This is a genomic window from Gemmatimonadaceae bacterium (assembly GCA_020852815.1).
GTDB lineage: Bacteria > Gemmatimonadota > Gemmatimonadetes > Gemmatimonadales > Gemmatimonadaceae > SCN-70-22.
Map to the genome: position 1 here is coordinate 57,672 of JADZAN010000014.1, position 56,967 is coordinate 114,638.

The following is a 56,967-nucleotide window of genomic DNA, read 5'->3' on the forward strand; positions in this document are numbered from 1 at the left end:
GCACGAGCGCCGTATCGAGCTGGAAGCCGAACTCGCGCGCATAGCGCTGCGCCACTTGAAGCGTGATCAGCTCCAGCGCCGACGAATAGTCACGCTGCTGCAGATACGGGATCGCCGCACGACGGATGTCACCCGCCGTGGCATCGGTGATGAATCCCTCCGCCCCCTGCCCTGTCTGGATCGAGATGTAGCCCCGAGCGTCCGAGCTGGTCTCCTTCGGGACCACGAGGATCACCACGCCGGCATTGCGCGACCGTTCACCGATCGTCGCGGCGGCGCCCACCTTCCACTCGCGCCCGATGCGTAGCGCCACATCCCCCACATCGCGACCGGCGATGTCGGGGAGGGTGACCACGACGATCTCTCCCCCCGACTTGACCTTCACATCGAAGATGATGCGATTGATGCGCGCCACGGCGTCGGCCGACAGTGTCCTGGCGGCATCCACCACCATGTCGGCCTGCGTCTGGCTGAACCCTCGGGGAGGAGGCGGGAGGACGACGTCCTGCACAGCCACCACCAGCGACATCGCGAGTGCAAGGAGCCCCATCACGGGCGAGCGTTCTCCTGTACAGCGTGACGCCCGGCGCGTATCGCGTGCGCTCGACGGAGCGCGCACGTGCCGGGCGAAAAGACGGACGCTGCGGGTATGCTAGCCTTACGCAGGGGGCCCGGGTAGGGATTCACCCCTCCCCCTTCGCGGCGGGGACGCCTGCCGGGTGGGGGGCTCCCGCGAGATGCGCTACTTTACCGGGTCGGCGTGCCGTCACCCAACCGCGCGCTCCAGTTCCCGCACTCCAGCACATCACACATGTCGCGTCCCCTCTCCACCGCCGCGCTCGCAGCGCTCCTGGTCGCCGCGCCCTCCCTGGCGTCGCTCGCCGGCTGCAGCGCCAAGCCCGGCGCCGCCGCCGACAGCTCGTCAGCTGCAAAGACCGCCCCGGGCGCCACCGGCGCGACCACCCCCGCGCCGGCTTCCGCCGACCCGCGCGTCACCCGCGCCGACCAGGCCCGCATCCTCGGCGACAGCACCGCCAAGCTCTGGATCGTCGTCGTCAGCGACTTCCAGTGCCCCTTCTGCGGACAGTGGGAGCGCGAAACATCGGCGCAGGTCATCGACGAGTTCGTGAAGACGGGAAAGGCACGCCTCGCCTTCATCAACTTCCCGTTGCAGCAGCACCCCAACGCGCTCCCGGCCGCCGAGGCGGCCATGTGCGCCGGCGCGCAGGGGAAGTTCTGGGAGATGCACGACCGGATCTTCGAGAAGCAGGCAACCTGGAGCCCCCTCCCCGACGCCACCGCCTTCTTCGAGACCGAGGCGGGGACCTTGTCGCTCGATGCAGCGGCGTACAAGGCCTGCATCGGCGAGCACGCGATGCGCGCGATGATCGCCGCCGACGCCGAGCGGGCCCGCAGCGCCGGCGCCAACTCCACGCCGACCTTCTTCATCGGCAACCAGGTCCTGGCCGGCGCCGAGAAGATCGACACATTCCGCAAGGCATTCGCCCAGGCGGAGGCGGCGATTCCCAGGTAAAGGCGACGAGGTGAACCCACTCCTCGGCTGGGCCTACGGCGCGGCGGGCACCTTCGCATCGCTGGCCGCGCGCGTTGCGCCTGCCGGAGAGGGTAAGCTCGCCCGCTCGCTCGTCGCGCGGCGCGGTATCCTCGACCGCTACCGCAGTTGGGGGCGCAGCGGACGCGACGTGTCACGCCCCCTGCTCTGGATGCACGCCCCAAGCGTCGGCGAGGGGCTGCAGGCGCGAGAGATCCTCGAGCGCATGCGCGCGCGCCATCCGGAGGTGCAACTCGCCTACACCTTCTTCAGCCCCAGCGCGGCGCCGTTTGCCGCACGGCTCGACGTCGACTTCGCCGACTACCTGCCGTTCGACACGCTCGCCGCCGCGCGCGCCACACTCGACGCGCTGCGCCCATCGGCGCTCGTCTACGCAAAGCTCGACGTCTGGCCCACCCTCACGCGCGAGGCGCGGCAACGGGGGGTCCCGCTGGGGATGGTAAGCGCGACCGTCGCGCCCGGCTCCTCGCGCACCGGCACGCTGGCGCGGGCGCTCCTCCACGACGCCTACCGCGCGCTCGACCGCGTTGGCGCCGTGGCTTCCGACGACGGCGCGCGACTCGAGGCGTTAGGCGTGCGCGGCGACGCGCTCGAGATCACGGGCGACACGCGCTACGACCAGGTCGCGCGACGCGCGCGCTCGGTCGATCGCGCGTCGCCACTCCTCACACCGCTCTCCGCATCGCCGCGCGAGGCGCCGCGCGACGAGCAACGCGCAGCGTCGCCATCGAGTCTCCGACCCACTCTCGTCGCCGGGAGCACGTGGCCGGCGGACGAGTCTGTCCTCCTCCCCGGATGGGAGCGCGTGCGTGCGCGCGTTGCGGGGGCGAGGCTCATCATTGCTCCGCACGAGCCCACCGAGGGGCATCTCGCCCCCATCGAGGCGTGGGGGCGCCGAACGCACATCGCCGTCGTTCGCCTCGGCGCCGCCGGACAGGAGACGGCGGAGGTGGTCCTCGTCGATCGCGTTGGCGTGCTGGGTGAGCTGTACGCCCTGGCCGACGCCGCCTTTGTTGGCGGTGGCTTCCACGACGCCGGGTTGCATTCGGTCCTCGAGCCCGCGGCCTTCGGCGCGCCGGTCGCGTTTGGCCCGCGCTTCGCCAACGCGCGCGATGCCGTGCTCCTGGCGGAGTGCGGCGGCGGCGCGCCGGTGTCGAACGTCGATGACGCCGAGCAATTGTTCGTGCGCTGGTTAGGCACCAGCGCCGAGCGGCGTGAAGCGGGGAGGCGCGCGCGCGCCCTCGTGGACTCCGGGGTGGGCGCCGCCGACCGTTCGCTCGCGATGGTCGAACGGCTCCTGTCCGCGGCGCGGTGAGCCCCGCGCGCCGCCGCCGCGCCGCCTAACGCTTGAGGCCGGGCGGCGTCCAGACGAGGGAGAGCCCGATTCCGTCGTCACCGAATCGATCGGAGCCGCCGAAGAACGCCGAGCCGCGGATCGCCAGCGCGCGTGTCAGCTCGAAGTTGGCGCCGACGTCGAAGTTGATCCCCACCTGCGATTCCTCGCTCTTGCAGCCGCCGCAGAAGTCGAGCGAGACGCGCGGATGCACGTACGGCGTCAGCGCGAGCCCGCCTTCCAGCGGGAACCGGTGGCCGATCGAGACGCCGACCGGGACGCGCAACGTCGTCTTGTTGCCGAAGGCGAGCCCTGCCCCTGCCGTGAGGAGGAAGTCGAGCGGGACGTCCGGCGTCGACTTGGTCAGCTGGTAAGCGTACTGCCCGCCGATGAAGGCCACGTTGTCCACTCCCTTGGCCTCGGGGTCGGCGATCCCGAAGTCGAGCGAGAGCTGCGCGCGGCTCCCGAACCCTTCGCGCCACTGGAACAGGACGCTCGTCCCGGCGTCGCGCCCATCGGCGATGCCGAAGTTGAACTCGCGCGTTGCCGTGACCGGCGGCTGGAACGAGGGGTAGGCCCATGCCTGCGCCGAGAGCTGCGTGGGGGAGAGCACGATGAGGGCGGCCGCGACGGCGAGTGCGGCGGAACGGATCGCGCGCATGCGCGGGTGTGACGGGCAGGTCGTTCGATGCATGACGAGTCCTCGGGCACGGGCGGTAGGCGCCCGCATGGTGCGGAAGAACCCACGCAAGGCCACGGCTGTCGTTGGCCGGCACGACTCAGCGCCGAACGGCAGCACGCGGTCCGCGAGGGACGAGCGCCCTGTCATACGCCACAGGGGACCGGAAGATTCGTCAGGCACCACCACCAATGACAAGCGCCGGCGCGCATCATCGCGCGCACGCCGGCCGTGCTCCACACAGGCGCTGCTGCGCCCGTCTGCGTCAGCGCACGATCTGTCCGCGCAGCTCGCCCCCGGGAAACCGGCGCGTGTGCACGTTGAGGTATGCGGTCCCGGCGCGCATGCGAGACAGTAGCGAGTCCATCGAGAAGGCGCCGCTGAACGTCCCGCTACGCGTGAGAAAGCCGTGCCGGAACGCCCCGTCGATGCGGCCGGTCACGGGGCCGCCGAAGGTGAAGACCATGATTGGCCCGGCAGCGTTGGCGTCGCCGGCGTGGATGTGCGACGCGGTGATCGAGTCCCCCGAGACGTACATCAGGAACTCGACCGAGTCCTTGTTGAGCACCGTGATGACGGCGCTTCCCGAGGCGGTGGTGGTCACGGGATTCGGGCGCTCGGCGACGCCGGTCAGCGCCAGGACGTAGCGCTCGGGTTCGGGGGCGGTGGAGTTGTCGTCGTCGCACGCCGAAATCGCGGCGACGACCACGAGCGTCAGCGGGGCCAGTGTCAGGAGCTTACGGGAGAGGGGCATGCGGGCCTCGGCGTGGCTGATGGATGTGCGCGAAACTGCAATCCTCCGTTGGCGCATGCCACGCGCGCGCGGCCAAGGGGAGGATCGGGGCGGTAAACGCCACGTTCCGCGCGGTGGAGACGGACGGGATCGGCACGGCTTCCGCGGGGTATACTTCAGGAACAACGCCAAGCCGCTCGCATTGCGTGCGGCGATGACCGGTTCCCCCAACTCGCGAACGCCCATGCACGCCTCGTTGCGCACGGCCGCCTTCATGCTCGCCAGCGCCCTTCTCCCGACCATTGCGAAGGGGCAGGACGCCGGTGCCTCCACCGAACCGAAGCGGGTTCGATGGTCGGGCAACTTCACTCCAGTCCAGGTGCGCTCGTCGAACGTCGCCATGCGCTCGCAGTCGCGCATCTACGGCACGGTGTCGCTTGTCTCGCTCCCCGACAACAAGGATCGCGCCCAGGTGCGCATCAACTTCACCAGCCAGTCGGGCGCCAACTCCTACACCGCGCAGTGGGCGCTCGTGCAGGGGCGGTGTGGGTCGGGGAGCCTTCCCATGGCGGCCATCGACATCTTTCCCATCATCGAGGTAGGCGGCGACGGACGCGCGCAACTCGACACCGAGCTTTCGCTCACCCTCCCCGAGAGCGGGGAGTACCACGTCAACGTCTACGTGGGTGGGCAGGAGCTGAGCAACGTCATCACCTGCGCGAACCTCAAGCGCTGACGAGCGCGCGCTGCCGCCGCATGCCGCGCGGTTGTCCAGGCGCCTAACGCGAAGGGCGCGTCCCCCGCTGGGAGACGCGCCCTTCGTTGTCCTGCCGGTGCTGCGGTGCGCTACTTCTCGATCTTCATCGTCGTCCCGGTGCGCAGCTTGCGACGCATCGCTGCGATGTCCTCACGCGCCACGCCCAACGCCTGGTCGAGCGCGCGCCCGAACTCCTCGCCCACGTACTTGTCGGGGAGGCCCACACCACCAAAGGTGTAGATCGGGAGGCGGAGGATTTCGAGTTCCTTCGCCGGCACCGGAAGGTGGCGCAACGTCCCCGCCTGGAGGCGGTCGGTGCGCCGTGCATCGTACAGTTCGATGCCGCTGGTGTTGAATAGCTCCACCTGCCGCTCGTAGTTGAGCTTCGTGATCAGCGACGCCGCCCCGTCGGCCGCGGTGGCCGCCGGGAGGTTGCCGCGTCCCACGCGGGTCTTGTTGATGAGCGTCGCCGCCTTGGCGAGATCGCCATTGCTGCGAATGAGCCCCTCGGCCCACAGCAGGTCGTTCTCGGCGCCCAGGATGAGCGGCGCCGGCCCTTCACCCGACGTCGGTGACGTGCGGGCGTGAAAGCGATAGCGCTTGTGCGAGTACGGGCTCTGCATGAAGAGGCCACGTGCCGGGTCGCCGATCACGGCGCCGTGGTACTGGAAATCGCTGGCGAAACGCGCGTCGGCCGACGTTCCGGCGGGCGGCATCGTCCCCGTGTACTTCGACGGCGAGTTGGGGTCCATGACGTTGATCAACCGCATGTCGACGCGCAGCCACGTCGGCTCGTTGTTGTAGTACACGAACAGCGAGCACCAGTTGTTGCAGTCATCGCCCACGACGTTGATGTCGATCGGAGTCCCGGTGGTGCCGGTGATCCCCTTCTCGGCGTACGACACGACCTTGGCCCAGTTCACCGTCGCGTTGTCCGCCGCGGTGCGCGGCGTGTAGGCGAGGAGGCGGGCCGCCATCGTGTTCGAGAGGCGGTTCAGGATCGACGAGCTCAGCACGCCGGCCGACAGCGGCAGGACGGTGGGCTCGTACGTGTAGCTGGTTCCGTTCAGCGACGCGATCAGCGCGTCCCACTTTGCCAGCGCGGTGGTGGCGACCTCGGTGTACTTCTTGAACGCCGGCGTCTGGCCCGTGGAGGTCTCGTCGACGACGAACGCCTGGTCGAACAGGAGGGCGAGGTCGGTGAGCGAGGCCGCCTGCGAGAAGGCCGCGAGCGCCTTGTACTTCGCTGTCTCGCCGTTGGGTACCTCGACGTTGTTGGCGATGGCGATGAGCACGTCGTTCGCGGCGCCTAACGTCCCGTAGTATCCATCCCACGGGTTCTCGGTCACGGCGCGGTCACCGCCGGCCGAGTTGTTCACGTACGCGGCACGTGGCTCCAGGTTGTTGAAGCGCATGCCGAAATTGCCGAAGTTGGCCGTCCCCATGTCGGCCGTCACCGACATCATGAGCCACGGCTCGACGTCGGTCATGGAGAGGTACCACGAGTTCACCGTGGAAATCGCGATGTTCTTGACGTCTTCCCCGGAGGCCAGCGCGCGCTTGATGTCGGGCTGGTTGGGGTTCGTCACATCGAGGTCCGCGCACGCCCCCGCCGCGAGCAGCGAGGCGACGCCCAGGAACCTCAGGGTCTTGATGTATCGCATCATGTGTTGGGCTCGAGGGTGGCGGATCAGAACTGGAGCTCGATCTGGCCGGTGAACGTGCGGAAGTTCGGGTACCGGAAGCCGTCGATGCGGAAGTTGAAGTCGCCGCCCGCCGTCACTTCAGGATCGAACCCGGTGTACTTCGTCCACGTGAACACGTTGCGACCGATGAACGCCACCTTCGCCCCCTTGATGGTGCGGTTGAGCCCGAACTTCGACAGCAGGTTCGAGTTCAGGTTGTACGCCACCGAGAGTTCGCGCAGACGCGCATACGAACCGTCCTCGACGAAGTGGTCGTTGGCCACGAGGCCGTTGTAGAGCCCGGCCGAGTAGAAGGCCAGCGGACGACGCTCGGACATCGGGCGCCCGGACTGGTCCTGCGTCCCGTGCCGCTCGTCCTGGTACATCCACTGCTTCGTGAAGTTGTAGATGTCGCCGCCCTTCACGCCGTCGAGCAGCGCGTAGAAGGTGAGGCTCTTGTAGCGGAGGTTGTTCGCCCACCCGAAGGTGAAGTCGGGGTTCACGTCGCCAATCACGTGCTGCGTCGCGCCCGCTGCGTTCACGTAGGCAATGGGCGCCTCGGTCGTCTTGCCGAGGTTGGCCGCGCGCACGAGGTAGCCGTCGGAGTTCACGACGTAGTCGGCGGGGTTGGCGCTCGCGTTGGCCGGGTTCTCCTTGAGCTGCTCGAAGCTGCGCACCCACCGGGTGCCATAGATGATCCCCAGCTTCTCGCCGCTCTTGTAGTAGAACACGTCCTGCCCCTGCGCGCCGGTGGCGTTGCGACGGAACGGCGCGGCCTCCATGTGGTCGATCTTCTGCCGCGTGTTGTCGCCGGTGAGCGAGAACGAGTAGGAGAAGGCATCGGTGTCGATGACGCGCGTCTGCAACGACACTTCCCACGTCTGCGCGCTCACGTCGGCCGCGTTTTGCACCTGGCGGAGGAAGCCGCCAGACTGCGCCAGCGACAGCGGCACGGAGAGGAAGGCCCCCTTCGTCAGGCGGTCGGCACGCACCACCTCGAGGTCGAACCGGTCGAGGAACTGCACGTTGAGGCCGTACTCGTTCTCCGTCTGGATCGCCGGCTTGAGGTTCCGGTTGCCCAGTTGCTGCTTGGAAATCTGCCCGCCCGACAGCGAGTACGTCTCGTACTGGTCGGTGAAGTCGGGGCGGAGTCCCGCCGTCCCGCGCGCCGCGCGGATCTTCAGCTCCTGCACGCCAGGCAGCTTGAAGTCCTCGCTGATGCGGTAGGCGCCCGCGATACGGTAGAAGTCCTGCCAGCGCTCGTTGGGCCCGAACAGCGACGACCCGTCACGACGATACAGCGCGTCGATGATGTAGCGATCCTTGAAGTCGAACGCCTGCGCCACCATGTAGTTGATCGTGCGCTGCGTGTTCATCCCCGAGGAAATCGCGTTCTGCGTCGGGTCCAGCGCGTCGAGATCCGGCACCTGCGACACGGTCAGCTTCGACCCCTGCGCGTTGTTGCTGATGTTGTCCAGCGTCTCGCGCAGGTACGTCACGCGAGTCGTCGACAGCAGGTTGTTGAACAGGAGCTTCTTGGTCGTCGCGTTGAACTGGAGGTTCTCGGCCAGGTTGTTGTTCGACCCGTTGCTGAGGAAGCCCGTCGTGGCAACGCCGCCCTCGTTCAGGTAGCCGCGATACTGGTACGTGCGGCTGCGGATGTTCGCGCGGTCGGTCCCGTAGTTGGCATCCAGGTTGAGCCAGCTGAACGGACGATAGCGCAGCGCGAAGGACCCCAGGATGCGCTCACGGCGCAGGCTGTAGTCGTTGTTCTTGAGCCCCCACAGCGGATTGCCGCGCGCGTTCTTCGCCTTCGTGTCCGGAAGGAGCGGGAAGTACGGAACGTCGCTCACCGTCGGGTTCGGGTTCTTGAGGTCGATGTCCGGCGGCGCCTGCAACAGCGCGAACCATCCGTCGGTGCTCGTTGGGTCGTAGTCGTTGTTGTTCAAACCGTACGTGAACGACGCCGAGAAATCGGCCTTCGCGCCTAACGCCTGGTCCACGTTGAGGCGAAGGTTCTGGCGGTGCTGCCCCGACGTGAACGGCAGGATCCCCTGGTTGTGGTCCGTCGTGAACGACGAGTTCAGGTTCGTGCTCCCGCGACGAAGCCCGAGCTGGAAGTTCTGCAGGTAGAACGAGCCATCCTGCAGCCACGTCTCCAACTGGTTGCGCCAGGCATCCGGGCCGGTGGCCGGATACGCGTTGTCGGCAATCCCGTCCGGATCCAGCACGCGCTGACCACCCGTCGTCGTCTGGATCGACCCGTCGGCGTTGAGCGCGAAATTGTGATGCTGGCTGAGCGGGACAAACTTGTACACGCCCGACTGCCCGTACTCCGAGCGCGACGAGAACGAAATCTTGTTGTCCTGGAGGTTCTTGCCGCGCTTGGTCGTGATGTTCACGACGCCGTTGGCCGCGTTCGAGCCGTAGAACGAGGCGGCGGCGGCGCCCTTCAGCACCTCCACGCTCTCGATGTCGTTGGCGTCGATGTCGGCCAGCGAGTTCGTGGTGATCACGCCGTCGACCAGGACGAGCGGGTTGTTGTTCCCGACCGAGAGGTTGGTCGACCCGCGCAAACGGATCGTCGGGGCAGCGCCAGGATTCCCGGTGCCAATCGCGATACGCGCCCCGGAGACCTTCCCCGCAAGCGCCGCCAGCGGCGACGACGCGGGGACCTGCTTGATCTGGTCCTCCGACAGGCGCCCGACCGACATCGCCGTCTTCTTCACCGAGACGGCCTCGGCGACACCCGTCACCACCATTTCCTCGAGGCGGAACGGGTCGGTCTTGAGCTCGAAGTTCTGCGTCTGCGTCCCCGTACTCAGCGTGATCTGCCGGCTGATGGGGGTATACCCGATGAAGCGGGCGGTCAGCGTCACACGCTGCCCGTTGGCCTGCGACTCGGGGATCGAGAACTGGTACACGCCGTTCGTGCCGGACGTCGTCCCGGCGTTGAGCGAGGGGATCAACACGTTGGCGCCAACGATCGGCTGGCCTTCCGTGGTGGTCACCCGCCCGGAGATCGTGGCCGCCTGCGCAAACGCCTGTACCGGGAGCCCAACGAGCAGGGCAACGGCAAAGGCACGCGCCAGAGCGCCCTTCAGGGCTGGCATGCTTCGCATGATGTCTGGAGATACTGGTGTGGGGGGGTAGTGCTTTCCGAACCACCTGCGTTCGCTGTGACAGATCAGCGCGTCCGGTCCTCCTATCCCAAGGGGTGAACGTCCCATCACCTACCCGTTCAGGCAGGGATCAAGACCCGACGAAGCTTGGATGCGGAATTGGCTACGTCAAGAGGAAGGTTGGATATCGTGAAGGGTCTATCCCGCTACCCAACAACGACTTGCACGCGGGTTTGTATACAGTCGCCACCGCGCCCGTTCAGTTTGCGACCGCCCAGCGTCGTCGGCACTTGCACCTTCTTTGTCCCTCCGTGTGGACGGGCCGGCACCACTTTCCTCGCTTCGGCGGCCGGAGAATCAACCGTGGCGACGGCTCGAGGGGACGCGCCGACGAACGCGCTGCCCGCGGAGCAGCGCGCGGTTAGCGCCTGGCGAACGGAGCTTCAGCGAGGCCGCGGGTAGATGAACTCGATCGGGAGCTGCACGACCTGCGGGACACTCACGCCGCGCCGGCGCGCAGGGAGAAAGCGGGCCTGCACGAGCGCCTGGCGCGCCGAGAGCGAGAAGAGCGGATGGGTCGACGCGACCACCCCAAGCGTCTCCGGAACCACCGCCCCCGTGGTATCGACCACGAACTCCGCCAGGACCCGCCCGCTGCGGCGCTCACGATAGAGCGGGATCGGATACTCCGGGGCGAGCGCGCCGTCGGGGAGTGCCACCGCCGTATCGACCTGACTCGCCGTGAAGGCCTCGCCGCGACGTACCAACCCCTCGAGGTCGACCGCGGCGCGTGCATCGACAACGGCGGCAGGATCGGGCGTCCGCTTGCGCGAGCGGAACGGCGACGACCAGATCGCCACCACCCCGCATCGATCCAGGTTGCGAGGACCGGCGAACTCCGCGGGAACGGTCGCCGATCCGGAGTACACCTCTATCCCCTCCACCATCCCCGGATCGATAGACTCGAGGTCGAACTCAGCGGCCGTCGCTGGCATCCCGTCCAGGAATACCAGTGGGGCGCACGGAGAGCCGCGGATCCGGACCGCCTTCTGGATGGAACCGATCGGGCGGATCCTGACGCCGGGAACCTCGCGCAGCAGGTCGGTGAACGAGAACGAGTGCGTGCGTTCGATCCGCTCGCGCGAGATGAAGTGCCCGATCTTGCGGTCGCGACGCTCGTAGAAGCCGGCCAGGCGCGATTCGAATGCGTCGGAGCGCGCCAGGACTGCAATCGGCGCCAGGAGGGTCACCACCTGCACGAGCTGGATCTCGACGTCGGTAAGCCCGCCAGCCGGAACTTCGAGATCCATCACCGTCGGCCGGAAACCCAGGCGCCTGATTCTCAGGCGCGCGCTCCCGACGGCGAGCCCGTGCAGCGCATAGCTCCCATCCTCACCGGATATCGCCCGCTGCTCGCTCCCATCGACGCCCACCTCGGCGCCGGCGATCGCCAGCCCGAGGGTGTCGCGCACATGTCCGCTCACCGCCGCGCCCTGCCCCCACACGGGGGTGGTGTGCACAAGTGGCAGGAGCAGGCAGGCGACGAGCACGCAGCGACCGGTGAACGCGCGAAGCTCATGGCGCTCGCCGAACTGGCGGCGCCACGGGAGCGCAAGCGACCGACGCAAGACGGGAGGAGGGGGACGCATCGTCGTGAGGAGGGGCCTCGCACTCACGATACGTCGGCGAGCGCTGGCGCGATACTCGAAGCTCTCTCACGAATGGTCGCCGGTGCGCTGCCGAATGGCGGGCGCTGCCGCGTGGCGGGGGCGGCCGCGCCGCGCGCACCGCGCCTGTTGCCGCGCGGGTTTAGGGTGCGCCTAGCGCGCGAGACCGATCGCCGCCATCCAACCCGCCAGCCCCGGATACCGCGGGTCGATCCTGGCGAGAGTAAGCGCCGTCGCGCGCGAGCGCTCCAGGTCGCGGGCGAGTCCGTAGGCGAGGGAGAGCTGGTACAGCGCCGCCGTGTTTGTCGGCTCGATGCGCACGGCCTGCTCGAGGAGCGGGATCGCCGCCGGCACGTCCTTGCGCTGCAGCAGCAGTTGGGCGAGCGCCAGCGCTCCCGCGCTCGACGGTTCCAGCTGCAACGCCTGGCGCAGCGCCTGCTCGGCCTCGGCGGTTCGTCCTTCCTGCTGCAGCGCCCCGGCCAGGAGCCGGCGCGGGAACTCGGCCACGGGCTGGTCGCGAACCAGGCCGCGGTACTCCCACGCGGCGGAGTCAGGGAAGGCGCGCCGCCGGTACGCTTCGGCAATCCGCAGTTTGGCTTCCTCCCACCGCACCCCGCCGCGCGAGACCATGAGCGCGAGGCTGTCCAACAGGGAGGCAGGACGATACGTGGCCCGATAGTCCACCTGCCGGGCCGCGGGCACAAAGGGCCAGCGCCCCACGATCGTCTGCACCGTGTGATGCGCAATGCGCTCGTCGAACGGCGTGAGCGCGGCTCCCCGCTGGTAGGCGTCCCACCCCCTGAACCGCGTCCTGTCGGCGCGGTGCCCCAGGAACGATGCCGAATCCAGCGCCTCGAAGAACGCGCGTGCGAGAAGCGTCACGCCGGCGCGCGTCGGGTGCACGTGCTCCAGGAAGAGTCCGCCCCCCGGGAGCCCGCCGCTCGCCTGCTCGAAGCGCTCGGCCACGGGGACGTACGTTGCTCCGCCAGCGCGCGCCGCCGACTGCACCGTCGCCGTGAATGCGCCGGGGGCGCGAAAGCGCACGACGTCGAGATCGCGGGCACGCGGCAACGCCGTCCGTGCCGCCGCGCTGTCGCCTCGCTCGAGCGCCTCGTGCCCGGCGCGGTATGCCGAGTCGGCGGCGCCGTTGGCCGGCGAGGCAAAGGGCGCCTGGTCGCGCACGTTGCTGGCCAGGCTGCCGACAAACACTGGAATGCCGGCCGCGCGGAACGTGGAGAGCACCGCCGCGAGGTTGTCGGCAAACTGCTCGCGCCCACGCGCGTACGTGGGGCTCCCCTCCGGCACCTCGCGATCACGCGCCAACACCTCCATGAATGACGGCGCGGAGTCGGCCGCCGCTGCACCGCCACGCGACAGCAGTCGGCGCAGCGCCATCCCCAGGCGGAACCGCTGGATGGCCAGCGAGGCGCGCGCCAGCCACGGCGCACCTCCTCCGCTCCTCGAGGCCGCCCCCATTACGCCGTAGTACTCGTTGTGTCCGGCGTAGATGAGCACGGCGTCCGGGCGCTGCGCGGCGACCTCGCCGGCAAGGTCGCGCAGGGTGACACTGTTGGTGGCGGCAATGCCGAGGTTGATCACCTCGACCGAATCGGCGGGGAGCACGTCGTGCAACGCGTCGCGCAGCAGGCGCGAGAACGTTCCGTTGCGCGGATAGGGGAAGCCGGCGGTCGTCGATTCCCCCATCACGAAGAGGCGAAAGCCGTTGGCGGGCTTGTCGCGCGCGAAGAACTCGGCGGGGGGCGCGGGGGCGGCCGACGCGGTCGGGAAGTAGCGCTCGCCGATGCGCGGGTTCGCGACGAGGAGCGCGCCGTCGCCGATGAGTGCGGGGACGAAGAGCGGGAGCGCATCCTCCGGGCGCAGCAGGCGCAACGCGCCTTCCACGCCGGCGAGGCACAGGAACGGCGCCAGCACGGTGACGGCGAGGAAGATCCGCCGGCGTCGCGCCGAGAGCGGCGCCGAGCTCGGCGCGCCCGCCGGGCCACCGGTTGCAGCCGACGGAGCCGACGGGCGCGCGGGCTTTCCCTTGCGGCTCAAAAGATCGAGTAGATGAAGGGGGCAAGCGCCGAGCCCTGCGCCGCCATCAGGACCGCCCCCGACGCGAACAGCACGACGAGGAGGGGGAGCAGCCAGAGTTTCTTGCGCTCCCGCATGTAGGCCCACAACTCGCGCATCACCTGCCACATGGCGTACCGCGATCCCGGCCGGGGGGAAAATCGACGCGCCGACCTCGTGCGAGGCCGGCGCGTGCACACTGCGGAGTTACACCTGCGTTGCCTTCTCCGTCACCACGCGCACCTGGTTGTCCACGACCTGCAGGAAGCCGCCTTCCACCTCGAAGCTCCCCCTGGATCCATTGCTCCCCAGGCGCAGCGTCCCCTTCCCCAGGAGCGTCATCATGGGCGCGTGCGAGGTAAGGATCCCCACCTCGCCGTCGAACGCGGGGGCGACGAGCGAATCGACCTCCCCCTCGAACAGCGTGCGCTCCGGCGAGATCACCGAGACCGTGAGCATCGTTAGGCCTTGGCCAGGCGCTCGGCGTTCTTGACGATGTCGTCGGCGCCGCCGCACATGAAGAACGCCTGCTCCGGGTACTGGTCAAACTCGCCGTTGCACAGGCGCTCGAACGAGGAGATGGTCTCGTCCAGCTTCACGTACGCCCCCTTCATCCCCGTGAACTGCTCGGCCACCGCGAACGGCTGCGACATGAAGCGCTGCAGGCGGCGCGCACGACCCACCACCTTCTTGTCGTCCTCGGAGAGCTCGTCCATGCCGAGGATGGCGATGATGTCCTGGAGTTCCTTGTAGCGCTGCAAGATGCGCTGCACTTCGATGGCGACCTTGTAGTGGCGCTCGCCGATGAACTGCGGATCGAGGATGCGCGACGACGAGTCGAGCGGATCGACCGCGGGGTAGATCCCGAGCTCGGTGATCTTGCGGTTGAGCACGACTGTGGCGTCGAGGTGGGCGAAGGCCGTGGCCGGCGCCGGGTCCGTGAGGTCGTCGGCCGGCACGTAGATCGCCTGCACCGAGGTGATCGAGCCGTTGCGCGTCGAGGTGATGCGCTCCTGCAGGTCACCCATCTCGGTGGCCAGCGTGGGCTGGTAGCCCACCGCGCTCGGCATGCGCCCGAGGAGCGCCGAGACTTCCGATCCCGCCTGCGTGAAGCGGAAGATGTTGTCGATGAAGACGAGCACGTCGGCGTTCTCGCGATCGCGGAAGTACTCGGCCACCGTGAGCCCCGAGAGGCCGACGCGAAGGCGTGCACCTGGCGGCTCGTTCATCTGCCCGTAGATGAGGGCAACCGAGTCGAGGATGCCCGCTTCCTTGAACTCGAGGTAGAGGTCGTTCCCCTCACGCGTGCGCTCGCCCACGCCGCAGAAGACCGACTTGCCGCCGTGCCCCTTGGCGACGTTGTTGATCAGTTCCTGGATGACGACCGTCTTTCCCACGCCGGCGCCGCCAAAGAGCCCGATCTTGCCGCCCTTCACGAACGGGGCGATGAGGTCGATGACCTTGATCCCCGTCTCGAAGATCTGCGTCTTGGGTTCGAGGTCGACGAAGTCCGGTCGCTTGCGGTGGATCGGCCAGCGCTCCACCGACGCCGGGATGTCGGCGCCGTTGTCCACCGGCTCGCCGAGGACGTTGAGGATGCGCCCTAACGCGGGAGCGCCGACCGGGACCGAGATCGCGGCGCCGGTATCGATCGCGTCCATGCCGCGCACCACGCCGTCGGTCGTCGACATCGCGACCGCGCGCACCTGGTTGCGCCCGATGTGCTGCTGCACCTCGGCCACGACGCGGATCGGTTCACCCGAATCCGTCTTGCCGCGGATCTCGAGCGCGTTGTACAGCTCGGGGAGGGCGTCGGTATCGAACTCCACGTCGACGACGGGGCCGATGACCTGGACGATCCGACCGACGGTCTGGGGGGCAGCGGGAGCGGACATAGCGCGAGAAGACGAGAGGACGAGAAGACGAGAAGACGAGAAGACGAGAAGACGAGAAGACGAGAAGACGAGGGACGGACGTTCTGTTGCGTTAGGGCGAGGGTGGCGAGTTCAGCACTCTTCCGGGCGTCGGGTCGCGTGAGGTGGCCGCGAGGCGGCGCTCCCGTCCCCCGTCCGCCCTTCTATTCCAGTGCGGCTGCGCCGCCCACGATTTCCGCGATTTCCTGCGTGATTTGCGCCTGACGGGCACGGTTGTACGTGCGGCGATAGACGGAGAGCAGCTCGGTCGCGTTGTCGGTGGCGTTCTTCATGGCCGTGCGCCGGGCGCTGTGCTCGGCGGCGGCGGTTTCAACCAGCGTGCGATAGACCGCGTTGCGCACGTACGACGGGAGCAACTCGGTGAGGATCTCCTCGGCCGAGGGAAAGAGCAGGTAGTCCGGCGCGGCGCCCGTGCGCTTGGGCGGGACGACGGGGAGGACCTGCGCCGTGGTCGGCGGCGTGGAGAGGGCGGACTTGAACTGGGCGTAGACGACGTAGACGGCATCGAGCGATCCGTCGATGAAGCGCGCCATCAGCGCGTCGACGAGCGATGCCGCATCGGCCGACGACGGGCGGTCGCTGATGTCGGTGCGCGCCACCGCCATCGCCTCGCCCACATAGCGGAAGAAGCCGATCCCCTTGCGCCCCGAGACGTGCAGCTCGGTCTCGATCCCCTGGGCACGCAGGCGTTGCAGCTGCGAGCGCGCTTCCTTGATGAGGTTCGAGTTGAAGGCGCCGGCGAGGCCGCGGTTGGAATTGATCAGGATCACCGCCGCCTTGCGCGGCCTCGACGGCTGGCGCAGTAGCGGGAAGCGCTCCGCCAGTTCGGGGGTGTACAGCGACGAGATGACGTCGGACAGCGCGTTCGCGTAGGGACGCGCCGCCTGCACGCGATCCTGCGCGCGCTTCATCTTCGACGTCGACACCATCTCCATGGTGCGCGTGATCTTCCGCGTGTTCTCGGTCGTGCGGATGCGCGCCTTGAGTTCGCGACCTTTGGCCATGGCTTAGAAGACGAGATGACGATGGGACGAGGGAACGAGCGGTACCACTAGCGCGCAACCTTCTGGTAGGCGTCGATCCCCGCCTTCAACGCAGCCTCGGTCTCCTTCGACATCTGCTTCTCCTTCCGGATCGCCTCACCCACCTGCGGGTACTGGGCAGCCATGAACTCGAGGAAGCCGCGCTCGAAGTCGCGCACCTTGGCGACGGCGATGTCGTCGAGGAAGCCGTTCGAGACGGCGTAGATGATCATGACCTGGTGCTCGACCGGCATCGGCGAGTACTGCGGCTGCTTCAGGACTTCCACGGTGCGGGCGCCGCGCTCGAGCTGCTTCTTGGTCGCGGCGTCGAGGTCCGACGCAAAGGCGGCGAAGGCCTCCAGTTCGCGATACTGCGCGAGGTCGAGGCGGAGGCGCCCAGCCACGGAGCGCATCGCCTTGATCTGCGCCGAGCCACCCACGCGCGACACCGAGATGCCGGCGTTGATCGCGGGGCGGATGTTCGCGTAGAACAGGTCGGTCTCGAGGAAGATCTGCCCGTCGGTGATCGAGATGACGTTGGTCGGGATGTACGCCGAGACGTCGCCGGCCTGTGTCTCGATGATCGGGAGCGCGGTGAGCGAGCCACCCGGCTTCTTGATCGTCTTGCCGTCGACCACGCCCGAATCCTCGCGGAGCTTCGCGGCGCGCTCGAGCAGGCGCGAGTGGAGGTAGAAGACGTCGCCCGGGAAGGCTTCGCGTCCCGGCGGGCGGCGAAGGACCAGGGAGAGTTGGCGGTAGGCGGCGGCCTGCTTGGAGAGGTCGTCGTATACGCACAGCGTGGCCTGCCCTTCCTCGTACATGAAGTACTCGGCCATCGCTGCCCCCGTGTAGGGGGCGATGTACTGCATCGGCGCCGGATCCGACGCGGCGGCGACGACGACGATCGTGTAGTCCATCGCGCCGTACTGGCGCAGCTTCTCCACGACCGAGGCGACCGTGGAGGCCTTCTGGCCGATGGCGACGTAGACGCAGGTGACGCCCTGCCCCTTCTGGTTGATGATCGTGTCGATCGCGATGGCGGTCTTGCCGGTGCCGCGGTCGCCGATGATGAGTTCGCGCTGGCCACGCCCGATGGGGATCATGGCGTCGATGGCCTTGATCCCCGTCTGCAGGGGCTCCTTCACCGGCTGCCTAACGATGATGCCGGGGGCCGGCGATTCCACCAGCCGGGTGTACGGCGTGTCGATCGCTCCCTTGCCGTCGATCGGGCGCCCGAGCGCATCGACCACGCGCCCCACCAGGGCCGGCCCCACTGGGACCTCGAGCACGCGCCCGGTGCGTCGGACCTCGTCGCCTTCCTTCAGCTGCAAGTAGTCGCCGAGGATGACGGCGCCGATGTTGTCCTCCTCGAGGTTCAGCGTCAGCCCGGTGACCTTGTTCCCGGTCTCCGACGACGTGATCTCGAGCATCTCGCCCGACATCGCCTTGCGCAGGCCGTAGATGCGGGCGATGCCGTCCTTCACCTCGAGGACGGTCCCCACTTCCTCGACATCGAGCGCATGCAGGTCCGCCGCCTCGATTTCGCGGAGGAGAATGTCCTTGATTTCGCCGGGACGAAGGATGGTATCGGAAGCCATAACGAGATCGGGGGCGTAGAAGGATCGAATTGACTCAGGTACAGCTTGTGAAAATTATCACAAGGCTTGTCGGCATTCAAGCGAATCAGTAACCGCATTTGGGGTCAGAGTCACCGAACCAAATTCTCGGTGACTCTGACCCCAATTTGGCCGGCCCCGATTTGGCGCCCCATTCTGGCTCCAATCTCCCCCCCGCCCTCAGTTCACCCCACCCAGGCGCCCCCGTGGCACCGGACGGCTCCGCGCCTCTGGGCCCCGCGCATTTGGGGTCAGAGTCACCGAACCACATTCTCGGTGACTCTGACCCCAAATTGGCGGACCCCGAATCGGCGCCCAAAACTGGCTCCAATCGTCCCCCCCCCCCCCGCCCCGCCCCCTCAGCTCACCCCGCCCCTGCGCCCCCGCACCGCCGGTCGGCTCCGCATCCGTCCGTGTGCGAATCGCTCGAACAGGTCCACCGTCCGCAGTCGCGCCAGCGACGACGGGCGGATCCCTACTATGCGCTGCGAGGTCGTGCTCAGGTGCGACGACGAGGCAAACCCCAGCACCCGCGCCACATCCCCCACGTCGTAGCCCGGGTTCTTCGACAACTCGGCGGCGGCGGCGAGGCGCACCAGGTCTATCACGCGCTTGAGGTTGGGAACCCCCGCCGCCCCGAATGCCCGCGACAGGTGCTCGCGCGTGACCCCCAGCTCCGCCGCCACCTCGTTCGTGTGGATCGGACGCCCGGCGTGCCCCACCAGCACTCGCCACGAGTCGAGCCGCAGCGGCGTGTCCACCCGCAGCGATTCTGGCGGGACGGCCAGCGCATTCGCGAAGCGGGACGTGAACGCCCTCGGCGTCACCAGCTCCCGCAGCACGTGGTCGTCCACCCCCTCCACCAGCACCTCCGCGAAGTCGTACGCCGCGGCGCGCGCAGCAAGAGCGGCGTCGTTGGCCCGGAGCGGCGTGAGGGCAAAGAAGGGGGCACTCGGGAACTCGCGCGCCATGTCGACGGCAAGCATCACGTCCTCGGTCGCCCCCGCGAGATCGACGATGGCGGCGTCGACGAGCGAGGTACGGAAGCCGCGCTCAAACTCGCGAATGTTCCGCGCCAGCGTGAGTCGCGTGCGCCGGCGCGGGAAGGCGTCCTTCACCACCGCGCGCGCACGGTCGCGCGTGGCGAGTACGACGACGGCCAGGGGGACGACACTCTTCACGCGCGCTTCCGCCGGCGACATGTGGGTCAGGAAGCGGCTGGAGGGATGACGGAATCGTCGGCGGAATGCGTCTCGGCGACGATGCGCTCGTATGCCCGCTTGAGGACAGCGCGCGCATTCTCGTACGACACCAGCTCCGTGGCGCGATCGATCGGCTCCCACCGACAGGCCGTGATCCCCTCGTCGCGCTGGGGGAAGGTGACCGCGGTTGCCGACTCCATCAGGTAGAAGTGGCAGACCTTGTGGATCAACCGCCCGCGAAAGCGGAAGTACCAGTCGATGGTCTCGATCTCCCCGCGCAGGCGCAGGTCGGGGAGTCCGGTCTCCTCGGCAACCTCGCGCATCGCCGCGGTGTCGGCCGATTCACCTGGCTCCAGGTGCCCCTTGGGAAAGCCCCAGTTGCGATACGAGTCGCGAATAATGAGGAAGAGTGGGCGCCCATCCTCGATGCGCACGACCACTCCTCCCGCCGAGACCTCCTCGCGCGCCCGTCCTCCCCCTGCGGCCATGAGTCAGGGCACCTTGACTGGCTCGCTCTCGAGCTCGGGGCGTCCCTCGACGAACTGGCGCACGATGGGATCGGCCGAGTTGCGGATCTCGTCGACCGTCCCCACCTGGCGCACCCTCCCTTCGTACAGCATCGCGATCTTGCTCCCCACGTGATAGGCGCTGCGCATGTCGTGCGTGATCACGATGCTGGTGACGCCCAGCTTCTCGCGCATGCGCACCATCAACTCGTCGATGACTGCACTCGTCACCGGGTCGAGGCCCGTGGTCGGTTCATCGTAGAGGATGTACTTGGGACGCAGGGCAATGGCGCGCGCGAGTCCCACGCGCTTGCGCATCCCACCGGAGAGCTCGGCCGGGTACCGGTCCTGCACGTTAGGCAGATCGACCAGTTCGAGCACTTCCTGCACGCGCTCGCCGATTTCCCTTGGCGCGAGGAGTCCCTGCTTGCGCAGCCCCATCGCCACGTTTTCGCCGATGGTGAGAGAGTCGAAGAGCGCGGCGAACTGGAAGACGTAGCCGATCTTCGAGCGCAGGGCATACAGGTCGCGTCGCGACAGCTTCGGGACCTCGAGTCCATCGACGAAGACCGTGCCATCGTCCGGCTCGAGGAGTCCGACGATGTGCTTGATCGCGACCGACTTTCCGCTCCCCGAGTAGCCGATGATGACCATCGTCTCTCCCTCGGCCACGTCGAGCGAGAAGCCCTGGAGGACTTTCTTGGGGCCGAAGGACTTGTAGACGTTCTGGAGGGAAATCACTTAGGGGCAGAAGACGAGAAGACGAGAAGACGAGAAGCCTGCCCCAGCGAAGGCTGGGGACGAGACGCGGCGACGGGGGCACAATCGCAATCAACAGCATGAATGTGAGCTGCGAAAGGGGAGCATCGTCATGCGGTGCGTCGTGGCGTGCGAGTAAGTGCGCGCTCATGCGCGAATGGTGCGCGCGGGGGGATGGGGAGAAACGAAACGGGCGAGCCGGTGAGGGCTCGCCCGTGGCGAAGAGCTTCGTGCGTGTGGGTCAGGCGGCGAAGCTGGAGAGGGCGCGCCCGACATCGCCTTCGCGAAGGCGCTTGAGGGCACGGTCACGCAGCTGGCGCACGCGCTCGCGGGTGACGCCGAGCATGGAGCCGATTTCCTCGAGCGTGTGCTCGCGTCCGCCCTCGAGCCCGAAGTAGAGACGCAGGACCTTCGCGTCGCGCGGCGGGAGGGTGGAGAGGGCAAGCTCGATTTCGTCGGTGAGGAAGCGGTTCATCGCTTCCTCTTCCGTGTCGGGCATCTCATCGGCGACGAAGCGCTCGATGAGGGCGCGATCGCCTTCGGGATCCATCGGCGCGTCGAGACGCACATCGCCAGTGTTGAGCGCGGCGAGCGACTGCACGACATCGACCGACAGGCCGGTGAGCTGCGAGAGTTCTTCTGGCGTGGGTTCGCGGCGGAGCTTCTGGCGGAGGATCTCGGAGGCCTTGATGATGCGCGAGAGGTCGGCGGTCCGGTTGAGCGGAACGCGCACGGTGCGTCCCTGGCGCGCGAGCGACGACAGGATGGCCTGGCGAATCCACCAGACGGCGTACGAGATGAACTTCACGCCCTGGTCCGGATCGAACTTCCGGGCAGCGGTGAGGAGCCCGACGTTCCCTTCACCGATGAGGTCGATGAGCGGGAGGCCGCGGTTCTGGTACTTCTTCGCGACGGAGATGACGAAGCGAAGGTTGCGCTTGACGAGTTCCTGCAGGGCATCCTGGTCGCCCGCGCGGATCTTGCGGGCGAGTTCGATCTCCTCCGCCGCCTTGAGCAGCGGGTAGGTGCTCACCTCGTAGAGGTACTGGTCGAGAATGTCGCGCTCCGGCTCGCTGGGGGCGATCCCCTGCGGGGTCGTCCGGCGGCGGCGGCGCTTGACGTCAGTCATTGAAGAAAGTCCTCGGGGACTTGGCGTTTATGAAAAATCGCGCGGCGCGAAGTCGCTGCCGTGCGGAGAACATCGTGAAGGACCGACGCCGACCACTCGTACGATCGAAAGGCCTCTTGCCACCCCAGTTTCGTCACTGCGCGCACGTGTTCCGACTTGCATCATTCACGGCTGCCGGACGTCGGCGCGTGAGGCTAACACAGGAGTGGAAAAAGTCGCTGCAAAATACGGATCGATGGCGAATTCGCCAGAGTGGATTTCTTGACATCACTACTACTCCCGGATACACTTCCCGGTTCCTGAAAGCAGGGCTGGCTAGCACGCAAGCGCGGGTATGGCGAGTCTGCGAACGGGGGCGTAGCTCAGTTGGGAGAGCGCTTGAATGGCATTCAAGAGGTCAGGGGTTCGATTCCCCTCGCCTCCATGGTCGAAGCAGCGAGACGTCTCGACCTGGAATGGCACGACGATCAACGTTCGTCAGCATTGGTTGCAGCTCACGAAGGCGGACGTCGGCCAGTGGTTCGGAACGGATGCGCAGTGATCGGGCAGTGATCGGTTGGTCTGCGTCGTCGACGCGAAGGGTTGCCAGAGACCGGCCGTACGTGGGGTTCGCGGGAATAGCTCAGTTGGTAGAGCACAACCTTGCCAAGGTTGGGGTCGCGGGTTCGAGTCCCGTTTCCCGCTTCTCAGCGCAACGCCAGCACGTGAAGGGGCATTAGGAGCAGTAACGTGCGAGGCCGGTGAAATGTTGCCGGTGGCATGCGGTGAATCGGGCGGTTAGCTCAGTTGGTTAGAGCGCCACGTTGACATCGTGGAGGTCACAAGTTCGAGTCTTGTACCGCCCATACGCCTCCGGCCGCGCCGGGGGCGTTGGTTTTTCCTGGGACGGGCTTTCGGTGGCGCGCGGGGGGAGGTGGCGCGCGGGAGTTCACACTCACCCGTCGATCATCCAAGTACGCTGTGAGCATTCGCTCGGAGTGTCACTTGACGGCCTACAGGGGGGTGTCTACCTTCCGCGTTCTTCCGCCGGGCCGAGGCTTGGAACGGTTGGAAAGCCGCAGGCGATGGTGTTGTAAGCGCTGATGGTGAGCGCCCTTAGCTCAATTGGATAGAGCATCTGACTACGGATCAGAAGGTTGGGAGTTCGAGTCTCTCAGGGCGCATACATCACCCGGCAGGAATGGGCAGTCCGGCAGTATTCGGGGCGTAGCGTAGCCCGGTAGCGCGCCTGCTTCGGGAGCAGGAGGTCGCTGGTTCAAATCCAGTCGCCCCGACTAGTACCGCAGACAACTCAAGCGCCCGGTTCCGACTCGGAACCGGGCGCTTCTGCATTCCACTCCCAGCCCAGACTGGTGCAAACCCGCTCAGCCCCGCCCAGCGGGCTCGCGTCCCCTACCCCGCCACCACGGGCACCGGCGGGTCCACCGGCACGGCGAGCGGCGTTCGGGTGGGTCCGCTGACCGCGCTCAAGATCGCCTCGGCCACCTCGTCCAGCGCACGCACCTCACACGCCGCCTCCATCTCGATCGCTGCGCGCGGCATGCCGAACACGACCGACGTTGCCTCATCCTGGGCGATGGTCCAGGCACCGGCGCCACGCATGGACAGCATCCCCCTCGCGCCATCTTCGCCCATCCCGGTGAGGATGGCGCCAACCGCGTTGCGCCCGGCGGCCTTGGCCACGGACTGGAACATCACGTCGACGGCGGGGCGCTGGTGGTGCACGAGCGGGCCGTCCTTGACGCGCGCGATCCACTGCGCGCCGCTGCGCTGCACCAGCAAGTGATAGTTGCCGGGCGCGATGAGGGCGAGACCCGGCGTGATGACCTCACCGTCGCGCGCCTCGCGCACGGTGACGGCGCACTGCTGGTCGAGTCGGTTGGCAAACGACGCCGTGAATCCGGCGGGCATGTGCTGCGTGATCACGGTGCCCGGGGCGTTGGCGGGAAAGCGCCGCAGCACATGCTCGATGGCTCCGGTGCCGCCGGTGGAGGCGCCGATGGCAATGAGGCGATCGGTGGTGCGGAGCTGTCCGATCTGCGCCACGGGGGGTTGGCTGCGCACAGCAACGGGCTCGCGCCGGGTGAGCCTGGCGCGCGAGGCGGCGCGCACGGCGGCCACGAGATGGCGCTCGACGTCGGGCACGGAATACTGCGTTCCGGGTTTCGGCACCACGTCGACGGCGCCGAGGGCGAGCGCGCGCACCGCCGCTTCGGAGTGTTTGGGGGTGAGGGAGGAGACGATGATGACCGGGAGGGGATAGTGCTGCATGAGGCGCTCGAGGAACGAGAGCCCATCCATGCGCGGCATCTCGACGTCGAGGGTGACGACGTCGGGGCGCAGCGCGATGATCTTGTCGCGCGCCACGTAGGGATCGATGGCGGTCCCGACGACCTCGATGTCGGGGTATCGCGACAGCCCTTCGCTCAGCGCCTTCCGGACAACGGCGGAGTCATCGACGACGAGGACACGAATCGGCATGTGCCAGTGGGGAGTCGAGCGCGGTCGCCAGCGGGCGCCCGGGTACGGTGCGTCAATGCGGAGTGATCGGGGCGGCGGGTGCTCAGTGCGCGGGGAGCATGACGAGTCCGACGTCGGCGCGCCCGCCTTCGACGTCGAGCCGAACGCGCGCGGTAACGGATCCGAGGACGTCGACGGCATCGTCCCACGAGCGGTACGGCTGCGGAACGCCAAGGGCGAAGACGGCGGCGGGGCCGACGATGCGCGGGAGGACGTTTCCGCAGATGACGTTGGCGGTCTCGCCGAGCGCGTCCTGCTGGTCGCCGCCGGCGACCGTTTCGTCGAGGCCCAGCATGTTGCCCGCGAGTTCGGCGAGGATCCCTCCCGACAGTTGCAAGATCACGCCGCCGTGTGCGGGGCCGCTGAAGGCGACGGCCACGATCCCGTCCACCGCGTCGGCGGGGACGTGGTCGGCCACGCCCGGCTCGGCGAGGAGATAGCCGAGTCGCTCGAAGGTCTCTCCGGCGGCTTCCGCGAGCTGTGAGGCGAGGGTGGAGGCGATGATCTCAGGCATCGGCCACTCCCAGCACGCGGAGGACGGTGGTGCGCACCTGCTCGGGGGTGAACGGTTTGTGGATGAAGGAGGCGCCGCGCGCCTTGAGGGCGGCGATGCGCGTCTCGGAGCCCTCGGTGGAGACGACGACGATGGCGACACCGGCCAGTCGTGCATCGGCGCGGACCTGGTCGATGAGCTGCTCGCCGTTCATGACCGGCATGTTGATGTCGACCAGGGCGAGGTCGACCTCGTGCGCGGCGAGCGTGGCGAGCGCCTCGGCGCCGTTTCCCGCCTGGTAGACGCTGGTGAGCGGGAGGCCCGACAGGCGCAACGTGCGAATCAGCATCGACCGCATGACGGCGCTATCGTCGACCACCAGGACATTGATTGCCATTGGACTCGTTCCTCGATGCTTTCAGAGCGTGGCTTCGCGGCCGTTGGTCTTGACGAGGACTTCCCCCGTCGCGACCTGGAGGAAGACCGTGCGCGACAGGCGCAGTCCCCCGACATCCTCGGCGCGCAGGATCACGCCGTTCTTCCACAACAGCTTCTTGAGCGTGAGCACGTTGCGCTTTCCCACCTGGAAGGCGTCGAGCTGCTCGCCGTCGGTTGTCGACGCGCCGCCCACGACCTTCACCACGAGGCGCTCCTTGTGGGCGCCGGCGCGATAGGCGGCGCGAAAGAGCTCGGGGACGCCGGTGTCGACGAACATGCAGGGGTTGCGTTGTGCCTTCTGCGGGTCGATGTCGGACGAGGGGAGCATCACGTGCAGGAGCCCGGCCACGCCGGCAATGGGGTCGTGCACGCAGACGCCCAGGCAGCTGCCTAACGCATACGTCACGAGGCGCTCGCCACCCGACGCCGAGATGGCCATCTCGGCGATGCCGATCACGCGGTCTGCCGTGCTTTCCGTCGTTTGCATCATCCGCTACCGGCGATAGGTGGCGGGTTGGACATAGGCAAGCCCGTGCCGCAGCCCGCTGAGGCTCTCGGAGTGCCCGACGAGCAGGTAGCCGCCCGGCGCGAGGAGCGCGGCGTAGCGCGAGACGAGTTGCTCCTGGGTGGCCTTGTCGAAGTAGATCATGACGTTGCGGCAGAGGATCACGTCGAACGGCCCGCGCATGGGCCAGTCGCCCATGAGGTTGAGGCGGGCGCACTGCACCAGCTCGCGCGTCGCGGCTGTCACGCGCACGCGGTCGTGCGCGCCGGCGACGGGCTCGAAGTGCCGTTGGCGCAGCGCGGGCGGGACGTCGTCGAGCTGGTCGGCGTCGTAGACGGCGGCTCGCGCCTTCTCGAGGACGCGCGAGGAGATGTCGGTGGCGAGGATGCGCACGCGCGACGCCGCCGCCCCCAGCGACTCGCGCGCCACCATGGCGAGCGAGTACGGCTCCTCGCCGCTGGAGCAGCCGGCGCTCCACAACCGGATCTCGCCGCGCGCGCGCTCCAACGACGGAAAGACAACCTCCTGGAGGAGTCGGAAGTGATCGGCCTCGCGGAAGAACGACGTCTTGTTGGTGGTCAGGACGTCGACCATCTCGGCGAGTTCGGTGCGCGAGGCATCGCGGTCGACGAGGTCGAGGTAGTCGCTGACGCTGGCAACGCCGAGGATGCGCATGCGCTTGGCGAGTCGCGAGCGCACGAGGCTTTCCTTGCCGGGGGGGAGCTGGATCCCGGAGATGCGCGTGACGAGTTCCCCGACGCGCCGGAACTGCGCGTCGGAGAGTTCGATGCCGCCGATCGTCCCGAGGACGGGGGGAGTCATGCCGAGGCGGGCGTCCGCGCGTCGTCGGTGGGCACCACCTGCACGGCATCGGCTTCGGAGGCGCTGAGGACGCGATCGATGTCGAGGAGGAGGCGTACGCGTCCCTCGCTCTTGGCGAGTCCCAGCAGGTACTCGGTGTTGACCTCGACGCCGAACGACGGCGTGGGCTCGATGTCGCCCTCGGCGATGTTGAGGACTTCGGAGACCTTGTCGACGACGACGCCGAGCTGGATGCCGCGCACCTGCACCACGATGATGCACGTCTCCTCGGCGCCATCCTGCCTCATGCCGAAGCGCTCGCGCAGGTCGATGATCGGGATGACCTTGCCGCGCAGGTTGATGACGCCGCGGACAAACGTCGGCGTGCGGGGAACGCGGGTGATGGGGAGCATCCCGATGATCTCATGGACCTTGAGGATCTCCACGCCGTACTCCTCGCTGGCGAGGTAGAACGTGAGGTACTTGCCGGCGCGCGCGAGGCGGGGGATGGTCGGGGTGGCGGTCGCGGTGGACATGAACATGCTCCTGGCGGTCAGGCGACCGCGCGTGCGATGCTGTGGAGGTGCTCGTCCGCCTCGCCGAAGCGGGCGAGCGTGAGGAGTTCGTTGACGTCGAGGATGAGGCCGACGCGCCCGTCGCCGAGGATCGCGCCGCCGGAGATCGCGCTCACCCGCCCGATCCCGTTGCCGAGCGACTTGGCGACGACCTGCTGCTGGCCGAGCAGCTCGTCGACCAGCAGGGCGGTCCGCTGCGTCCCGTCACCGACGACCATGAGGAGCGCCGCAGTGGGATCCTCGACGGCATCCTGCACGCCAAAGACGCGGTGCAGGCGGACGAGCGGCATGACCTGGTCGCGCAGCATGACCGTCTCGCCCTTGCCCGCCACGGTTGAGAGCGCGGTGCGGGGCGGGCGGAACGACAGGTGGATGTTGATGGTGGGGACGATATACCGTTCGCTCCCCACGCGGACCAGCATGCCGTCGGTGATGGCGAGCGTGAGGGGGAGGCGCACGATGAAGGTTGTTCCCTGCCCCGCACGCGACTGGATTTCGACGCGCCCGCGGAGCGCCTCGATGTTGCGCCGCACCACGTCCATCCCGACGCCACGACCGGAGACGTCGGTGACCGTCTCGGCCGTGGAGAAGCCGGGGGCGAAGATGAGGTCGTGGACGTCCTTGTCGCTGAGCCCCTCGGCCGAGGCGATGAGCCCCTGCTGCATCGCCTTGCGGACGATCCGGTCGCGATCGAGCCCGCGTCCGTCATCGCTCATCTCGACCACCACGTTTCCCGAGGCGTGGTAGGCGGAGAGCCGGACACGGCCAACCTCCGGCTTGCCGGCGGCGCGGCGCTCGTCGGTGGGCTCGATCCCGTGATCGACGGAGTTGCGCACCATGTGCACCAGCGGATCGCCGAGGAAGTCGACCATATTGCGGTCGATCTCGGTGTCCTCGCCCTCGGCGACGAACTCGACGCGCTTGCCCGAGCGCGACGCCAGGTCGCGCACGAGGCGCGCGACCTTCTGGAAGGGCCCCTTGAGCGGGACCATGCGCATCGCCATGGAGAGGTCTTGCAGCTCGCGGACGATCTTCTCGGCGTGGGAGATCTTGCGATTGAGGTCGAGGTGCCCGCCTTGCCGCACGATCGGGTCCTGCGAGATCATCGACTCGGCGATGACGAGCTCCCCCACCATCTCGATGAGGCGATCGAGGCGCTCGGTGCGAACGCGCACCGTCGGCTCGGCGGCGGCACCGGCGCGACGATGGCCGCCCGCGACCGAGGCTCCGCCACCAACTCCGGGCAGCGTGTCTCGCGGCGCGGCCGACTCGTCAGGCAGCGAACCGGCGTCGGCGCGCGCAGCGGTCGCGCGCGCGACGGAGGCGGCGCCACCGCGCTCGGAGATGCCGTTGGTCTCCGGGTCGCGCACGACGTCCAGCAATTCGTCGTAGCCGGTGGGGATCGTCTCGCCCCGTCCCTCGACGGCGTCCTGCGTGGCGTCGAGAAGCTCGCGGATCATGTCACACGAGCGCAGGGCGAGATCGGCGTAGCCACCCACGCAGCGGATCTCGCGATCGCGCACGCGCGAGAGGATGGTCTCGGCGTGGTGCGCGAACTCGGTGACGTAGTCGAGCGAGAGGAACGCTGAGGTTCCCTTGATCGTGTGGAAGGCGCGGAAGATCGTGTTGACCGCTTCGGCGTTGTCCGGGTCGAGTTCGAGCGCCAGGAGTGCCGCTTCGGCGTGCTCGAGGAGTTCGCGGCTCTCGGCGATGAAGTCCGGGAGCAGCGAGAGGTCGGCATCGGCGGGAAGGAGTGCGGCGGCGGCGCCGGAGGCGGTCACCACTTCGGTCGCGACCGCCGTGATGGTGACCACGGTGGCCACCGGCGTGGGGACGCGCGAGCGGGTGGGAATGGGGGCGTCCTCGTCGGCGCCGAGCATCGTGGCCAGGCGGTCGCGCAAGTCGAGCCGGTTCTGCGCGGCGACCACGATTTGCTGCAGATCGTTAGCCACACGCTCGCGCGCCTCGTGCGGCGCGGCGGTCCATTGGATGAGCGCATCGCCCATGAGCGCCCGCACGCCCTCGGGGAGAGCGGGATCGTTGGCGAGGGCCACGAGGATGTCGAGGATCTCGTGGTAGTCGGCGTCGGTCGCCTCGGTCGCGATCAGGCGCGCAGCGAGGTCGTTGAGCGTGGGCGACGGCACGGCGGCAGGTTCGTGGCGAAGGACAGCACCACTGTCCGTTTGGGGAACTGGCGGGAGGACATCACGAAGTGTCGGCCGGTGTTACGTGCCTCTTGACCACGCCCTGATGAGCGCTCCCTAACGACGAAACGGCGCCATCGCATGGGGGCGATGGCGCCGGGGCGCAGTTGGGCGGGGTCGCCGACGCGAACCGCTAGGCGCTGGCCTTGGTGGCGACGATCTCGTCGGCGACCGCCTGACGCTCGGCGCGGTTCTGCGTCGAGGCATTCGGATCGTAGGTCACCGGGCCGGTGGGGAGCGACGACGCACTGTCGGGGCGCGCGCCGCCGAAGACCGCCGGGTCGAACACCTTGGCGACGTTGGCGAGGCGCGTCTCCATCTCGGTCAGCACGGCCGACGCATACGTGAGCTGCTGGCTGGTGATGTCCTGGAACTGCATGTGCCCCATGAGAGCGAACAGTTCGTCGCGCAGGGATCCGCGGATCGTGCTCGCCGCGTCGTCGGGTTCACCGTGCGTGTTCGCATACGCGTCGAGGTCATCGACCAGCGTGTTGGCGCGATCGAGGCCGTTGAGGATGTCGGTGGCCGCCGTCTCGGTGGCGCTGGACACCTCGCGCAGCTTGTCATGCGTGTGCTGGATCTTCTCGACGGCGGCGCGCTCGAGGAGGTGACGGCTCTGGCGCAGCGAGTCGAGGACGCCGAGGATCTCGGCGTAGCCGCGCGCCAGCAGGTCCGAGAGTCCGACGAGCCCGAGCGGGCTGCCGGGCGTCTGGCTCATGGCGGTGCGCAGGCGCTGCTCGACCGACGGCGCCGTCTCAGCGTCGAGTTCTCCCATCTCCTGGATGGCGGTGTCGACCAGGCGAAGCGTCGCCTCGGAGTCGTACAGGAGCTCGATGGGTTGTTTGGCGCTCATGGTCACGCTGCCGCCGCGGCGCCGCTCAGGATCGCATCGATCTTTTCCTTCAAGACCTGCGGCGTGAACGGCTTCACGATGTAGTTGTTGACCCCTGCCTGGACGGCGGCGATGATGTCTTCCTTGACGCTGCGCGTCGTGACCATGAGGATGGGAACGGCCTTGCCGTCGGCATGGGCGCGCAGGGCCCGCGTGAGGTCGAGCCCGGACATGTTAGGCATGTTCCAGTCGGTGATGACGAATCCGACCGAGGCATCGAACTTTTCGATCGCCTCGCGTCCGTCGCCGGCCTCGACGCACTCGCTGTATCCGATGCGCTGGAGCGAGTTGACGAGGATACGCCGCATCGTGGCCGAGTCGTCGACGACGAGGATCTTCATGGACCGGGTCTCCTGCGGGGAATTGTGCTAGACGTCACCGCGTTCGATGATCCGGCGCGCGACCTCGCCCACGACGGCATCGGCGTCGTAGGCGCCGTTGAGGACGCGCCGCCGCACTTCGGCGAGGCGCTGTTCCGTGCCGGGGGTGGTCGGCTCGAGCTGGGCGGCCTTGGCACGCCCCGCATCCGAGATCTCGACACGATCGAACTTCTCTACCTGTGCGGGAGTTCGCGTGTTCGCCGGGTCGATCGCGCGCCCCTGCTGATCGACCGACTGGGTCGACAGGTCGCGCGAACGATCGGGGCGAATCGGTCCCCCATTGCCGCCTTGGATCTTCATCGGCATCCTCCTTGACTTTTGGTATCGGCCGTGGTGGGACGGAACTTAATGCGCAATGCGTGCCACGTCGCCGGCGAACCACCGCTGATGCGCGGCGCTCGGTTGCGCCGCCAGTAGTCAGAGCCGTTCGTCGACGGTTGGCGGTGGCGCCGGCTCGGCGACGGCATCCAGCGCGGCGTGCGCACCGTTGACCGCACGCGCCTCGCGCTGGCGGCGCAGGAGTTCCTGCACGACGCCGCTCCCCAGGACGGGAGCGACACCGGTTCCCTGCAGCAAGGGCGGGGCCACGCGGTGCAGCTCGGCCACCGCGGCACTAATCAACTCCTGCACCTCGGCGCTTGGCGGCTCGACATCGTTGGAGCTCGCCGCCGCGGCGCCGGGCGTTTCCGTCAGCTGCGCCTGCAGGGCGCCCAGCACCTCGGCCAGGAGCGCGGTGTCGCGGTGCGAGCGCGGCTCGAACGGGGATTCCCAGCGTGGAGGCATGGCGCGACTCGCCGCCTAACGGGTGCGGTCGAGATGCGAACGCCCGGCGCCATTGCCGCGACCGGCGACGGATGCATAGGCGTGGCGCGCAGCAGAGTCGTGGCGCAGGCGGTCGAGCTGCTCGCCGATGACGAGGCGCGCCGCGTGCGCCTTGCGCGCCAACTCGCCGTTGACGCGCTCCGCCTGCGCCGCCGCGGCGCGGATGGGGCGCAGCGCAGCATCGAGGGCGTCGCGCGTGGATCGGGAGGTGGCGTTGCGCCGTGTGTCGCCGAGCGACGTGGCCAACTGCGTCGTGCGCGGCGCGAGCAGCTCACGCGCGTCGAGGGCGGCAAGGAGCGCGGCCTCGTCCCCCGAATCCACAGACTGGATGGCCGTGGCCGTGAGGGCGGTGAATCGCTCGAGGAGCTGCAAGAGCTCGGCCGCTCCCGGCACGGCAGGAGGCATGGCGCTTATCCGGCGGCGACGGCGTTGGGCGACTCAGCGGCGGCGCGGGCCACCTGCGAGAAGGCGTCGTGCAGCTCGCCGGCGAGGGCGATGATGGCGTCGAGCCGCGACGCATCGGGCTTGACGCCCACCACCGAGAGCTCGGCGAGCATGAAGGTGTAGATCGCCTGCAGCCTGGCGGCGAGGTCGCCCCCCTTCTGGTGATCGAGGGTGACGAGGAGCTCGGTGAGCGCAGCGCGCGCGCGCTCCAGCGAGTCGGAGCGCGGCGCGGCGTCGGCGTCTGCCAGCTGCAAGCGTGCGCGGCGCAGGTTGATGAGCAGGTGCTCGTAGACGATGACGACCAGTTGCGCGGGCGAGGCGGAGAGAACCTCCGCCTCGCGGTATCGCGCGGCCTGCTTGGCAAATGCGCCGTACGACATGCAGCCTCACGTCCAGCGTGCGAGTGATGGACCTCGTGCGGACGGCCCGTGGCGGCCGCAGGTCAGTCGCTCGATGAACTCAGGGAGTTGAGCAAGTTCGTGAGCGAGGAGCCCTGCGACTGGATCCTGCTGATCGCCGTCTCCATTGCCGTGAACTGCGCGATGAGTGCGGTGCGGCGGCGGTCGATCTGCTGCTGGACAGTATCGGCACGAGTGGTCAGGTCGTTGATCGACTTCTCCAACGCCTGCTGCTGGTCGTAGATCGTTCCGTCCGGGCGGGCGAAGATGTCGGAGACGTTGTACAGCATCCCCCCCACCCCGAGGGTGAAGGCGACGTTTCCGATGGCGCCGGTTGCTGTTCCCGTGTAGGCGACGGAGAGCCCATCGAGCGGGTCGCCAACCAGGGGAGGCGCGGCGGTCAGGATCTGCCCGCTCCCCGTGGCGGCCACGCCCCCGATGGTCCCGGCGACATCGGTCCCGGCGAACGACTGTGCCGCGATGCCGAGCTGCGCGCTACCATCGGCGCCACCGCCGGCGTAGGCCACGGTGAAGGTCGAGCCGCTCCCGTAGCGCGTGCCGGAGAGGACCAGGTCATTGCCGCTCTTGGACGCCGTGATCGCCATCTTCGACGTGGCGAACAGGGAGTTGAGGCGCGTGACGATCGAGTCGATCGTATCGCCGTTGGTGAGCGAGATGCTCCCCGACGTCCCGCTCACGGCATCGGTGATGGTGAGCGAATCGGCGGTGGCGTCGTCGACGTAGGTTCCCGAGAAGCCGGTCCCGGTGACGGTGGGGACAGTGGCCGCGGCGGTGATGTCGACGGCGTAGGAGCCAGGGACGGTCTTGGCTGTCGACGTGTAGTACGTGAGCGCCGAGTTCGTGCTAGTTCCCGAGGTGGCAAACAGATTGACGACGTCGGTGAAGTTGCTCGAGAGCGAAGCCTTGAAGCTGGTTTCGTCGAGTTTGAGCGTCCCGTCCGACTGCAGGGCGAGCCCGGCCGAGCCGGCGCGGACGAAGTTTCCGCTGAGCCCCGAGACGTTGGAGAGGAGTTGCGACGTGAGCGTGGCGATGGTCGAGCGCAGCGTCGCGCTCCCCTTGAGCGGCTGCCCGTCCTTCTGCTGGTCGGTGCGGAACTTGACCAGCGCGTTGTAGGCATCGGCGACCGCCTTGACCTTGGTGGCCAGGGCGTCGGCGTCGCGCGCCACGTTGACGGAGACGGTGGTCCCGACCTCCGCCTGCTGCAGGTTGAGCGTGACGCCGTTGAGCGCGTCGCTGATGGTGTTGGTCGCGCGCTTCACGACTACACCGTCGACGCGAATGGCCGCATCGGAGCCGGTGACGACCTCGCGCTGGCGTCCGACGGTGCTGACGAGCTGCCGCCCGAGGGGGACGGTGCTCCCGTCAGATGCACGCGTCGCCGAGAGCGAGAGCGCGAGCTGCGAATCGCCGGCCCCACTGTCGGCAAGGACAATCTTCCCGCCGCTGAGGGTGGCCGTGGCCGTGCGCGAGCCGGCGCCAAAGCCGCTGGTGGCGTCGTTGATCTTGTCGAGGACAGTCTGGAGCGTGTCGCTGGCGCCAACGGTGAAGGAGAGGGAGACGGTGCTTCCGTCGCCGCGCTGCCCCTGCACGTTGAAGGTGTCGCCGGCGACCAGGCCCAGGGCATTGCCGTTGACGCTGAGCCCGGACAGGAGGGTAGACGCCGTGGCGGTGGCGCCCGAGCCGTCGCTGTACGCGTTCTCGCTGGTGACGTCCTGCTTGATCCCGCTGCGCCCATTCTTCACGAAGCCGAGCACCTCGAGGGTGCGCTGGCCATCGACGGAGGAGGCGCTGACCGTGTCGCTGGTGACGAGGCGGTAGGCGGACTTCCCGTTCACCGTCTCGCTGGTGACCGTCGCGTTGCCCCCGGCAGCCGCAATCTTGGCGGCGATGGAGGAGAGCGAGTCGACGGTGAGGTCGACGGAGATGGTGCGACCGCCGACGGTGATGGTGCTGGGCGGGGGCATGGTGACCCCCATCATGGCGGCGATGGCCGCCGTGGTGGACGACACCTTGCTCGACTGGACGCCGCCGTCGGCGGCCACGTTGAGCGACTTGGTGCCGTCGACGACGCCGAGGGACTGGAGCGTCCCCGCCGCATCGTCGGTGAGCTCGATCCCCGACGCGCCAGTGGTGTCGGCGGTGAGGACGAGGCGGTGCTGCGTGGACCCTGTGCTGAGGACCGACGCGGTGACGCCCGATGGCGAGTTCCCCGCGTTGAGGGCGTTGATCTTGTCGCGAACGTTGCTGAGGGTGTCGGACGCGACGACCGTGACCTTCTGGCCGTTGACGGCAAACTCCCCGGTAAGCCCGAGCGCGGTGGTGGCGCTCGAGACGACGTTCCCCGACAGCTTGTTGGCGCGGGCCACGTCGAGCACCTCGACGGCAAAGTTGCCGGGAGTTGCACCTGACGACGCGCTCGCGGTGAGCAGCGTGCGTCCGCTGGTGGCACTGGTGCCGCCCGTCACCTGGAACGCGCCGAAGCTGGCGCTGTCGCGCAGCGCGTTAGAGGCGTCGCGGAACTTGAGCGCAAGCGTCTGGTAGCTGGTCCAGGCGTCGGTGCGCTTCTGGGCCAGCGTCTTCTTCGTGGTGATGGGGTCGAGCTTGCGCTGCGTCTCGATGGAGATCAGCTGATCGACCAGATCGCGCCACTGAACGCCGCTTGCAAGTCCGGTTATGCTGCTGATGGAGTCGGCCATGGGGTCCCTGCCCTCTTTGCGCGAAGGCCCGGGACCGGCATCGTCGCCGGCCCCGGGATCCTACGCTCGTCTCGCTAGGCTACCCTGCCCTCTGCGGTTACCCGCGGAGGAGAGAGAGAATGCTCTGACCAGCCGCGTTGGCCTGGGCCAGCATTGCCGTGCCCGCCTGCGAGAGCACCTGGTTCTTGGTGAACGTCGTCATCTCCGAGGCCATGTCGAGGTCACGAATCGTGGACTCGGCCGCACTGAAGTTCTGGATCGTGGTGCGGACGTTCTCCGTGGCAACTTCGATACGGCTCTGGAGCGAACCGATCACGCCGAGGGCCGTGTTCACCGAGGTGATGGCCTGGTCGATCTGGCTCATCGCCGACTGCGCGTTGGCCAGGGTGGTCGGGTCGGTCGTGACGGTCAGGGACGTCGACGACAGGTTGAGCTGCGAACCAGTGATCGTGATCGCGTCGTTGCCGCTGTACTGCCCGGACGAGGAGACGAGGAACGTGCCCGTACCGGCGCCGACGGTGATGTTGCCGGCCAAGGTGGCCGCACCGACGGTCTGGTTCGTCTCGAGGGTGACGCCGAGCGACGAGAAGTTCAGCGTCTGCTTGGTGCCAGCGGTGACGCCGAGGGTCTGCGAAACCGAACCGTTCGTCAGGGTGACGATGCTCGAGCCCGACGACAGCGTGAGCGCGCCCGTGCTGGCACCCGTCAGCTTGATGTCGTAGACGCCGGTGGTGGTGGCCAGGGCGGTGGACGAGGTGTTGACCGTCGCGCCGAAGGCACCGTTGAGCAGCGTGTTGCCCTGGAACTTGACCGTCGAGACCGTACGGTCGATTTCGTTGCGAAGCGCCTGGTACTCCGACGTGATGCGTGCACGTCCGGCCGAGTCGACGCTGTCAGACGCCGCCTGCGACGCGAGTTCCTTCATGCGCTCCAGCATCTTCTGCACCGTGCCGGCCGCACCTTCGGCGATGTTCAGCACCGAGTTGGCCTGCTCCGAGTTGCGCGCTGCCTGCCCGAGCGAGCGAATGTCCGCACGAAGGACGTTCGCGATCCCGAGGCCGGCCGCGTCGTCAGCCGCGCGGGTGATACGGAAGCCCGACGACAACTTCGCCATCGACTTCGAGACATCCTCGTTGACGCGAGTGAGGTTGCCCTGGGCGCGCAGTGCGCTGACGTTCGTGTTGATACGCATCGTTCCTGCTCCTTGGTCTTGAAGTAGGGGAATCCGTTCCCCTCCGGGGTTCCGGCGGTGTGCCGTCCCTCCAAGACCGTGTATCGGAGGATTGGGCGAGGGACTTTAGGAATCAGCGAAGAAACTTGGAAAGGCAGACGGGAGACGGGGGACGGGGGACGGGAGTGCGAACGGCGCCCGGGGGCGCCGTTCGCGGGGGGGGTGCGCCAAGTCACACGTTTGGGGCCGACGCCGGCGCGCGCAGCGCAGCGAAGCGCGCCGGCACTCCCGTCTCCCGTCTCCCGTCTCCCGTCCCCCGTCCGCCCTACGCCGCCGCCAGCGCCGGCGCCTCCGGATGCCGGAACAGCACGTTGAAGACATAGTCGGTCTGCGGCGTCTCCTCCGGCTGCAATCGCTGGATGTACGACTGCCCGGGCTGGAAGAGGTAGGTCTCGTAGCCGAGTTCCGTCATCAGCGCGCGGACGTGGCGCTCGCTGGCCCCCATGGACTCCAGGCCGTAGCGGTTGATCTCGGCGATGATGAAGGGGATGCGGGCGCGGCGCAGGAGGTCGCGCGCACCGACCAGGATCGCGAACTCCGCCCCCTCGGCGTCGATCTTGATCGCCTTGAGCGTGCGCATGTCGCGTCCCTCGAAGAAGGTATCGAGCGAGGTGACGAACACTTTGCGGCTGACGGGAGCCTTGCGCGTCTGCTCGTTGAACGGATGGCGCCCCACTTCCCACAGGGCGTGCCCGCCGTCGTTGTCGGCGTTCACGAAGAACTCGGCGATCGACGGGGACGCCCCAACCGCCCAGTGCAGGGGGCGGACGTGGGTGGCGCCGTTCAGATCGATGTGCTCCAGGAGGTGCGCGTAGTTGGCCGGCTCCGGCTCGAACGAGAAGACCGCGCCGGTAGGTCCCACGAGCTGCGCCGCCAGCATCGAGAAGTAGCCCACGTGGGCTCCGATGTCGATGAAGGTGTCGCCCGGCTGGAGGATCGACCCCACGAAGTTCGAGGTCTCGGACTCGTAGAGGCGTCCGGCCGTGAGGTCGTTGAGCATGAAGCGCTGGCTCATGCGCGTCGCGTCGAGCAGGAGGCGCAGCTGGCGGGCACCGTTGCCGGTGTTGAGCGAGATGGTGAGTTCTTGTCTCATGAGGGCGGAGGACGAGAGGACGAGAGGCCTGCCCCAGCGAAGGCTGGAGACGAGAGGCCTGCCCCAGCGAAGGCTGGGGACGAGGAACCTGCGCCAGCGAAGGATGGGGACGAGGGAGGGTGCGGCTTTCCTAGACGTCGGGGAAAGCGGTGGCGGCGGGGGGCGGTGGGACTTCGACGAGCCAGGTGAGCCAGGGCGGGTCGAGGAGGGTGCTGTAGACGGCGAGTTCGCGCGCGGCGAAGAACTCATCCACGGCCGACTTCACGCCGAAGTCGCCGGCGGGGAAGTTGCCGTCGATGTAGTCGTGTCCGGCGACGATCCCACCGGGGCGCACCTTGGGATACCACGCCGCGAGGTCCTCCAGCACCGACGGGTAGTCGTGGCGCGCGTCGATATAGACGAAGTCGAGCGAATAGTCGGGGATGCGCGGTGCCGCCTCGATCGAGGTCATGCGCCAGATGGAACTCCGGCCGGCGAACGGCGCCAGGCGCTGGCGCGTGACGTCGTAGAACGAGTCGTGCACCGTCTGCTGCACGTTGGCAATGTCGATGTAGTTCTCCGGGGCGTCCTCCCGCCACGGATCGACGGAGATCAGGTGTCGCCCGCGCCAGTACTTGAGGAGCACCTCCGAGTACTCGCCCTTCTGGACGCCGATCTCCACGCCACAGCCGAACAGCCGACGCTCGTTGAGGAGGATCGGGAGTTCGACCCGCGTGGGGACGAAGGCCAGCGTGGAGCGATAGCTGTCGCGGATGTCGATGATGGTGGGCATGGAAGGGCGGACGGGGGACGGGAGACGGGAGAGAGGCGGCGCGCGGCGACGTCTCGTTAGGCGAGGAGGGGGCGGATGGTGGCGAGGAACTCCTCCACCTGGCGCTGCCAGCTCATGCCGGCCATGGCTGCGGCGCCGCGCGTAGCCATGGCCTGCACGGCTGCGCGATCGGTGTAGACCTGCTCAAGGGCGGCCACCATCTCCTCGACGTCGCTCTCGCCCCACCCTTCCACCTCGCGGTAGAAGCGCGTGGGCTTGCGCACGGCGTGCTGGCGGGTCAGCGGGAGGCACCCGCGCGTCGCGACCAGGTCGCGGTGCCCGGTGTTGTCGGAGACGATCGTGGGAACGCCGGCGGCCATGCACTCCATGGCGACGAGGTTGGTCCCCCCTTCCGCGCGGTTGGCAAAGAGGGCGACATCGGCTTCGCGCACCACCTGCCCCATCAGCGCGTTAGGCGTGTGCCCCACGTCGAGCACGGCGCCGGCCGGGATCCCGTTGCGCGCCAGCCAACCGGCCACGTCGACCCGGCCGTTCACGACCGGGGGCGCCCCCGACATGTGCCCGGCAAGGTCCATGTCGGCAATGAGCTGCGGCCAGTTGTTGTGCCACGCCGTCAGGAGCAAGGCGTCGGGATGGCGCTGCTGGAAGATGCGGAAGGCGCGCGCGACGATGTCCTGCCCCTTGCGATACTCGAGCTTCCCACCCGAGAAGATCACGAAGCGTTCGGCAAGGTGCCCGCTGCGCGGCGCCGGGTGAAAGACGGTGGGGTCGATCCCCTGCAGCACGGTGGCAACGTTGGTGAGCCCGCGCGCACGCAGCAGCTGCTCGTTCCAGTGCGATCCGCAGACCACGAGGTCGAGCGCCGCGGCACGCGCCAGCGCCTCGGCGTCGAACGCCGTGTCCTCGAAGAAGACCAGGCCGATATTGCGCGTCGCCCGCACGCGGTCCCACAGCGCGCCGTGCGCGAAGTTGTTCCCCATGGCGCGCAGCATCACACCGTCGAAGGCGACAGGGTCCGGCGTACGGTTGAGCGCGGCGACGCGCTCGCTCCCCTCGCGTAGTGCCCGGTCGAGCCGGAATCGCACGAGGGGAGCGTGCGAGCTGGTGTCGGCGGCGAAGATGGCCGGGCGCGGCGCGCCGTGTCGCTCGAGCTCGAGCGCCAGGTTGGTGCCGTACACTCCCCAGCCGGTGTCGGCGCGCAGCTCCCAGTCGATTCCCAGCTGGGTGACGCGATCGGTCACGACCTCATATCGCGACGCCTCACTGCCTGACGAGTGTGCCGCGTGGTCCGGCCCCCTCTCCCCCGCCGTCGCCACCCGCCGTTCCAGCTCGGCCAGCGTCTCGGGCAAGAGCGAGACGAGGGACTGGGCGCGCGCCATCTCCTCGATCGCGTCGAGCGACGGCTCGCCCTCGTGCAGCGAGAGCGTGACGGTGACGTAGTCCAGCGACGCGAGGAATGCGAAGATTGGCTGCAGCTCGTTGGGGACGGCAGACGACCAGAGGATCACCTGCGGGCGCTGCCCTTGCGGCTGGCGGCCGATGGCGTCGGCGAGCGGCTCGGCATCGCGGCTCGACCCCAGGCGCACGGCCACACGACCACCGCCGCTAGCGCAGGCAACCGCCAACGCACCGACCACGTCGGGGGCGCACTCGGTGCGCACCACCGGCGCGCGCCGATTGGCGAGCTGCGTCACGCGCGTAACATTGGCCGTGTCGGCGTCGGCAACGACGAGCAGCGCCGGCGGAGTGGGAGCGGTCACCGCAGACAGTGCCGTCAGCCCCAACCCGGGGCGCACGTCGAGCACGACGTCCTCACTCGACAGCCAGTCGTCGAGGAAGGCGCGCACGGGAAGGTCATGCCCCCCGCCAACCAGCTCGGCCTCGTACTCCGCGAAGCGCGCCGAATCGGCGAGCAGTGCTAGTGGCAGCCACAGGTCGAAGCGCGCCCGCCCATCGGCGACGCGCGTGGCCGAGGGAAGCGTGACGACTGCGTCCACAGCAGCGCTGAGCGCTTCCGCGTCGCTCGCGGGGCGTGTTGGCTCGGCAATCGGTACGGCGGCCACGCGCTCGCGCAGCGCGCGCTCGACGTGAGCGAACACGCTTTCCCAATCGCGCGGCACGGATTGGCGATAGAGGCGCATGGTGGGATACCACGGCGAGTCGTCGCGCTCCAGCATCCACCGGAAATCGGGGACGTGCGGGAGGAGGAGCCACGTCTCCTTGCCTAACGCCCCCGCCAGGTGCGCCACCGACGTGTCGACGGTAATGACCAGATCGAGCGCATCGATGACGGCGGCGGTATCGCGGAAGTCGTTCAGGTGCGGCGCGAGGTTCACGACGCCGTCGATGGGATGCGCCGCCAGCTCGCGCTCCGCCGCCTCTCCCTTCTGCAGCGAGAAGAAGCGCGCACCCGGCGTCGCGGCCAGCGCGCGGAACGCATCGAGTGGCGCCGAGCGCAGGAAGTCGCGCGCATGCACGGGATTGCCGGCCCACACGAAGCCGACCGCCAGCTCCCCCGGCTCCACCGCGACGAGATCGCGAGCGGCGCGCGGCTCGACGGGGATGTACGGCACCCGCGCCGGAACACTGGCGAGCGTGGTGCCGAGGAGCGCGGGAAGGCTCATCAGGTTCGCATGCACATCATATGAAGGGAGTGTCACGCCACGTGCGATCACGCCGTCGACTCCGGCAACGCCGCTCAGCAGCGGGACGATCGGGTAGGGGCACTCGAGATAGACGCGCCGTGCACCCTGTGCCTTGAGCAGCCTGGCATAGCGGATGAACTGGATCGCATCGCCGATTCCCTGTTCGCTGTGCAGGAGGATGTCGCGGCCGGCAAGCGACTCGCCCTCCCACTGGGCGCCCGGATAGGTCCCATGGTCGAAGACGACCGATTGCAGCCGCTTGCGCCACTCGAATTGCTTCCATCCCCGCTCGAAGTCGCCGTGCAGGAGCCAGATGAGCGCGAGATTCCAGTTGGCGTTGCGGTTGTCAGGATCCAGGGCGAGCGACCTCTCATACAGCGCGAGTGCCTCATCGTAGCGCCCCGCCTCCATCTCGGCATTGGCGAGGAGGTTGTATGCCTCCGGATAGTTTGGGTCGATCTCGAGCGCCCGTTGCGCCAGTTCGCGCATGCGGTCGTACTCGCCGCGCGCCTCGTGAATGGCGGCGAAGTTGACCCAGACCGCGACGTTGGCGGGATCGAGCTCGGTGGCCCGCGCCATCGTCGTCACCGCCTCGTCGAGTTGCTTCTGCTCCTTGAGGACGACGGCGAGGTTGCTGATGGCATTCACGTGCGCCGGCACGAGGGCGATGGCGCGGCGGAACGAGGCGCTCGCTTCCTCCGGACGGCGGAGCCCGCGCAGCGCCAAGCCGCGGTTGGACCAGCACTCGGCGTTGGTCGGATCTATCCGGAGCGCCGCATCGTACGTCTCGAGTGCATCGGCGAAGCGGAACATCTCGACATACGAGTTGCCGAGGTTGTTGAGCCAGGCCGGCTTGGTCCCGTCGAGGGCGATCGCACGCTCAAAGGCGGGGACGGCGCGCGCATGATCGCCGCGCGTGGCGCGCATGAGACCAATGTTGTTGTGCGCCTCGCCGTAGTCGGGCTTGAGCGCGACCGCACGCTCGAGGAGTTGTTCCGCCTCGCCCTCGTCGCCGCGGGAGGCAAAGAGCGTCGCGAGGTTGTTGCAGGCTTCGGCAAAGCCCGGGTCGGCAGCAAGCGCCTTCTTGTAGAGGGCAATCGCGCCCTTCGCGTCGCCCGCGAGGTGGCGCGCGACCGCGTCGTTGAAGTGCGCCTGCGCGGCGCGATCGTTCGGTGCAGTAACAGCGGCCATGGGCCAGTGGTCCCTTCGTGTCGGTGGTGCATCGCTCGTGCGCGAGGCGCGCGCACGCGAACGCGCACGCGCATGGACACACGAATCCACGAAGAGCTTTTGCACCGAGCATGCCATGTGGCAACTCGTTGCAAGATATATACTTGACTGTTTGGGGTCCGGCGTCCGCTCCCGGGAAACCCGGCAAGGGTGACCGGGAGCGGCAGGATGTGCCGACCGCTGGCGCGCTTCGTTAGGCGCCGGCGCCCGCGAGTGACTCGGCGGGGGGCTGCTGGTCGAGGAAGAACGGCTCGCGGATCCCGTAGCCGTCGTCGGGGCGGATCGACTGGTGCGCGTGGCGGTCGCGCACGTTGAAGAGCACCGGCGCGTGCAGGTTGGCCGTGCACGGGTCGCCCGCACCCGCCGGCATCGTCACGATCGCCAGCACCAGAATGTGCTGCGGATCGTTGGTCCCAAGGCGCGCGATGTCGACGTCATCGACGTCGATGTGGTACTCGGGGAACCAGGTGAACGGGTCGGCCAGGAGAAACGAAAGGGCGCTGTATTCCGCCGATTGCAGCCAGAACAGCCCCTCGCGCGCCGCGGGGACGAGGGCGAAGGTGCGGCACTCCGGAAAACCGTACAGGCCGCCCGGGAAGCGCACGAGTTCGTTCGAGGGAATGCTGATGGGACCCAGGAGGTCCGAGGCGATCGGGAGCCGATCGTCGGTCGCGGCAGCGACGGAAGCGCTCATCTGAGGTAGTCGGCCAGGTTGAGGCTCAACACGCGGGAGGTCGCCAGCATGGCCGCCTGATAGGCGGTCTGCCGCCCCACCAGCTCCGAGACGGCCTTTTCGATGTCGACGTCTTGCAGCTGCGACTTGAACGAGCGCAGCGAGGTATCGAGGGCATCGAGGTTCGAGGTCGCGACGTCGAGCTGCTGCGATGCCGCCCCGGTTTCGCCGACAAGGACTTGCACGCCGGCGTGCGCACTGTCGAGCTGAGACAGGCTGTTCTGGATCCCCGTCTGGTCGTTGGCGCCAAGCGCGGTGGACAGTTGGTCGAGCGCGGCCAGGACGCCGGTATTGAGGAAGATCTCGGTGCCGTTGTGGTTCGTGCGCACGCTCAGCGCCGACGAGATCTCGGTGCGGCGCGTCCCGGTGGGCGCGGCCGCGGTAAAGGGGGGCGTGTTCGAGTTGAACGGCGCCACGTTCGACTGGTCGCCGCCAAACAGGTACTCGCCCTGATGCTGCGAATTGCCGAGCTGCACCACGGTCTGGAGCAGCTGGTCGATCTCGGCCTTGGCAGTGTTGCGCGTCTGGGCGTCGGCCGTGCTGCTCCCCTGCTGGAGTCCGAGTTCCTTGGCGCGCTCGAGCACCTGCGTGACAGAATCGAGGACCGTTTCCTCACGATCGAGTCGTGCGCGCGCGGAGTTGATGTTGCGCTTGTACTGGTCGATGGCACGAATCGACGACCCCGAGGCCATGATGGACGTGGCCGCCGAGGGGTCGTCAGAAGCCTTCTCGACCCGGAGTCCGTCGGTGGCCCGTTCCTGCGCCTCGTTCATCGCTTTCAGCGATCGCTGCAGCGAGATCAGCGAGTTCCGGCTCACCATATTGTTGGTAATCCGCATGCGGCGTCAGCTCGGGCGAGTGGGTTCGGGCGTGGAGGCCTGGGAGGGCCGAAGATTTCCGGGCGGAAGAAGTTGCCGACCGCGTGGTACGCGCGTCATACGGGCAGTATCGACCACCTGCGTCGATCGCTTAACGACTTCCCACGTCGAACGAAGTCCTACCCCCGCATGGCCAACATCCTGTACGTCGACGACGAACCGTCGGTCGGTCTGATTCTCGAAGACACGCTGTCGCGCGCGGGGCATCGCCCGCTGGGCGCCCGGAACGTGGTGGAAGCGCTTCAGGTGCTCGCACGGGAAAGCGTCGACCTGATCATCTCCGACTATAGGATGCCGGGGCTCACCGGGCTGGAGTTCCTCTCGCTGCTGCAGCGCGAAGGGTACGACATCCCGTTGATCATGCTCACGGGGTACGCGAGCATCGAGCACGCGGTGGCGGCCATCAAGGCCGGGGCTATCGACTACATCACCAAGCCCATTCGCACGCAGCAACTCGAGCTGGCCATCGAACAGGCGCTGGAGTTCGTACGCCTGCGGCGCGAGAACGAGTCGCTGCGTCGCGAGGTCATGGAGTTCCGCAACGAGCGACAGATCATTGGCGAGAGCGTCCAGATCCGCCGCATCCTGCAGACGGTGGCCATGGTGGCGCCCACGCGCGCCACGGTCCTGCTGCAGGGGGAGAGCGGGACGGGGAAGGAGCTATTCGCGCGGGCGATCCACGACCAGAGCGACCGTCGCGACAAGCCGTTCATCAAGCTGAATTGCGCGGCGCTCCCCGAGGGGCTCATCGAGAGCGCGCTGTTCGGACACGAGCGCGGCGCCTTCACCGGCGCGGTGAAGCGAGTCGAAGGGGCCTTCGAGCGGGCACACGGCGGGACGCTCCTTCTCGATGAAATCTCGGAGATGCGCCTCGAGCTGCAGGCCAAGCTCCTGCGCGTGCTGCAGGAGCAGGAGTTCGAGCGCGTGGGAGGGACGACGCCAATCCGGGTCGACGTGCGCGTGATTGCCACGACGAACCGCAACCTGGCCGAGTTTGCGGCGGCGGGTCACTTCCGGCAGGACCTCTACTATCGACTGAGTGTCGTCCCGATCGACATCCCCTCGCTGCGGGAGCGTCCCGACGACATCCCGATGCTGGCCTATCGCTTCGCGATGCGCACGGGGAGCGAAGTGGGGAAGGAGATCAGCGGGATTGCCCCGGATGCGCTTTCGATGCTGCAGGAGTATCCCTGGCCGGGCAACGTGCGCGAGCTGCAACACGCCGTGGAACGCGCGGTGATCCTCTCCCACGATGCCGTACTGCCGGCGCATCTCTTCGAGCACCAGCGCATGGCAACCAACGGCGTGCATCCGCTCGTGCAGCAGGCGCTCAACCGATCGGCGACTCCCGAAGGCGGCGCCGCTGTCCCGGCCAGCGCTCCCCCGGGGGGAATCATCCTCACGACGCTCAATGTGGAAGAGGCGGAGCGAGCGCTGATCCAGCGGGCGCTGGAGCTCACGCGCGGCAACAGGACCAAGACGGCCGACCTGCTCGGCATCAGCGTGCGCACATTGCGCAACAAGCTGAACGGGCCGCAGCGCGCCGGCGTGGCAGAGGGCTAGACGCCGCCACGGGGAACGCGCGCGCGCCGGCACCCGGTAGCGGCGATGGTCGTCAGGCCAGGGGAACGCTGGCAAGAGTGACCGCTGCGAGACGGCAAACTCTTCCGTCGAGGCAAGAACTGCGTTCGGAAACGTGGGGTGTGCCGAGCCTGACGAGTGCCGCGAATGAGCCATCGCCGACAACTGTAACCACCCGTTCCTGCAACGACTTACGGGCGCCCTGCCTAACGGGGCGCCCATCGTTCTTTCTCCCGACGGCGCGTGGTCCGTGCATTGCCTTAGCCACTGGTGCGGTCGTGCGACCATGCGCGACCGATGTGGCTCGAGCCGCACCGATCACAGGAGAGGACGATGCTCTTTGGATTCTTCAGCCGGGTCTCGATGGCGCCCGACATGCGCGATGCCCTGGACGCGAGCAGTCAGCGCGTGAAGGGGATCGCGCAGCGTGTGTCGGCGGCGACGCTCCAGAGCCAGAGCGGCTTTGCCCTTCCCGATGGAACGACGGTACCGGGCGCCGTGAACCTGGAGGCGGAGATGACGTCGCTGGCCGATGAGCAGTTGCGCTACGAAACGACGGCCAAGCTCCTCGAGAAGACGTACGCGAAGCTTCGCCTGAGCATCCAGAACCGCTGATGACGATCCCCTCGATCAAGATGCTGCCGCTCCTGACGAACAACATGGAGTCGGCGCCGCGCCCCCCGCTCTTCCGCCCGCTGGACATCGCGACGAGCGGGATGTCGGTGCAGCGGCTGCGCATGGAGACGGCGGCAACGAACATCGCGAACGCCGAGACGACGCGCACCGACGCCGGCGGCCCATATCGCCGTCGCGTGGTGCGCGCCGAGGAAGCGGTGCGCGAAGGGGCGGCTCCGGCGTATCCGCCGCTCCCCAACAGCGAGAAGATCCCAGGCGTCTCGCCGCAGGATCCCACCGACACGTTAGGCGGCGTGCGCGCCGCCGCGATCGAGGAGGATCCGACGGAAGGGCCGCTCGTGTACGACCCCGGGCATCCGGACGCCGACCAGAACGGCTACGTGCGGTATCCCAACGTGCAAGTCACCAACGAGCTCGTGGACCTCATGGAGGCGCGGCGCGTGTACGAGGCCAACGCATCGGTGTTCACGGCGGCCAAGCAGCTGCTGCGGCGGGCGTTGGACATCTAGGACCGGACGGGGGACGGGGGACGGGGGACGGGAGTCGATCACGCACCACTTTCAGTGATTCTATGAGCATCAACGGGATTCGGGGTCCGTACAGCAATGCGGTTCGGCCGCAGGCGACATCGACCGTGCGCCCAAGCGGGACGCAGCCGGCGACGGGTGGCGCGCAGCGGGCCACGACCGCCGCGCAGCCGCAGTCGGCGACGGCGCTCAAGGGCGTGGCGCCCAGTGCCGGGAACGCGGTGCCGGTGCAGCCGCCGCAGGGGACAGACCCCGAGCTGTGGAGCGTGCTGACGCAGGATGAACGTGCCTACTTCGCCAAGTTAGGGGCGATGGGGCCGCTCACCTATGGTCGCGTCCTTTCCGGGCAGATGCCGGTGCAGGCACCGGCGGTGCGCGGCGGACGCCTCGACGTGAAGGCCTGAGCATGAGCGATCCGATTGGCGCCATCTCGTCGCGACTCTCGTCGTTCCAGGGCGGGGGCCTTGGCGCATCCGGCGGCGTTGGCGGCCCCGACGCGGCCAAGCGCTACACCTTCGACATTGGGAAGGGCGACGGCACGGCCGCTGGTTCGGCTGGCGGACCGTCGTTTGGCGACACGCTCACCACGGCCATCAACCAGGTCTCCGACGCGCAGGACCGGTCGGCCGAGCTGACGCAGAAGTTCATTCGTGGCGAGAACGTCGAGCTGCACCAGGTGATGGCGGCGGGCGAGGAAGCGGGGATCGCGCTCGAGATGATGATCGAGTTGCGGAACAAGTTCACCGACGCGTACCGCACGCTCATCAACATGCAGAGCTGAGGAGTAGCGAGACCGAATGCCAGAGGGACTGCGCGACCTCATCGATCGACTCGGCGGCTGGCGTCGCATCGCGACGCTCGGCGTGGGGCTGGGGGCGATCGCGCTCATTGTCGGCGTCTCGCGGTGGGCCACGGCTCCTGCGTTCGTGCCGATCTTCCAGTCAGTGTCGCTCGAGGAGAGCGCCAAGATCACCGACGGCCTCACGCAGGCGGGGATCGTGTACAAGCTCGAGCGCGGCGGCGCCGACGTCCTCGTCTCGACGATGGACCTGGCGCGGGCGCGCGTTGCCGTGGCGAAGGATGGCTCGCTGCCGGGCGCCGGCCGCCCCGGCTTCGAGCTGTTCGAGTCGCCGTCGTACACCATGACCGACTTCACGCAGCGCATCAACTACCGCCGCGCGCTGGAGGGGGAACTCGAGCGCACCATTGGCAAGATGCGCGGCATCGAGAGCGCGCAGGTGCACCTGGCGATCCACGAGACGTCGACGTTCCGGAGCACGGCGACGCCGGCGACGGCGAGCGTCGTCCTCAAGCTGCGGAGTGGCGAGGAACCGCCCGCCGACGTGGTGCGCGGCATTTCGCAGTTGGTCGCCTCGAGCGTGGACCGCCTCGAGAGCGAGAACGTGACCGTGGTGGACGAGGCCGGGCGCCTTCTCACCATGCCCAGCGACCATACCACCGCCGCCGGGCTCACCTCGCGACAGCTCGAGGTGCAGCAGCAAATGGAGGATCACTTCCGGCTCAAGGCGGAGGAGATCGTCTCGCAGGTGGTGGGAAGCGGGAATGCGCGCGTGCAGGTGGCGGCGTCGATGAACTTCGACCGCTTGGAACGCACGACGCAGACCATGGATCCCGAGAAGCAGGTGACCGCCACGGAGCAGAAGGCGGAGATCGTACCCGGGGCGCAGGGCGGCGCCGGCTCGTCCAACCAGGCCATCACCTACGAGAACTCCAAGAGCACCGAGCTCTTTGCACCTGCCGCGGGGACGGTTCGTCGCCTGACGGTGGCAGTGCTGGTGAACGACAAGCAGACGGGGACCGGCGACAGCGTGCGCTTCTCCAAGCGCGCCCCGGAGGAGATCGCGCTCCTCGACACGCTGGTGCGCAACGCGGTCGGCTTCGACTCGGCGCGCGGCGACCAGGTCTCGGTTGTCTCCGTGCCATTCGCGATTCCGGCCATTCCTGCCCCGGTCGTCGAGCCGCCGCCAACAGCGCTTCAGAAGGTCCAGCAGAACCAGACGCTGATCCTGAACGGCGCGGCGCTCGTCTTCGCCTTCGTCATCGGCTTCATGTCATTGCGTTCGTTGCGCGGCAGCGCCAAGGGAGGCGGCACGCCGGCGCTGTCGGCGTCGGCGCAGCTGCAACTCCCGCACACCGATCGCTTCGACGCGACGGCGCTCTCCGCCAGCCATGCCGCCGACACGCACGTGGAAGACCCGAGTCGTGCCGTGAAGATGCTGCCGGAGCTGGCGGCGTTGCAGGCGAACCAGGAGACAAAGCAGCGCGTGTCGATGACGGTCGAGAAGCAACCGGAGATCGCGACCAAGATGATGAAAGCCTGGCTGAAGGAGGCCTAGCCGGTGAGTACGGCCCTCGCCACGCGCGGTAGTTCCAGCGGACTCGATCTCATCGACCCGGGAACGCTCTCCGGACGACAGAAGGCGGCCATCCTCTGCCTTGCCCTCGGCTCGGACGTGGCCGCGAGCATGACGCAGACGTTGACGCAGGAGGAGGTCGACGCGATCTCGTTCGAGATTGCGCGCATGGAGAGCGTGTCACCGCAGGTCGTGGACTCGGTCCTCGACGAGTGGATGACGCGCATCATGGTGGCCGACTCGCTCGCCCAGGGCGGCGTGGAGGCCGCGCGCGAGATCCTCGAGAAGGCATTCGGCGCGCGCAAGGCGCAGCAGGTCCTCGAGCGCATCCAGGGGCAGCTGCAAAACACCATCGGCCTCCACCGCCTGCGCAACGCCGACGCGCAGCAGCTGGGACAGATGCTCGCCGGCGAGCACCCGCAGACGATCGCGCTCATCCTGGCGCACCTCGATCCGCAACACACCGCCGCGATTCTGAAGGAGGTCGATACCTCCATCGGCGCCGAGGTGGTCTTTCGCATGGCGAAGATGGAGAAGGTGCAGCCCGAACTCCTGATGCTCATCGAGCGATCGCTGTCTGCCGACGCGGACCTCACGGCGTCGCAGGGGATGTCGTCGTCGGGCGGTCCGGGGGCCGTGGCCTCGGTGCTCAACTACGTGGCATCGTCGCTGGAGAAGGTCCTGCTCGATGGCGTGGCCACGATGGACCAGTCGCTGTGCGACCAGATCAAGAACCTGATGTTCGTCTTCGAGGACATCGGGACGCTCGACGCCCGCGCGCTGCAGCGCCTGCTGCGCGATGTGGACTCGAAGGAGCTGGCGCTCGCCCTCAAGGCGGCCAGCGGCGACCTGCGCTCGAAGATCACGGGAGCGATGTCGCAGCGCGCCGTGCAGGCGCTCAACGACGAGATGGAGATGCTCGGCGCCGTGCGCATGCGCGATGTCGAGGGCGCCCAGGCCAACATCGTGGCAATGGTGCGCAAGCTCGAGGAAGCGGGCGAGATCGTGTTGAGTGGCGGCGACGATGACATGGTCCAGTAGCGCGTCGCGCGGCCCGCGCCGCGATCCGGGATCGCTCAAGGCAACGCCGGTGGCGTGGGACGAACTCGCCCTCGACACGCGCATGCTGCACGACGTCTTTGCGGCGCGCAGCGAGCCGGCGCCGGAGCCTGCGGGTTTTGCCGAGGCGCCGTTGGTGGACCAGGAGACAATGGCGCGTGCGCTGCAGGAGGCGTACGAGCGTGGCATGGAAGACGGGCGCCGCGCCGGCGAGATCGCCGAGGCGGCGCGCCTGCGCGGCGCCGTGCACGCGACGAGCGATGCACTGGCCTCGGCGCAGGACAACTCCAATCGCTGGGTGGGGAACGCGGAGGAGAACCTCTGCGCGCTGGCCATCGCCATCGCGCGCCAGGTGATTGGGAGAGAGATCGCGATCGACAAGTCGTCGCTTGCCGACATGGTGCGGCAGGCGCTGGCGGAGTTCCCGCTCGACCATGCGCTCACGATACGGGTGAACCCTGGCGACCTGCAGGCGATCCAGTCGGCGTTCTTTGCTGCTGGCGAGGCGTCGCCGCTCGCCCAGCGCAAGGATGTGCAGTGGATGCCCGACGGGCGCGTTGCGCCTGGCGGCTGCCTCATCGAAGGACGCGACCGCATCGTGGATGGCCGCGTCGACACGGCGCTGGAGCGCCTGTACCGCCGACTGACCTACACCGGTGCCTGAGACCCTCGTGCGTCGCCTGGGCGACGTGACCCGCTTTGCGCGCTACGGCCGCGTCACCCGCCTCGTGGGGCTGGTGGTGGAGGCCGTGGGCCTCGACGTCGGCGTGGGCGAGTTGTGCCGCATCTCCTCGCTCACCGACGAGCACTCGGTCCTGGCCGAGGTCGTGGGCTTCCATGAGCGCGGCGTCCTGCTCATGCCGTTAGGCGAGCTGGCGGGACTGCACCCCGGGAGCAGCGTGCAGCCGCTCGGTCGCTCGTTCGGCGTCGACGTGGGCCCCGGGATGCTGGGGCGCGTGCTCAACGGGCTGGGACACCCGATTGACGGGAAGGGGAAGCTCGAGGCCGAGGAGCGCGTCCCACTCACCGGCGAGCCGCCGCACCCGCTCGAACGCCAGCTCATCCACGAGCCGCTGGTGACCAACGTGCGCGCCCTCGACGGCATGCTGACCATCGGCAAGGGACAGCGCGTGGGGATCTTTGCCGGCTCGGGCGTGGGCAAGTCGACGCTGCTGGGAATGATTGCCCGGCAGGCGACCGCCGACGTGAACGTGATCGCCCTCCTCGGCGAGCGCGGACGCGAGGTGCGTGACTTCATCGAGCACTCGTTAGGTCCGGAGGGGCTGGCGCGCTCGGTGCTGATCGTGGCGACGGGCGACCAGGCCGCGCTCGTGCGCGCCCGCGGCGCCCTCGTCGCCACCTCGATCGCCGAGTACTTCCGCGACCAGGGCAAGCACGTCCTGCTGATGGTGGACTCGGTGACGCGTGTGGCGATGGCCTGGCGCGAGATCGGGCTCGCCACCGGCGAGCCGCCGACGACCAAGGGATATCCGCCCTCGGTGTTCGCCAACCTCCCGCGACTCCTCGAGCGCGCGGGGAACGGCGCCCACGGCGGCATCACCGGGATCTACACCGTGCTCGTGGACGGCGACGACTTCAACGAACCGGTGGCCGACGCCGCGCGCTCCATCCTCGATGGGCACGTGGTCCTCACGCGCCGCCTGGCGAGCGCCGGGCACTTCCCGTCCATCGACGTCCTCGAGAGCAAGAGTCGCGTGCGCGACGCCATCATCGACGATGGGCAGCGCAACGCGGCCAATACGTTCATGCGCCTCGAGGCGGCCTACAGGGAAAAGGAAGACCTCATCATGGTCGGCGCCTACCAGAAGGGGAGCGACCCCATGGTCGACGCCGCGCTGCGTTCGCGCGAGCAGATGCTTGGCTTCCTGCAGCAGCGTCCCGATGAAGTGACGACGTTCGACCAGACGCGCCAGTCGCTCATCGGGCTCACCCAGCGGGCCGGCGCCACCGGCCAGGTGCACGCATGATGTTCAAGTTCCCGCTGCAGCGGCTCCTCGACCTCAAGGCGAAACACGAGCAGGAGATGGCGCGCCAACTCGCCAATGCGCAAAACGCGGCGCAGGCGGAGCGCGACGTTCGCGACGAGTTGGCGCGCGCGCACGCGGCGGCGCACACGAGCCTGGCCAGCGCCACCGGCGATGGCGTCACGGTGGGCGAACTCGTGAGCCTGGCGCAGACGCTGCTCCCGCTGCAGGAGCGCGTCTCGCAGGCGGACGAACGCACCGTCGCGGCGGAGCAGGTGGTGGACGAGCGCCACCAGAAGCTCAACGAAGCGTTGCAGGAACGGCAGGTGCTCGACCGGCTGCGCGAGAAACGGTTGGACACGCACCGCGCCGAGGAGAACGCCCGCGACCTGGCGGCCATGGATGCCATTGCCCTCACGCGCTACAAGACCCCCAGCGGCTCCAAGGGGAGCCAGAAGGACGGTTGATCATGATCAAAGTCATTCTCTTCGCGGTGATCGGGCTCGTGATCGGGCTGGGCGGTGGCTCGGCGGTCTCCGTCATGAAGGCCAAGAAGGCGTATGCCGCCGATGTGGCGCACAAGGCGAAGGTCGTCGCCGATTCTCTCGCCAAGGCGGAGGAGCAGGGCGCGAAGCACGTCGCCAGGACGGACGGGGCGAGCGACACCACCGCCCACGACTCCACCGCGACCGACAGCAGCGTGGCCGAAGCCGAGGGTGGCAAGGGCGCCGAGGGGCACGAGGCGCCAGCGAAGGACGTGGCGTCGTCGCACGGCGACAAGGCAGCGGCACCGGCGAGCGACGCGGAGCCCGCCGCCGCTGCCAAACCGCCAAAGACCTATAGCAGGGCGGTGAAGACCGTGGAGGCCAATGGCGTTCCGCGCGACAAGCCGCTCGTGGTCACGCGCCCGTCGCTTCCGCCCAAGCCCATGGCAGCCGCCACCGTGCCACCCGGCGCGGCCAAGCTGGCCAAGATCTTTGCCGCCATGCCAGCGAAGGATGCCGCCAAGGTCCTGGAACAGCTCGACGACAGCGAAGTGCAGAGCGTGATCTCGACCTTGAGCGAGAAGCAGGCCGCCGCCGTCATCCAGAACTTCCCGCCCGAGCGCGCGGCCAAGATCACCAAGGCCGTGTTGCGCAGCGTCCCACCGGTGAAGCCATGAGCCTGCACATTCCTCCGGTGCGGCCGGCGAGCGAGCCGGCGGCGCCAACGGCGTACGAGCCGCCGTCTTCAACCCAGGCGCCCGAGCGCGCGTTTGGCACCGCCCTCGCCAACGCGATGCACGAGCCGTCGTCGCAGTCGGCGGAGGCCGCGCGCGAGCGCCGCATGCGCGGCGCGCGTGGTGAATCACGCACAGGCGCGGCGAACCTCGACCGCGAGTCGGCGCGCGCGAGCGAACGGACGAGCGCCACCACGAGCGGGCGCGCCAGCGAGCGTTCACGCGAACGCTCGGACGCGAACGAGCGCGCGAACGAGCGCGCGAACGAGCGCGCGATCGAACGTGCGAACGCACGCGCGAGTGAGCGTGCGACCGAACGTGCGACCGAACGTGCGACCGAACGTGCGACCGAGCGCGCCGCCGAGCATGGGAGCGAGCGTGAGAGCGTGCGTGCGAACGCCCGCGCGTCCAAGCGCGCCGGCGAAACTTCGGCGGCCGACCAGCCAGGTCGCGGTGATGCAATGGCCGCTGGGCGCGAGCGCCCACTTTCCGCCAGCAGCAAGCGCGACGCTCTCGAAGGCGACGTCACCGAGTCGAGCGCTCAGTCGGCGGAGAGGACCGGCGCGACTGCCGATCGTGACGTCGTGGGCGATGCGAGCGGAACCACGTCCTTCTCATTCCGCGAGGTCCTCGCCGCGCTGCAGGAAGGGGGCGATGTGCGGGACAGCGCCGAGGAAGGCGAGTCGTCGGACGATGTCGCCCCCGCCGAGCCTGCGTCGACGGAATCGGAGCTGGCGCGCGCCGAACAGTTTGTCGCCAGCACACTCGAGGCGGCGGTGGCCCCGCTCGCACCGCTCGCGCTCGTGACGACCGCTGCGGTAGGTGCAACGGCGGCAGACACGCCCGAGGCGCCCGGCGCCGCTGGGCGTGGGACACCGACGCTGACGATTGCCGCGCGCGACAAGCGCCCTGACCACGACGCACGCCTCGCCGGAATTGCCGCGGCGCTGGCCCGCAATCCTCTCGCGGTGCGCGGCGAGACCGAGGCGCTCAACCCCGAGGTGCGTGCGCGACTCGAGCGCGTGATCGAGCGCATGGAGTCCGAGTACGGCTACACCGTCTCGGTCGTGGAGACGGTGCGCTCGCAGGAGCGGCAGGACGCGCTCTTCGCGCAGGGGCGCACGGCGCCGGGTCCCGTCGTGACGTGGACGCGCAACTCGAAGCACATCGACGGCCTTGCCGCCGACGTCGTGATCGACGGCGGCTACACCAACGGCGCGGGGTTCGAGCGCTTGGCGCGCGTGGCGCGCGAGGAAGGGTTGCGCACGCTCTGGCCGCGCGATCCCGGGCACATCGAGCTCGCGCCTAACGCCGGCTCGACGCTGGCCAGCGCGGCAACGCGCCCGGCCGTCGCGCGCGACGGCGCAGCAGCGGCCGCCGTGCTCCCCTTCCCCGCCACCGCCAACACGGCGGGGACGCCCCCGGCCATTCCGCATGCCGCACGCGCGGCGTTCGACCCGGCCAGCGCACGCCGAGCGGAGGCCCCAGCATTGACGTTAGGCAACCGGGCGACGGCCGCGACCACCGCGACCGCCGCGGACACGCCGCTGCTGTCCATCCCGGGAGCGGTGGTGCCGATGCTCGAGGAAGGGAGCGCGCTTCCGCCGCTGGCGCTGGAGGTCGGCCCCTTCCTGTCCGGGGAGCGCCGGGCGGCGGACGCCGCCGTGCGCGCCACTCCCGTCGCCCCCACGCAGGCCAACGGTTCGCAGCATGCCGCGCCGGCTCGCATCGTGGGTGTAGCGCCCGTCGCGACAGTCGCGACCGTCGCGCCGGTAGCCTCCGTGGCCCCGGTCGCCCAGGTCGCGCAGGTCGCGCAGGTGGCAGAGGTCGCGCGTGTGGGCGGCGCGGCCAGTGCATCAGCGCCCGGCGCGACATCGGTCGACACCGGCGCCCCCACCGCCCCCACGCTCCTCCACGGACCCGCCGTTGCACGTGACGGCAACACCCGCGGCTCGACGAGCAGCGAGCGCCACGCATCGCTCGAGCGCGGCGACCGTGGGCGTGGCGGCGACGACGAGCGAAGCGACGCCGTGGCTGGCGTGCCAACGCCGCGCAGCGAGCGCGAAGGGAGTTCGCTCCCGCTGGCGCGCGAGCTGGCGGCGCGCGAGCTCTCTTCGCTCGGCTTGAGCGAGCGCGGAACTGCATCGCCGGTCGCCGGGCTCTCGCACTCCGATGCCACCGAGCGCATCGCGCGCGTCCTGCGCATCCAGGACGCGGGCAATGACCGCCCGCTCTCGTCGGTGCTGCTGCGACTCGACTCGCCCGACGGCGGCGAGGACCGCATCCGTATCGACATGCGCGGGCGCTCGATCGGGGCCACGCTCGACGTGGCCGACCCGCAGGCGGCCGAGCAGCTGCGGCAGCACGTGGGAGAACTGCAGCAGGCGCTGCAGCGACAGGGGTTGGAGGGCGAGTCGCTTCTCGTCCGCACGACCCAACGCACGACGGATGCAACGACGCTCACCGCATCGGCGGTTGCCGCCGAGCGCGACGTGTTGCGGGCGGCATCAGCCTCGGCTTCGGATGGCGGAGGCTCCACCGCGAAGGATTCGCGCAACCCGAATCGCGCGCCGCTCGATCGTGAGTACGCGCGCGAGGGCACCGACCAACAGCGGTCGCGGCAGCGCCGTGACGGCAAGGGAGACAATCGGTGAGCAACATCATCACAGCCGCGAGCAAGTCCGTGTATGCCGCGACGTCGAGTTCGTCGTCCTCCGGGTCGTCGAGTTCGTCGTCAACGCAGACCGCGGTAGCTGGCGGCAGCATGGACAAGAATGCCTTCCTGAAGCTCCTGACCACGCAGATGCGTTACCAGGATCCGCTGGATCCGATGGACGGGAAGCAGATGGCGGCCGACCTCGCGCAGTTCTCGGGGTTGGAGCAGCTCCTCAACATCAACGAGAAGCTGGAGGCGCAGGCCGGGCAGTACGCCGGGCTGGCCCAGGCGATGAGCAACGTCTCGGCGATGGGGACGATCGGCAAGACGGTGATGATCGAGAGCGACAAGGTCCTGCTGACCAAGGATGCCGACGGCAACCTGGGCGGGTCCGTGCTGGCCGACATCACCACGAGCGGCGTGGCCACACTCACGCTGCTGGACAAGTCCGGCAGGGAAGTCGGATCACGGTCGTTAGGCTACATCGGCACGGGCACGCAGCAGTCCTTCGACATCGGGTCGGCCGCCAACGGCCTTTCCGCGGAGGGAGCGTACCAGGTGCGCATCGATGTGGCCGGCACCGACGGCAAGGACGTGCCGCAGAAGACGTACACGGTCGGTAGGGTCGATGGGCTCATGTACGGGACGGACGGCGCCGCCATGCTCACCATGGGGCCGCTCCAGATCGCCTACAGCGCCATCATCAAGATCCTCGCCTAGACGCGGTTTCCACCCTCCACTTCCCCGACAGGACCAGTACCCCATGATGCGTTCGCTTTTCTCCGGTGTGTCCGGCCTGCGCAACCACCAGGTGCGCATGGACGTCATCGGCAACAACATCTCGAACGTCAACACCGTCGCTTTCAAGGCCGGGCGCGTGACGTTCAAGGAAGGCTTTGCCCAGCTCCTGCAGGGCGCCTCACGTCCCCCCGGTGACCTCGGCGGCATCAACCCGATCCAGGTTGGCCTCGGCATGCAGATCGGCTCCGTCGACATGATGTACAGCCAGGGCAACCTCGAGACCACCGGCCTCACCACCGACCTGGCCATCCAGGGCGACTCGTTCTTCGTCGTGAAGAAGGGGACGCAGAACTACTACACCCGCTCCGGCAACTTCCAGTTGGACGCCGACGGGCAGCTCGTCTCGCCCACCAACGGCTTCGTGGTGCAGGGGCGGATGGCCGACAACGGCGTCTTTCTCGACGGCGTGCGCCCCATCACGCTCCCCGTGGGCCAGAAGACGGCCGCCAAGGCGACCGACTCGGCCAAGCTCGCCGGCAACCTCGACGCCGCCGCCCCGGTCTTCGTCGGGACGTTCGACGCCACCGGGCGTGCCGACCCGCAGAACGCCGACTCGTGGTCGGAAAC

General features: G+C 68.4%; 53 protein-coding genes and 5 tRNA genes (2 of these 58 running past the window's edge). 22 read left to right on the forward strand and 36 right to left on the reverse strand.

The features are described 5' to 3' along the window. Window positions 1-553: the 5' portion of a TPM domain-containing protein gene (locus tag IT359_07685; GenBank protein ID MCC6928856.1), read on the reverse strand. 308 nt of this gene lie to the left of the window's left edge; the window shows 553 of its 861 coding nt (coding positions 1-553); the start codon lies at window positions 551-553; its stop codon lies beyond the left edge, outside the window. A gap of 258 nt (window positions 554-811) precedes the next feature. On the opposite strand from IT359_07685, the gene IT359_07690 reads away from it, so the two are divergent. Both IT359_07690 and IT359_07695 read left to right on the forward strand, forming a co-directional pair. Then, window positions 812-1,534 carry a thioredoxin domain-containing protein gene (locus IT359_07690; GenBank protein MCC6928857.1) on the forward strand — a complete coding sequence of 241 codons (723 nt, stop codon included), beginning with the start codon at window positions 812-814 and terminating at the stop codon, window positions 1,532-1,534. 10 nt (window positions 1,535-1,544) lie between these two features. Next, complete coding sequence (locus tag IT359_07695) at window positions 1,545-2,888, forward strand: hypothetical protein (protein ID MCC6928858.1); 1,344 nt, start codon at window positions 1,545-1,547, stop codon at window positions 2,886-2,888. 25 nt (window positions 2,889-2,913) lie between these two features. On the opposite strand, the gene IT359_07700 is transcribed toward IT359_07695, so the two are convergent. Next, a complete protein-coding gene (locus IT359_07700; protein MCC6928859.1) occupies window positions 2,914-3,600 on the reverse strand; it encodes a hypothetical protein in 687 nt (228 codons plus the stop codon). Window positions 3,601-3,850: 250 nt separating this feature from the next. Then, complete coding sequence (locus IT359_07705; protein MCC6928860.1) at window positions 3,851-4,339, reverse strand: CHRD domain-containing protein; 489 nt, start codon at window positions 4,337-4,339, stop codon at window positions 3,851-3,853. 193 nt (window positions 4,340-4,532) lie between these two features. Here IT359_07705 and IT359_07710 point away from each other — a divergent pair, with 193 nt between their 5' ends. Further along, entirely contained in the window at window positions 4,533-5,054 is a 522-nt protein-coding gene (locus IT359_07710; protein MCC6928861.1) for a hypothetical protein, read from the forward strand. A gap of 110 nt (window positions 5,055-5,164) precedes the next feature. Here IT359_07710 and IT359_07715 read toward each other — a convergent pair whose 3' ends face one another. The 13 genes from IT359_07715 to IT359_07775 form a co-directional block, all read right to left on the reverse strand. Beyond that, window positions 5,165-6,742, reverse strand: a complete 1,578-nt coding sequence (locus IT359_07715; protein ID MCC6928862.1) for a hypothetical protein — start codon at window positions 6,740-6,742, stop codon at window positions 5,165-5,167. 23 nt (window positions 6,743-6,765) lie between these two features. Continuing rightward, on the reverse strand, window positions 6,766-9,873 hold the full coding sequence (locus tag IT359_07720; protein MCC6928863.1) for a SusC/RagA family TonB-linked outer membrane protein: 3,108 nt from the start codon (window positions 9,871-9,873) through the stop codon (window positions 6,766-6,768). 452 nt (window positions 9,874-10,325) lie between these two features. Further along, complete coding sequence (locus IT359_07725) at window positions 10,326-11,510, reverse strand: TonB family protein (protein ID MCC6928864.1); 1,185 nt, start codon at window positions 11,508-11,510, stop codon at window positions 10,326-10,328. Window positions 11,511-11,702: 192 nt separating this feature from the next. Continuing rightward, the gene (locus IT359_07730) at window positions 11,703-13,604 is read right to left on the reverse strand and encodes a hypothetical protein (protein MCC6928865.1); all 1,902 of its coding nucleotides are present in this window, start codon (window positions 13,602-13,604) and stop codon (window positions 11,703-11,705) included. After that, complete coding sequence (locus tag IT359_07735) at window positions 13,601-13,753, reverse strand: hypothetical protein (GenBank protein ID MCC6928866.1); 153 nt, start codon at window positions 13,751-13,753, stop codon at window positions 13,601-13,603. The genes IT359_07730 and IT359_07735 overlap by 4 nt, the downstream gene beginning before the upstream one ends. 76 nt (window positions 13,754-13,829) lie before the next feature. Beyond that, window positions 13,830-14,081, reverse strand: a complete 252-nt coding sequence (atpC, locus tag IT359_07740; GenBank protein ID MCC6928867.1) for an ATP synthase F1 subunit epsilon — start codon at window positions 14,079-14,081, stop codon at window positions 13,830-13,832. A 2-nt stretch (window positions 14,082-14,083) separates the two neighbouring features. Further along, window positions 14,084-15,517, reverse strand: coding sequence for a F0F1 ATP synthase subunit beta (gene atpD / locus IT359_07745; protein MCC6928868.1), 1,434 nt, complete (start codon window positions 15,515-15,517; stop codon window positions 14,084-14,086). Between the two features lie 182 nt (window positions 15,518-15,699). After that, a complete protein-coding gene (atpG, locus tag IT359_07750) occupies window positions 15,700-16,560 on the reverse strand; it encodes an ATP synthase F1 subunit gamma (GenBank protein ID MCC6928869.1) in 861 nt (286 codons plus the stop codon). Between the two features lie 47 nt (window positions 16,561-16,607). After that, window positions 16,608-18,176, reverse strand: coding sequence for a F0F1 ATP synthase subunit alpha (locus IT359_07755; protein MCC6928870.1), 1,569 nt, complete (start codon window positions 18,174-18,176; stop codon window positions 16,608-16,610). A 377-nt stretch (window positions 18,177-18,553) separates the two neighbouring features. Continuing rightward, complete coding sequence (locus IT359_07760) at window positions 18,554-19,396, reverse strand: helix-turn-helix transcriptional regulator (protein MCC6928871.1); 843 nt, start codon at window positions 19,394-19,396, stop codon at window positions 18,554-18,556. Window positions 19,397-19,401: 5 nt separating this feature from the next. After that, a complete protein-coding gene (locus IT359_07765; protein MCC6928872.1) occupies window positions 19,402-19,884 on the reverse strand; it encodes an NUDIX hydrolase in 483 nt (160 codons plus the stop codon). A gap of 3 nt (window positions 19,885-19,887) precedes the next feature. Next, window positions 19,888-20,643 carry an ABC transporter ATP-binding protein gene (locus IT359_07770; GenBank protein ID MCC6928873.1) on the reverse strand — a complete coding sequence of 252 codons (756 nt, stop codon included), beginning with the start codon at window positions 20,641-20,643 and terminating at the stop codon, window positions 19,888-19,890. A 259-nt stretch (window positions 20,644-20,902) separates the two neighbouring features. Beyond that, a complete protein-coding gene (locus IT359_07775) occupies window positions 20,903-21,790 on the reverse strand; it encodes an RNA polymerase sigma factor RpoD/SigA (protein MCC6928874.1) in 888 nt (295 codons plus the stop codon). Window positions 21,791-22,141: 351 nt separating this feature from the next. On the opposite strand from IT359_07775, the gene IT359_07780 reads away from it, so the two are divergent. The 5 genes from IT359_07780 to IT359_07800 all read left to right on the forward strand — a co-directional run bounded on the left by IT359_07780 (window position 22,142) and on the right by IT359_07800 (window position 23,064). Beyond that, window positions 22,142-22,214: transfer RNA gene (locus IT359_07780), tRNA-Ala, on the forward strand. A 187-nt stretch (window positions 22,215-22,401) separates the two neighbouring features. Beyond that, a tRNA-Gly gene (locus IT359_07785) sits at window positions 22,402-22,474 on the forward strand. A gap of 87 nt (window positions 22,475-22,561) precedes the next feature. Further along, window positions 22,562-22,635: transfer RNA gene (locus tag IT359_07790), tRNA-Val, on the forward strand. A gap of 244 nt (window positions 22,636-22,879) precedes the next feature. Then, a tRNA-Arg gene (locus tag IT359_07795) sits at window positions 22,880-22,953 on the forward strand. A 37-nt stretch (window positions 22,954-22,990) separates the two neighbouring features. Then, window positions 22,991-23,064, forward strand: a tRNA-Pro gene (locus IT359_07800). Window positions 23,065-23,182: 118 nt separating this feature from the next. On the opposite strand, the gene IT359_07805 is transcribed toward IT359_07800, so the two are convergent. From IT359_07805 to flgL, 20 genes are all read right to left on the reverse strand, one after another. Continuing rightward, window positions 23,183-24,271 carry a chemotaxis response regulator protein-glutamate methylesterase gene (locus IT359_07805; protein MCC6928875.1) on the reverse strand — a complete coding sequence of 363 codons (1,089 nt, stop codon included), beginning with the start codon at window positions 24,269-24,271 and terminating at the stop codon, window positions 23,183-23,185. Window positions 24,272-24,353: 82 nt separating this feature from the next. Beyond that, entirely contained in the window at window positions 24,354-24,824 is a 471-nt protein-coding gene (locus IT359_07810; GenBank protein ID MCC6928876.1) for a chemotaxis protein CheX, read from the reverse strand. Next, window positions 24,817-25,200 carry a response regulator gene (locus tag IT359_07815; protein MCC6928877.1) on the reverse strand — a complete coding sequence of 128 codons (384 nt, stop codon included), beginning with the start codon at window positions 25,198-25,200 and terminating at the stop codon, window positions 24,817-24,819. Before IT359_07815 ends, IT359_07810 begins: the two co-directional genes overlap by 8 nt. A gap of 21 nt (window positions 25,201-25,221) precedes the next feature. Next, window positions 25,222-25,731 carry a chemotaxis protein CheD gene (locus IT359_07820; protein MCC6928878.1) on the reverse strand — a complete coding sequence of 170 codons (510 nt, stop codon included), beginning with the start codon at window positions 25,729-25,731 and terminating at the stop codon, window positions 25,222-25,224. Between the two features lie 3 nt (window positions 25,732-25,734). Beyond that, the gene (locus IT359_07825) at window positions 25,735-26,568 is read right to left on the reverse strand and encodes a protein-glutamate O-methyltransferase (GenBank protein MCC6928879.1); all 834 of its coding nucleotides are present in this window, start codon (window positions 26,566-26,568) and stop codon (window positions 25,735-25,737) included. Then, window positions 26,565-27,089, reverse strand: a complete 525-nt coding sequence (locus IT359_07830; GenBank protein MCC6928880.1) for a purine-binding chemotaxis protein CheW — start codon at window positions 27,087-27,089, stop codon at window positions 26,565-26,567. The genes IT359_07825 and IT359_07830 overlap by 4 nt, the downstream gene beginning before the upstream one ends. An 11-nt stretch (window positions 27,090-27,100) precedes the next feature. Further along, entirely contained in the window at window positions 27,101-29,266 is a 2,166-nt protein-coding gene (locus tag IT359_07835; GenBank protein ID MCC6928881.1) for a chemotaxis protein CheA, read from the reverse strand. Between the two features lie 193 nt (window positions 29,267-29,459). Then, entirely contained in the window at window positions 29,460-30,179 is a 720-nt protein-coding gene (locus IT359_07840; protein ID MCC6928882.1) for a hypothetical protein, read from the reverse strand. A 2-nt stretch (window positions 30,180-30,181) separates the two neighbouring features. Continuing rightward, window positions 30,182-30,559, reverse strand: coding sequence for a response regulator (locus IT359_07845; protein ID MCC6928883.1), 378 nt, complete (start codon window positions 30,557-30,559; stop codon window positions 30,182-30,184). 27 nt (window positions 30,560-30,586) lie between these two features. Further along, the gene (locus IT359_07850) at window positions 30,587-30,898 is read right to left on the reverse strand and encodes a flagellar biosynthesis anti-sigma factor FlgM (GenBank protein MCC6928884.1); all 312 of its coding nucleotides are present in this window, start codon (window positions 30,896-30,898) and stop codon (window positions 30,587-30,589) included. Between the two features lie 117 nt (window positions 30,899-31,015). Continuing rightward, window positions 31,016-31,381 (reverse strand): hypothetical protein, encoded by a 366-nt coding sequence (locus IT359_07855; GenBank protein MCC6928885.1) that lies wholly within the window; start codon window positions 31,379-31,381, stop codon window positions 31,016-31,018. Between the two features lie 15 nt (window positions 31,382-31,396). Beyond that, complete coding sequence (locus IT359_07860) at window positions 31,397-31,825, reverse strand: hypothetical protein (GenBank protein ID MCC6928886.1); 429 nt, start codon at window positions 31,823-31,825, stop codon at window positions 31,397-31,399. A gap of 5 nt (window positions 31,826-31,830) precedes the next feature. Continuing rightward, entirely contained in the window at window positions 31,831-32,244 is a 414-nt protein-coding gene (gene fliS / locus IT359_07865) for a flagellar export chaperone FliS (GenBank protein ID MCC6928887.1), read from the reverse strand. Window positions 32,245-32,306: 62 nt separating this feature from the next. Further along, on the reverse strand, window positions 32,307-34,979 hold the full coding sequence (fliD, locus tag IT359_07870) for a flagellar filament capping protein FliD (protein MCC6928888.1): 2,673 nt from the start codon (window positions 34,977-34,979) through the stop codon (window positions 32,307-32,309). A 97-nt stretch (window positions 34,980-35,076) separates the two neighbouring features. After that, window positions 35,077-36,171, reverse strand: coding sequence for a flagellin (locus tag IT359_07875; protein ID MCC6928889.1), 1,095 nt, complete (start codon window positions 36,169-36,171; stop codon window positions 35,077-35,079). A 304-nt stretch (window positions 36,172-36,475) separates the two neighbouring features. Next, a complete protein-coding gene (locus tag IT359_07880) occupies window positions 36,476-37,303 on the reverse strand; it encodes an FkbM family methyltransferase (GenBank protein MCC6928890.1) in 828 nt (275 codons plus the stop codon). A gap of 130 nt (window positions 37,304-37,433) precedes the next feature. After that, window positions 37,434-38,075 (reverse strand): class I SAM-dependent methyltransferase, encoded by a 642-nt coding sequence (locus tag IT359_07885; GenBank protein ID MCC6928891.1) that lies wholly within the window; start codon window positions 38,073-38,075, stop codon window positions 37,434-37,436. A gap of 56 nt (window positions 38,076-38,131) precedes the next feature. Then, on the reverse strand, window positions 38,132-41,911 hold the full coding sequence (locus IT359_07890; protein MCC6928892.1) for a tetratricopeptide repeat protein: 3,780 nt from the start codon (window positions 41,909-41,911) through the stop codon (window positions 38,132-38,134). Between the two features lie 232 nt (window positions 41,912-42,143). Continuing rightward, window positions 42,144-42,644 carry a flagellar assembly protein FliW gene (gene fliW, locus IT359_07895; protein MCC6928893.1) on the reverse strand — a complete coding sequence of 167 codons (501 nt, stop codon included), beginning with the start codon at window positions 42,642-42,644 and terminating at the stop codon, window positions 42,144-42,146. Then, entirely contained in the window at window positions 42,641-43,522 is an 882-nt protein-coding gene (flgL, locus tag IT359_07900; GenBank protein ID MCC6928894.1) for a flagellar hook-associated protein FlgL, read from the reverse strand. The genes fliW and flgL overlap by 4 nt, the downstream gene beginning before the upstream one ends. 168 nt (window positions 43,523-43,690) lie before the next feature. Here flgL and IT359_07905 point away from each other — a divergent pair, with 168 nt between their 5' ends. The 14 genes from IT359_07905 to IT359_07970 form a co-directional block, all read left to right on the forward strand. Further along, window positions 43,691-45,124, forward strand: a complete 1,434-nt coding sequence (locus tag IT359_07905; GenBank protein MCC6928895.1) for a sigma-54-dependent Fis family transcriptional regulator — start codon at window positions 43,691-43,693, stop codon at window positions 45,122-45,124. Between the two features lie 351 nt (window positions 45,125-45,475). Further along, window positions 45,476-45,757, forward strand: coding sequence for a hypothetical protein (locus tag IT359_07910; GenBank protein MCC6928896.1), 282 nt, complete (start codon window positions 45,476-45,478; stop codon window positions 45,755-45,757). Next, window positions 45,757-46,287 carry a flagellar basal body rod protein FlgC gene (flgC, locus tag IT359_07915; protein MCC6928897.1) on the forward strand — a complete coding sequence of 177 codons (531 nt, stop codon included), beginning with the start codon at window positions 45,757-45,759 and terminating at the stop codon, window positions 46,285-46,287. The genes IT359_07910 and flgC overlap by 1 nt, the downstream gene beginning before the upstream one ends. 62 nt (window positions 46,288-46,349) lie before the next feature. Then, the gene (locus tag IT359_07920) at window positions 46,350-46,709 is read left to right on the forward strand and encodes a hypothetical protein (protein MCC6928898.1); all 360 of its coding nucleotides are present in this window, start codon (window positions 46,350-46,352) and stop codon (window positions 46,707-46,709) included. A 2-nt stretch (window positions 46,710-46,711) separates the two neighbouring features. After that, window positions 46,712-47,086, forward strand: coding sequence for a flagellar hook-basal body complex protein FliE (fliE, locus tag IT359_07925; GenBank protein MCC6928899.1), 375 nt, complete (start codon window positions 46,712-46,714; stop codon window positions 47,084-47,086). A gap of 16 nt (window positions 47,087-47,102) precedes the next feature. Continuing rightward, window positions 47,103-48,662 (forward strand): flagellar M-ring protein FliF, encoded by a 1,560-nt coding sequence (fliF, locus tag IT359_07930; protein MCC6928900.1) that lies wholly within the window; start codon window positions 47,103-47,105, stop codon window positions 48,660-48,662. A gap of 3 nt (window positions 48,663-48,665) precedes the next feature. Continuing rightward, window positions 48,666-49,721 carry a flagellar motor switch protein FliG gene (fliG, locus tag IT359_07935; protein ID MCC6928901.1) on the forward strand — a complete coding sequence of 352 codons (1,056 nt, stop codon included), beginning with the start codon at window positions 48,666-48,668 and terminating at the stop codon, window positions 49,719-49,721. Then, window positions 49,705-50,403, forward strand: coding sequence for a hypothetical protein (locus IT359_07940; protein MCC6928902.1), 699 nt, complete (start codon window positions 49,705-49,707; stop codon window positions 50,401-50,403). The genes fliG and IT359_07940 overlap by 17 nt, the downstream gene beginning before the upstream one ends. Then, window positions 50,396-51,727, forward strand: a complete 1,332-nt coding sequence (locus IT359_07945; protein ID MCC6928903.1) for a FliI/YscN family ATPase — start codon at window positions 50,396-50,398, stop codon at window positions 51,725-51,727. Before IT359_07940 ends, IT359_07945 begins: the two co-directional genes overlap by 8 nt. Continuing rightward, the gene (fliJ, locus tag IT359_07950) at window positions 51,724-52,191 is read left to right on the forward strand and encodes a flagellar export protein FliJ (GenBank protein ID MCC6928904.1); all 468 of its coding nucleotides are present in this window, start codon (window positions 51,724-51,726) and stop codon (window positions 52,189-52,191) included. The genes IT359_07945 and fliJ overlap by 4 nt, the downstream gene beginning before the upstream one ends. A gap of 2 nt (window positions 52,192-52,193) precedes the next feature. After that, the gene (locus IT359_07955; GenBank protein MCC6928905.1) at window positions 52,194-52,886 is read left to right on the forward strand and encodes a hypothetical protein; all 693 of its coding nucleotides are present in this window, start codon (window positions 52,194-52,196) and stop codon (window positions 52,884-52,886) included. Continuing rightward, window positions 52,883-55,597, forward strand: coding sequence for a flagellar hook-length control protein FliK (locus tag IT359_07960; GenBank protein ID MCC6928906.1), 2,715 nt, complete (start codon window positions 52,883-52,885; stop codon window positions 55,595-55,597). Before IT359_07955 ends, IT359_07960 begins: the two co-directional genes overlap by 4 nt. After that, window positions 55,594-56,319 carry a hypothetical protein gene (locus IT359_07965; GenBank protein MCC6928907.1) on the forward strand — a complete coding sequence of 242 codons (726 nt, stop codon included), beginning with the start codon at window positions 55,594-55,596 and terminating at the stop codon, window positions 56,317-56,319. Before IT359_07960 ends, IT359_07965 begins: the two co-directional genes overlap by 4 nt. Window positions 56,320-56,362: 43 nt before the next feature. Further along, window positions 56,363-56,967: the 5' end (the start) of a flagellar hook protein FlgE gene (locus IT359_07970; GenBank protein MCC6928908.1), read on the forward strand. 691 nt of this gene lie beyond the right edge of the window; only the first 605 of its 1,296 coding nucleotides appear in the window; it begins with the start codon at window positions 56,363-56,365; the stop codon falls past the right edge of the window.

Coding starts and splice junctions, on each gene's coding strand:
- IT359_07690 (MCC6928857.1), top strand. CDS start 812: ATGTCGCGTCCCCTCTCCACCGCCGCGCTCGCAGCGCTCCTGGTCGCC.
- IT359_07700 (MCC6928859.1), bottom strand. CDS start 3,600: ATGCATCGAACGACCTGCCCGTCACACCCGCGCATGCGCGCGATCCGT.
- IT359_07705 (MCC6928860.1), bottom strand. CDS start 4,339: ATGCCCCTCTCCCGTAAGCTCCTGACACTGGCCCCGCTGACGCTCGTG.
- IT359_07710 (MCC6928861.1), top strand. CDS start 4,533: ATGACCGGTTCCCCCAACTCGCGAACGCCCATGCACGCCTCGTTGCGC.
- IT359_07715 (MCC6928862.1), bottom strand. CDS start 6,742: ATGATGCGATACATCAAGACCCTGAGGTTCCTGGGCGTCGCCTCGCTG.
- IT359_07720 (MCC6928863.1), bottom strand. CDS start 9,873: ATGCCAGCCCTGAAGGGCGCTCTGGCGCGTGCCTTTGCCGTTGCCCTG.
- IT359_07735 (MCC6928866.1), bottom strand. CDS start 13,753: ATGTGGCAGGTGATGCGCGAGTTGTGGGCCTACATGCGGGAGCGCAAG.
- atpC (MCC6928867.1), bottom strand. CDS start 14,081: ATGCTCACGGTCTCGGTGATCTCGCCGGAGCGCACGCTGTTCGAGGGG.
- atpD (MCC6928868.1), bottom strand. CDS start 15,517: ATGTCCGCTCCCGCTGCCCCCCAGACCGTCGGTCGGATCGTCCAGGTC.
- atpG (MCC6928869.1), bottom strand. CDS start 16,560: ATGGCCAAAGGTCGCGAACTCAAGGCGCGCATCCGCACGACCGAGAAC.
- IT359_07755 (MCC6928870.1), bottom strand. CDS start 18,176: ATGGCTTCCGATACCATCCTTCGTCCCGGCGAAATCAAGGACATTCTC.
- IT359_07760 (MCC6928871.1), bottom strand. CDS start 19,396: ATGTCGCCGGCGGAAGCGCGCGTGAAGAGTGTCGTCCCCCTGGCCGTC.
- IT359_07765 (MCC6928872.1), bottom strand. CDS start 19,884: ATGGCCGCAGGGGGAGGACGGGCGCGCGAGGAGGTCTCGGCGGGAGGA.
- IT359_07775 (MCC6928874.1), bottom strand. CDS start 21,790: ATGACTGACGTCAAGCGCCGCCGCCGCCGGACGACCCCGCAGGGGATC.
- IT359_07805 (MCC6928875.1), bottom strand. CDS start 24,271: ATGCCGATTCGTGTCCTCGTCGTCGATGACTCCGCCGTTGTCCGGAAG.
- IT359_07810 (MCC6928876.1), bottom strand. CDS start 24,824: ATGCCTGAGATCATCGCCTCCACCCTCGCCTCACAGCTCGCGGAAGCC.
- IT359_07815 (MCC6928877.1), bottom strand. CDS start 25,200: ATGGCAATCAATGTCCTGGTGGTCGACGATAGCGCCGTCATGCGGTCG.
- IT359_07820 (MCC6928878.1), bottom strand. CDS start 25,731: ATGATGCAAACGACGGAAAGCACGGCAGACCGCGTGATCGGCATCGCC.
- IT359_07825 (MCC6928879.1), bottom strand. CDS start 26,568: ATGACTCCCCCCGTCCTCGGGACGATCGGCGGCATCGAACTCTCCGAC.
- IT359_07830 (MCC6928880.1), bottom strand. CDS start 27,089: ATGTTCATGTCCACCGCGACCGCCACCCCGACCATCCCCCGCCTCGCG.
- IT359_07840 (MCC6928882.1), bottom strand. CDS start 30,179: ATGAGCGCCAAACAACCCATCGAGCTCCTGTACGACTCCGAGGCGACG.
- IT359_07845 (MCC6928883.1), bottom strand. CDS start 30,559: ATGAAGATCCTCGTCGTCGACGACTCGGCCACGATGCGGCGTATCCTC.
- IT359_07850 (MCC6928884.1), bottom strand. CDS start 30,898: ATGAAGATCCAAGGCGGCAATGGGGGACCGATTCGCCCCGATCGTTCG.
- IT359_07855 (MCC6928885.1), bottom strand. CDS start 31,381: ATGCCTCCACGCTGGGAATCCCCGTTCGAGCCGCGCTCGCACCGCGAC.
- IT359_07860 (MCC6928886.1), bottom strand. CDS start 31,825: ATGCCTCCTGCCGTGCCGGGAGCGGCCGAGCTCTTGCAGCTCCTCGAG.
- fliS (MCC6928887.1), bottom strand. CDS start 32,244: ATGTCGTACGGCGCATTTGCCAAGCAGGCCGCGCGATACCGCGAGGCG.
- fliD (MCC6928888.1), bottom strand. CDS start 34,979: ATGGCCGACTCCATCAGCAGCATAACCGGACTTGCAAGCGGCGTTCAG.
- IT359_07875 (MCC6928889.1), bottom strand. CDS start 36,171: ATGCGTATCAACACGAACGTCAGCGCACTGCGCGCCCAGGGCAACCTC.
- IT359_07880 (MCC6928890.1), bottom strand. CDS start 37,303: ATGAGACAAGAACTCACCATCTCGCTCAACACCGGCAACGGTGCCCGC.
- IT359_07885 (MCC6928891.1), bottom strand. CDS start 38,075: ATGCCCACCATCATCGACATCCGCGACAGCTATCGCTCCACGCTGGCC.
- IT359_07890 (MCC6928892.1), bottom strand. CDS start 41,911: ATGGCCGCTGTTACTGCACCGAACGATCGCGCCGCGCAGGCGCACTTC.
- fliW (MCC6928893.1), bottom strand. CDS start 42,644: ATGAGCGCTTCCGTCGCTGCCGCGACCGACGATCGGCTCCCGATCGCC.
- flgL (MCC6928894.1), bottom strand. CDS start 43,522: ATGCGGATTACCAACAATATGGTGAGCCGGAACTCGCTGATCTCGCTG.
- IT359_07905 (MCC6928895.1), top strand. CDS start 43,691: ATGGCCAACATCCTGTACGTCGACGACGAACCGTCGGTCGGTCTGATT.
- IT359_07910 (MCC6928896.1), top strand. CDS start 45,476: ATGCTCTTTGGATTCTTCAGCCGGGTCTCGATGGCGCCCGACATGCGC.
- flgC (MCC6928897.1), top strand. CDS start 45,757: ATGACGATCCCCTCGATCAAGATGCTGCCGCTCCTGACGAACAACATG.
- IT359_07920 (MCC6928898.1), top strand. CDS start 46,350: ATGAGCATCAACGGGATTCGGGGTCCGTACAGCAATGCGGTTCGGCCG.
- fliE (MCC6928899.1), top strand. CDS start 46,712: ATGAGCGATCCGATTGGCGCCATCTCGTCGCGACTCTCGTCGTTCCAG.
- fliF (MCC6928900.1), top strand. CDS start 47,103: ATGCCAGAGGGACTGCGCGACCTCATCGATCGACTCGGCGGCTGGCGT.
- IT359_07940 (MCC6928902.1), top strand. CDS start 49,705: ATGACATGGTCCAGTAGCGCGTCGCGCGGCCCGCGCCGCGATCCGGGA.
- fliJ (MCC6928904.1), top strand. CDS start 51,724: ATGATGTTCAAGTTCCCGCTGCAGCGGCTCCTCGACCTCAAGGCGAAA.
- IT359_07955 (MCC6928905.1), top strand. CDS start 52,194: ATGATCAAAGTCATTCTCTTCGCGGTGATCGGGCTCGTGATCGGGCTG.
- IT359_07960 (MCC6928906.1), top strand. CDS start 52,883: ATGAGCCTGCACATTCCTCCGGTGCGGCCGGCGAGCGAGCCGGCGGCG.